This window comes from Kutzneria sp. CA-103260 (assembly GCF_018263855.1).
Taxonomy (GTDB): domain Bacteria; phylum Actinomycetota; class Actinomycetes; order Mycobacteriales; family Pseudonocardiaceae; genus Kutzneria.
The window spans coordinates 1,895,775-1,953,445 of the sequence record NZ_CP073318.1 but is presented as its reverse complement, the minus strand read 5'-3'; the positions used below and the strand labels follow the sequence as shown (position 1 = coordinate 1,953,445).

Below are 57,671 nucleotides of genomic sequence, written 5' to 3'. Positions count from 1 at the left end.
CGACGACGTTAACGGAGAGCTCTCCGCTTAGTCAATCGACAGCACGCCCAACCGGAACGTGACACCGCTCGCATTATCGGAGAACTCTCCGCTAAACCGCCGACCAGCGCAACCGCCTTGCTAGAGTTGCCGGAGTGGACGCACCCCTGCCCCAGCGCCGCTGGCCGGCCCTGCTCGCGCTGGCGCTCGGCGCGGTCGCGATCGGTCTGACTGAATTCGTGCCGGCCGGCCTGCTGCCCCAGATCGCGCAGGACGTGCTCGGAGACGAGTACGTCCACGCGCCGTCTCAGGCGGTGGCCCGGGCCGGCTGGATGATCACGGCCTACGCGCTGGGTGTCGTGGTGGGCGCGCCACTGATCGCCGTGGTCACCGCTCGGATGCGGCGCAACCACCTGGTCATCGGTCTGCTGGTGCTGTTCGTGCTCGGCACCATCGCCTCGGCGCTGGCGCCGACGTTCGAACTGGTGCTGGTGGCCAGGTTCGTCGCCGGTCTGCCACACGGCGCGTACTTCGGCGCGGCTGGGCTGTTGGCCGCCTCAATGATGGGCCCGGGCACCGAGGGCCGCGGATTCGCCATCGTCCTCAGTGGACTCACCGTGGCCAACGTCGCCGGCGTGCCGCTGATCACCTTGCTCGGGCAGACCGCCGGCTGGCGCGTCGCCTATCTGGTGATCGCCGCGGTTTTCGTGCTGGCGCTGGCCGCGGTGGCCGCTACGGCGCCGAAGACGCCGGCCGCGGGCGGGTCGCCGGCCGCCGAGTTGCGCGCGCTACGTCGGCCGCAGGTGTGGTTGGTAGCCGTGACCGGCGCGCTCGGATTCTCCGGGTTCTTCGCCGCGACCAGCTACATCGCGCCGATGACCACGTCGGTCACCGGCCTGCCGGCCACCGCGGTCGCGTGGGTGCTGGTCGCCGTCGGCCTGGGCATGACCGCGGGCAACGTGCTCGGCGGCTGGTACGCCGACCGCCACCCGCAGCGCGCCATGCTGCTCGGCTTCACCGGCATGATCCTCGCGACCGCGTTCGTCTGGCTGACCGCCGCCTGGCCCGTCGGCTTGTTCACCGGCGCTTTCCTGGTCGGCGCGACCACTCTGTTCCTGGCCCCCGCCCTGCAGGCGCGGCTGATCGCGGTTGCCCCGGGCGCGCAGCTGATGGGCGCGGCGCTGAACCAGTCGGCTACGAACATCGCCAACAGCCTCGGTGCAGCCGTGGGCAGCGTGGTGATCGGCGCGGGCCTGGGCTACCGCGCCCCGGCGGCGGCCGGCGTCGCCTTCGGCGTGATCGGCCTGGTGCTCGCGGTCATCGGCGCTGTGCTCAATCGCCGCAACGCCGCTGACGTCCCAAGCGCGCAGACCGTTATGGCCAAGCGGTAGTCACACCGGACGCACGGCCCGGTAGTAGCCGACCGCGCCCAGGACGGGATGGCGGCGCGTGGCCACCCTCTCGCAGTCGAGGCCGGCCGCGCCGAACAACTTGGGGACGGCATCGCCGGCGTTGTCGCCCAGGTGCCCCGACTTCATCATGTTCCGGCTCAAGAACCCATGTGCCCCATGCGCTTCGCCGGTGAAGTCGACCAGGTGCAGGCGGCCGCCGGGACGCAGCACCCGCGCCACCTCCCCGGCGGTGGCTATTTTGGTGTCCTGGTCCAGGTGGTGCAGCATCAGCGCGGACAGCACTCGGTCAAAACTGCCGTCGGCGTAGGGCAACTTCTGCGAGTACCCGCGCTCGAACCGGATGCCGTCGAGGTTGCGGGCCTTGCGCTGCGCGATGGCGAGCGCCCGCGGATCCGGGTCGGAGCCGACCACCTCCACGGCGGGGTTGGCGCGCTTGAGCCGCACGGACAGGTTCCCGGTGCCGCAGCCGATCTCCAGCACGCGTTGCCCGTCGGCCAGGGCAGCCTGGCTGATCAGGGTTCGGTGCACGGCCGCCGCGCCGAGCAGCCCGGTGAACAGGTCGTAGAACGGCAGGAACGCGTCCCGCCCGGCCGCCGGCAGGTAGTCCGGCTCGGTGTTGGGATGATTTTTCGTCACGGGCTCCATGGTGCAGCCCAGGCATGGTCCGACATGTGGTCGATACTTGGCGAAAGTAGGACTATCTTCGGGTCATGATGGAGGTGACGGGACCGGTCCGCTACCGCGCCGGCGTGCCGGTCTACCGCTACCGGAACGCCCCGGACACGCCGTCGGTCTCGGTGATGCGGTTCGACGCGGACGTCGAGCAGCCCGCCCACGGACGGCGCCACATCCACGACTTCCCGGTGCTGGTCTACGTCGAACAGGCCGGTGACCCGCCGCAGCTGGTCAAGGACGGCGATGTGTACGTGCTGGCCGCGGGCGCGGCGATCGACCCGACCATCGCGGATCCGATCACCGTCGGGCGGGGCGTGTACTTCGATCCGGCCGCGCTGGGCGGCGACGACACGCCGTGGTCTTCTCATCCGCTGCTTTTCCCGTTCCTGCACGGAATTCCCGACGGCCTGCTGCGGCTGCGCGTGCCACCGGAGCGGCGGCCGATGTGGTCGGCGACGATCGCCGCGATCGAGACCGAGCTGGCCGCCCGCGCCGAGGGCCACCGGCAGGCCGTGCTCGCCCACCTGACGCTGCTGCTGGTCGACGTCGCGCGGCTGGCCACCGATGTCGTGGGCGACCTGCGTCGTAGCAACCAGACACTGCTGGCCGAGGTGTTCGACGTCATCCAGCAGCGGTTGGCCGAGCCGTTGTCGCTGCGCGACGTGGCCAGGAGTGTCGGCGTGACGCCGGGGTATCTGACCACGCTGGTGCGGCAGCGCACCGGACGCACCGTGGTGGACTGGATCACCGAGCAACGCATGGTCCAGGCCCGCCGCCTGTTGACCGACACGGACCTGCCGGTCAGTGAGATCGCCCGCCGCGTCGGCATGCCCGACCCGGGCTACTTCGCGCGGGTGTTCCGGCGCGGCAACGGCGTGTCACCACGGGAATGGCGTCGCCGCACGCCCGGGCAGCTCTTCGCCGGCCGGGCATGACCGCGCACCGGTCTACCGCACGAGCCGGCCGCCCACGATGGTGCGCACCGGATTCAGGTCGCGCAGGACATCGCCCGGACACTTGGCGGGATCCTGGTCCCAGACGGTGAGATCGGCGAGGCGGCCCGGCGTGAGCGTGCCGCGCAGGTGCTCCTCGCCGACCAGCCGGGCCGCCTGCGTGGTGTGCAGGGCGACGGCCTCGTCGAACGTGATGGCGTGCTCAGGCCCCTGCACGCCGATGACGGTCTGCCGGGTCGTCATGCCCCACACCGACCGCATGGCGCCGAACTGCCCCACCGGAAAGTCGGAACCAGCGGAAACCATTGCACCGTGGTCAATCCAGCCGCGGGCCGGGAACAGGGCGGCGACCCGCTCCGGACCCCAGTACTCCCGCTCCACCTCAGCGGTGTCGTGTAGCAGCGGCTGCTGGATGGTGACCGGGATGCCCAGCGCGACCGCCCGCGTCTGCTGCTTGGGGCTGGCCAGGCCGCCGTGTTCCATGACGAGGCTGTTCGCCGGCAGCCCCAGGTTGTCGGCCAGGACCTGCTCGTACACGTCCAGTAGAACGCGGACGGCCCGGTCGCCGTAGGCGTGCGTGCCGACCCGCCAGCCGCGGCGGACCACCGCCGTCACGGCCTCCACCAGCGCCTCGGGCTCCCAGATCAGCGTGCCGGAGAAGGCGTGGTCGCAGGCGTACGGCTCCTCGGTGGCACCGGCCTCCAGGCCGCCGTCGAGGCCGAACTTCACGCCCCAGACCTGCAACCACGGATCGGAGCGGTAGCGGAAGTCCTCCATGGCGTCGAGCAGGTCCGTCAACTCCTTGCCGTGCAAGCCAAACGCACCGATCAGCGCTCGAACCCGGGTGCTGAGCGCATTGTTCTCGCGCGCGGCGCTCAGCACGGCGTAGTCGTCGAGGGAGACGGCGCAGTCGCGAACCATGCCGATTCCCGTTGCGGCGTACTGGCTGCTGGCCAGGCGCAAGCCGTCCACCCGCTGCCCCTGGTCCGCCCTGGGCACCAGCCGCTCCACCAGACCCATGGCGCTGTCGATCAGGCGGCCGTTGAGCCGCCCCCGCTCGTCACGGCCGATCACGCCGCCGGCCGGAATCGGCGTGTCCTCGGTGACGCCCGCCAGCCGCAGCGCGTAGTTGTTGACGACATCGTTGTGGCCGCCGCGCTTGACCAGCACCGGGTGGCGGTCGGTGGCCCGGTCCAGCTCGGCGGCGGTCGGCATGCGCCGCTCCGCCAGGTTGAACTCCTGCCAGTTGGTGGTCGTGCGAATCCACTCGCCCTCGGGCGTCATGGCCGCCCGCTGTCGGATCAGCTCCAGGAACTCGGGAATCGTCGTGGCCTCGTGCACCGGGACGTCGTGCGCGCTCAGACCGGCGAAGATCAGGTGAGTGTGGGTGTCGTCGAACGACGGCAGCACCGTGGCCTCGGGCTCGTCCACGATCTCGGTCCGCTTGGACACCAACTCGTCCAGGCCCTTCGGATCCGTCGACACCGCCACGATGCGGTCACCCCGCACCGCCACCGCCCGCTGCGGGGCCTGGCCCGGCACCAGCGTGTGCACCGCCGCGGCCCGGATCAGCAGGTCGGCACCGTGATCAGCCATCGTCTTCTCCCACTTCGACTCGACGCTCTCCGCCCCGCCAGTTCTACGGGCCAACCGCCGAAACACCGCATTTCGCGGCCCTGCGAGCAGAGATCACGCCATCGAGGAGGCCACTTGTGCAGATCCTCCGACATCAGAGTCGCCGATCCCCCGAACAGCACGCCCGGAAGGTGGCCGAGAGCCGACAGGCTCGTGCGGCACCAGCTCACGGTCTGCCTGGCGACTTGGCCCAATTTCCCCTTGAACGCAAAAAATCCCCCAACCCATGTTGGGGGTCTGGGGGCGAAGCCCCCAGGTCGGGGGTGTGGGGGTCGCCCCCCACATACAAACACGAAATGACGTCCCCTGTTCGCGTTTTCCGCGAACAGGGGACGCCCAAGTAAATTTCGGCGGCGTCCTACTCTCCCACACCCTCACGAGTGCAGTACCATCGGCGCTGGAGGGCTTAGCTTCCGGGTTCGGAATGGGACCGGGCGTTTCCCCTCCGCTAACACCACCGAAACACTATGAAGAAAACCACCACACACAACCCAGAAACCCCTACGGGTCTCCCGGTCATGCCGGTCGGTTCCTTCAGAACCACACAGTGGATGCGAAGCGTCTTTGTAGACAAGCCCTCGGCCTATTAGTACCAGTCAACTCCACCCCTTACAGGGCTTCCATCTCTGGCCTATCAACCCCATCGTCTATAGGAGGCCTTACCCTCTCAAAGGAGGCAGGAGATCTCATCTTGGAACAAGCTTCCCGCTTAGATGCTTTCAGCGGTTATCTTTTCCGAACGTAGCCAACCAGCCATGCCCCTGGCGGGACAACTGGCACACCAGAGGTCCGTCCATCCCGGTCCTCTCGTACTAGGGACAGCCTTCCTCAAATCTCCAACGCGCACGGCGGATAGGGACCGAACTGTCTCACGACGTTCTAAACCCAGCTCGCGTACCGCTTTAATGGGCGAACAGCCCAACCCTTGGGACCTACTCCAGCCCCAGGATGCGACGAGCCGACATCGAGGTGCCAAACCATGCCGTCGATATGGACTCTTGGGCAAGATCAGCCTGTTATCCCCGGGGTACCTTTTATCCGTTGAGCGACCACGCTTCCACAAGCCATGGCCGGATCACTAGTTCCGACTTTCGTCCCTGCTCGACCCGTCAGTCTCACAGTCAAGCCCCCTTGTGCACTTGCACTCAACACCTGATTGCCAACCAGGCTGAGGGAACCTTTGAGCGCCTCCGTTACCCTTTGGGAGGCAACCGCCCCAGTTAAACTACCCACCAGGCACTGTCCCTGAACCGGATCACGGTCCGAGGTTAGACACCCAGAACGACCAGAGTGGTATTTCAACGACGACTCCACCAGCACTGGCGTGCCAGCTTCACAGTCTCCCACCTATCCTACACAAGCCGAACCGAGCACCAATACCAAGCTATAGTAAAGGTCCCGGGGTCTTTCCGTCCTGCCGCGCGAAACGAGCATCTTTACTCGTAATGCAATTTCACCGGGCCTGTGGTTGAGACAGTCGAGAAGTCGTTACGCCATTCGTGCAGGTCGGAACTTACCCGACAAGGAATTTCGCTACCTTAGGATGGTTATAGTTACCACCGCCGTTTACTGGCGCTTAAGTTCTCAGCTTCGCCCCAAAGGACTAACCGGTCCCCTTAACGTTCCAGCACCGGGCAGGCGTCAGTCCATATACATCGTCTTACGACTTCGCATGGACCTGTGTTTTTAGTAAACAGTCGCTTCTCGCTGCTCTCTGCGGCCGAAAAACCCTAGCCCGCAAGGGGCTTCAAGTCCCTCGGCCCCCCTTCTCCCGAAGTTACGGGGGCATTTTGCCGAGTTCCTTAACCACAGTTCACCCGAACGCCTCGGTATTCTCTACCTGACCACCTGTGTCGGTTTGGGGTACGGGCCGCATAAACACTCGCTAGAGGCTTTTCTCGACAGCATAGGATCACTCTACTTCGCCTCAATCGGCTACGCATCACGTCTCAGCCTACACGTCAGGACGGATTTGCCTACCCTGACAGCCTACACGCTTACACCAGTATTACCACTGACTGGCGGAGCTACCTTCCTGCGTCACCCCATCGCTTGACTACTACTAGATCGGATCCCGCGCACTCCAGACTTCGCCCGAAGGCTCCATCTTTCGCGGGCGGTTAGCATCACTAGCCTCACCATGGACGCGTTTACACGGGTACGGGAATATCAACCCGTTGTCCATCGACTACGCCTGTCGGCCTCGCCTTAGGTCCCGACTTACCCTGGGCGGATTAGCCTGGCCCAGGAACCCTTGGTCATCCGGCGGACGAGTTTCTCACTCGTCATTCGCTACTCATGCCTGCATTCTCACTCGTGTAGTGTCCACGGCTAGGTTCCCCTGCCGCTTCATCCCCCACACGACGCTCCCCTACCCATCCACACAACTGGACTCCAGCAAACTGGAGCCGGTCACATGTGCGAATGACACAGCTTCGGCGGTGTGCTTAAGCCCCGCTACATTGTCGGCGCAGGACCACTTGACCAGTGAGCTATTACGCACTCTTTAAAGGGTGGCTGCTTCTAAGCCAACCTCCTGGTTGTCTGGGCGACCCCACATCCTTTCCCACTTAGCACACACTTTGGGGCCTTAGCTGGTGTTCTGGGCTGTTTCCCTCTCGACTACGAACCTTATCGCCCGCAGTCTCACTGCCGCGCTCTCACGTAATGGTATTCGGAGTTTGGTTGATTTCGGTAAGCTTGTAGGCCCCCTAGACCATCCAGTGCTCTACCCCCACCACGAAACACACGACGCTGCACCTAAATGCATTTCGGGGAGAACCAGCTATCACGGAGTTTGATTGGCCTTTCACCCCTAACCACAGCTCATCCCCCAGGTTTTCAACCCTGGTGGGTTCGGGCCTCCACACGGTCTTACCCGCGCTTCACCCTGGCCATGGCTAGATCACCCCGCTTCGGGTCTAGAGCACGCGACTAAAACGCCCTATTCGGACTCGCTTTCGCTACGGCTACCCCACACAGGTTAACCTCGCCACGTACCACTAACTCGCAGGCTCATTCTTCAAAAGGCACGCCATCACCCCTGCAAAGGAGGCTCTGACGGATTGTAAGCACACGGTTTCAGGTACTCTTTCACTCCCCTCCCGGGGTACTTTTCATCTTTCCCTCACGGTACTAGTCCGCTATCGGTCACCAGGGAGTATTTAGGCTTAGCGGGTGGTCCCGCCAGATTCACAGCAAATTCCACGAGCTCGCTGCTACTTGGGAACATCACAACAGAGACAGCATGTTTTCGCGTACGGGACTATCACCCTCTACGGTTGGGTTTCCCAAACCCATTCCACTAACACACTGTTTTCTGACTCTGCGCTTACATGGCAGCATAAGCAAGCAACGTCCCACGACCCCACAAACGCAACCCCTGCCAGGTATCACACGTCCATGGTTTAGCCTCATCCGCTTTCGCTCGCCACTACTCACGGAATCACGGTTGTTTTCTCTTCCTGTGGGTACTGAGATGTTTCACTTCCCCACGTTCCCTCCACACGCCCTATATATTCAGGCGCGGGTGACCCCACATGACTGAGGCCGGGTTTCCCCATTCGGACACCCTCGGATCACAGCTCGGTTGGCAGCTCCCCGAGGCTTTTCGCAGCCTCCTACGTCCTTCATCGGCTCCTGGTGCCAAGACATCCACCGTGTGCTCTTCACAACTTGACCACAAAGATGCTCGCATCCACTGTGTAGTTCTCAAAGAACAACCAGGAAGCCCAACCTATTCGCGAGGCACCTTGCTCCACCATGCTGGTGGCCGGTTTGCACTCAGGTCGAACCCTGTGGTTTGAAGCAACACCACAAACGCGTGTTCCCTCAGGACCCAACAGCGTACTGACAGGACCAGAACCCTCACCGCGACCACGTTCCACGCCCCGAGGGGCAGTACTAGCAGTGCGGGACAATCCCAGCACCCTGCGTCTAGCCAGCATCCACATCTATGAGCAACCACCCCAAAGACGTTCGCTCTGGTTGGTGGTCCTCCGCAAGGTCCGAGACGAACCAAGCGTTGGGTGCTCCTTAGAAAGGAGGTGATCCAGCCGCACCTTCCGGTACGGCTACCTTGTTACGACTTCGTCCCAATCGCCAGTCCCACCTTCGACCGCTCCCTCCCTCACGGGTTGGGCCACGGGCTTCGGGTGTTACCGACTTTCGTGACGTGACGGGCGGTGTGTACAAGGCCCGGGAACGTATTCACCGCAGCGTTGCTGATCTGCGATTACTAGCGACTCCGACTTCACGGGGTCGAGTTGCAGACCCCGATCCGAACTGAGACCGGCTTTATGGGATTCGCTCCACCTCACGGCTTAGCAGCCCTTTGTACCGGCCATTGTAGCATGTGTGAAGCCCTGGACATAAGGGGCATGATGACTTGACGTCATCCCCACCTTCCTCCGAGTTGACCCCGGCAGTCTCCCATGAGTCCCCGCCATTACGCGCTGGCAACATGGAACGAGGGTTGCGCTCGTTGCGGGACTTAACCCAACATCTCACGACACGAGCTGACGACAGCCATGCACCACCTGTACACCGGCCACAAGGGGGCCAATATCTCTACTGGTTTCCAGTGCATGTCAAGCCCAGGTAAGGTTCTTCGCGTTGCATCGAATTAATCCACATGCTCCGCCGCTTGTGCGGGCCCCCGTCAATTCCTTTGAGTTTTAGCCTTGCGGCCGTACTCCCCAGGCGGGGAACTTAATGCGTTAGCTACGGCACGGAGGACGTGGAAGCCCCCCACACCTAGTTCCCACCGTTTACGGCGTGGACTACCAGGGTATCTAATCCTGTTCGCTCCCCACGCTTTCGCTCCTCAGCGTCAGTATCGGCCCAGAGACCCGCCTTCGCCACCGGTGTTCCTCCTGATATCTGCGCATTTCACCGCTACACCAGGAATTCCAGTCTCCCCTACCGAACTCAAGTCTGCCCGTATCGACTGCAAGCCCACAGTTAAGCTGTAGGTTTTCACAGTCGACGCGACAAACCGCCTACGAGCTCTTTACGCCCAATAATTCCGGACAACGCTCGCACCCTACGTATTACCGCGGCTGCTGGCACGTAGTTAGCCGGTGCTTCTTCTGCAGGTACCGTCACTCGCGCTTCGTCCCTGCTGAAAGAGGTTTACAACCCGAAGGCCGTCATCCCTCACGCGGCGTCGCTGCGTCAGGCTTTCGCCCATTGCGCAATATTCCCCACTGCTGCCTCCCGTAGGAGTCTGGGCCGTGTCTCAGTCCCAGTGTGGCCGGTCGCCCTCTCAGGCCGGCTACCCGTCGTCGCCTTGGTAGGCCACTACCCCACCAACAAGCTGATAGGCCGCGGGCCCATCCTGCACCGCCGGAACTTTCCACCACCGATCATGCGATCAGAGGTCATATCCGGTATTAGACCCAGTTTCCCGGGCTTATCCCAGAGTGCAGGGCAGGTTGCCCACGTGTTACTCACCCGTTCGCCGCTCGTGTACCCCGAAGGGCCTTACCGCTCGACTTGCATGTGTTAAGCACGCCGCCAGCGTTCGTCCTGAGCCAGGATCAAACTCTCCAATAAGGATTGTGTTGATCGAGACTAGTACAAACTTGGCCACAGAGATTCAACTCTGCATCCAGTTCAGTAACCATCTCAAAGGAACCCACTAAGGGGTTATTCATTGTTACTGGCTATTACAGTACGCTGTTGAGTTCTCAAAGAACACACGCACACCGTCACTAGGCTCATTCAAGCCGCGTTCGGGGGCTTTGGTGTTTCTCTCGCTTGTGTTTGAAGCTTATCCGGTCCGGATTCTCCCTGTCAAATCGGCTTGTTCTCGCCGATTTCCTGGGGTTCGTCCCGGGCGTCACTGACTCTACCAGACTTTCTCAGTGGCTTTGTCGGTGACCCGCTGGCGTCCGTTTCCGTCCTGCCCTGCGGTACGTGGAGAACATTAGCAGCCGATCCAACACGCTTCCAAATCGACCCCCTGCGCGAGCACCCCAAGATCCATCACCGCAGGTCAGCGCCGTGCACCCCTGATACCGGCGTTCACCGGTCGGGGTCGCTCGCCCGCTCGCGACGGTGTCGACGTCGCACATCTGCCTCGACGGCCGTCACCAACCGGTCCCACGCGCGGTGCGCCGACTCCGTGTCCTCATCCCGTTCCAACGCGTCGAAGAACTGCGCCGCTACCGCCGTTGCCCGACTTCCTGATTCCGCGTGGACTTCGATGAACCGGAGCACAGGGTCCTTGGCCGCCAAGCCGGCGTTCCTGAACCGCTCGGCCGCTTGCCGCTGCCCGGCGAAGCTGACGGCGTCGTGCCCGGGATCGATCGGCGCCCAGTTCACGTTGGCCAGCGTGATGGCCGAGGAGTGGTTCGCGTACGCGGCATAGGCACTGGCCACGTCCTGCGCCAGCGGATGCCACTGCGCCATCGTCTGGCGGGCGCGCCTCTTGATCCAGTCCGCGTCCACCAGCCAGTTGTAGCCGATGGCCAGGGTCAGGAAGCCGCTGCAGAACGCGATCACGCCGGAGATCAGGTTCACGCTGATCGGGTGGTCCTGCAGCCAGCGCAGCTGCCACCCCTCCAGGTACATGCCGAGGGAGAAGGACACCACGAGACCCACGGCCAGCAGCACCAGGAAGCTTCTCGGCGCACGTTGGGTCACCGCCGCCTCCGTTCCCCTCACCAGCGTCGATCGCAGCGCGGCGGCTGCATGGTAAGGCGGCGGACGTCGCTGCCGGCGGCCGCTCGCGGCAGTTCACTCGTTGAGCCGCAGCCACCCCGCCGTCCGCAGGTCCAGGCCGGTTCTTGCATTCACATGTAAGTATTTACGTGTGAATGATCGAGATATTGCGCGATCATGTCGACGGGATTACGGTCCTGGACACCTGCCCCTGCTTCTGCTCCGCCGCACCAGCCGCTCAGGTCGAGCTGTCGACGTCGTTGTCCAGCCATCCCTGCCGAGAGTGAGCGCACCATGGTCAGACTCATCGGAGATCTGCGACGCACAATGGTTCTGGCGACGGGCGCGGCCCTGGTCGCCGCCGGCGCCGTCGCGGTGACCGCACCGTCCGCAGCCGCCGCGACCGCCACCGGCGGCAGCGGCGCCACCCTGCCCTACGTCGAGGTGCAGGCGGAGAACTCCGCCACCAACGGCACCGTGATCGGCCCCAGCTACACCCAGGGCCAACTGGCCGACGAGGCGTCCTTCCGCAAGGCGGTGACGCTCCAGGGCACCGGCAAGTACGTCACCTTCACCACGCCGGTGGCCACCAACTCCATCGACTTCCGCTACAGCATCCCGGACACCGGCAGTGGCTCGGTCTACACCGCGCCGCTGTCGCTGTACGTCAACGGCGCCAAGCAGAGCGACTTCACGCTCACCAACGCCTACAGCTGGTTCTACGGCAGCTACCCGTTCACCAACACGCCGGGCAGCAACCCGCACCACTTCTACGACGAGGCCCATCGGCTGTTCACCACGACCTACCCGGCCGGCACCACCTTCACGCTCCAGGTGGACAGCGGGGACACGGCGTCGTCCTACACGATCGACTTCGCCGACTTCGAGCAGGTCGGGGCGGCGCTGCCGCAGCCGGCCGGCTCCGTGTCGGTGACCAGCCAGGGCGCCGACCCGACCGGCGGCACGGACGCCACCGCGGCGTTCAACGCGGCGATCAGCGCCGCGGGCTCCGGCGGCACGGTGTGGATCCCGCCGGGCACCTACAACGTCCCGGGCCACATCGCGGTCAACAACGTCACCGTGGCGGGCGCGGGCATGTGGTACTCGACGGTCACCGGCACCGCGCCGGGCTTCTACGGCAACTCCGCGCCGTCCCCGAGCACCGGCGTGCACCTGCGGGACTTCGCGATCTTCGGCAACGTCCAGGAGCGCTGCGACAGCTGCCAGGTCAACGGCATCGGCGGCGCGATGAGCAACTCAGGCGTCAGCAACCTGTGGATCGACCACATGAAGGTCGGCGCGTGGATGGACGGTCCGATGACCGGCCTGACGTTCACCGGCATGCGCATCCGCGACACCACGGCCGACGGCATCAACTTCCACGGCGGCGTCACCAACTCCACGGTGACCAACAGCGATCTGCGCAACACCGGCGACGACGGCATCGCCACCTGGGCCGACTCCAGCATCGGTGCGGACGCCAACGACACGATCTCCAACAACACCGTGCAGTTGCAGATCCTGGCCAACGGCATCGCGATCTACGGCGGCCACGACAACACGGTGAGCGGCAACCTGGTGCAGGACAGCGGCATCACCCAGGGCGGCGGCATCCACGTCGGCCAGCGCTTCACCTCGACGCCGGTCGGCACGACGACGATCTCCAACAACACCCTGATCCGCAACGGCAGCCTGGACCCGAACTGGCAGTTCGGGGTGGGCTCGCTGTGGTTCGACGGCAGCCAGGGCGCGATCACCGGCCCGATCAACGTGACCAACGCGCTGATCGAGCAGAGCCCGTACGAGGCGATCCAGTGGGTCGAGGGCACGGTCAGCGGCGTCAACCTCAACAACGTGACCATCGCCGGCGCCGGCACCTTCGCCTTCCAGGAGCAGACCGGCGGCTCCATGTCGGCGACCAACGTGGTGGCCACCGGCATCGCGCAGAACCCGCCGAGCTACAGCTGCGAGGGCGGCAACTTCACGATCACCGACAACGGCGGCAACTCCGGCTTCACCCCGACGCAGTGCGCCGGCGACAACCCGACCCCGGTCTACCCGCCGTACCCGCCCACGGGCGTCACGACCGCGCCGAGCGCGCTGAACTTCGGGGCGGTGGCGACCGGCGCGACCAGTGCCGCGCAGACGGTGATGGTCGCCAACCCGACCAATGCCGCTGCCTCGGTCTCGTCCATCTCCATCAACGGTGATTTCGCGCAGACCAACACCTGTGGCTCGTCGATCCCGGCAAACGGGTCGTGCACGGTCAGCGTGACCTTCAAACCGACGGCGACCGGCAGCCGGGCCGGGACCTTGACCGTCAATGCCGGCGGCGTCACCAACACCGTCGGTCTGTCGGGCACGGGCACCGCGCCCGGACCGGTGCTGAGCGCAAGCCCCGCAAACCTTTCGTTCGCCGGCACGGTCGTCGGATCCACGGCCCCCTCGCAAACCGTGACGGTGACCAACACCGGCACCACGGCGGCGACCGTCTCCGGGGTCTCGGTGACCGGAGACTTCAGCCAGACCAACAACTGCGGCACGATCGCGGTCAACGGGACCTGTGCCGTGACGGTGTCGTTCAAGCCGACCACTGGCGGCGCACGCACCGGCGCGGTCACGATCACCAGCAACGCCAACAACAGTCCCACCAGTGTCGGGTTGTCCGGCTCCGGTATCGACAGCAGCACGAACATCGCCGCCGGCCGGCCGGCGTCGGCGAGTTCGAGCAACGGCTCGTTCGTGCCGGCCAACCTGACCGACGCGGACGCGTCGACGTACTGGGAGAGCGCGAACGGCTCGTTCCCGCAGTGGGCCCAGGTGGACCTCGGCCAGAACTACGGCGTCGGCAAGGTGGTCCTCAAGCTGCCGCCCTCGACGGCATGGGGCGCCCGCACGCAGACGCTGTCCGTACAGGGCTCGACCGACGGCTCGAACTTCACCACGATCGTCGGCTCGGCCGGCTACACCTTCGACCCGACCGCTAACAACAACACGGCGACCATCACCTTCCCGGCCGCCACCGCGCGGTACGTGCGGGTGAACATCACCGCCAACACCGGCTGGCCGGCTGGGCAGCTGTCGGACTTCGAGGTCTTCCCCAGCGGCAGCGGCAACACCGGGACCACGTTGTCGGTCGCGCCCGCGTCGCTGACTTTCGCCAGCCAGGCGGTCAACACCACCAGTAACGCTCAGAGCGTTACGGTCTCGAACACCGGTTCCGCCGCGGCGGCCATCTCCGGGATCACCACGTCCGGGGACTTCGCGCAGTCCAACACGTGCGGGAGCTCGGTCGCGGCCGGCGGCTCGTGCACGGTCAGCGTCACCTTCACCCCGACCGCGTCGGGCACCCGCGCCGGCACCCTCACCATCTCCAGCAACACTCCTACGACCGTGGCGCTCACCGGCACCGGCGCTGGTGGTGGCAACACGAACCTGGCCTCGGGCAAGCCGACCAGCGAGTCCAGCCACACCCAGAACTACGCGTCCGCCAACGTGACCGACGGCGACCAGAGCACGTACTGGGAGAGCGCCAACAACGCGCTGCCGCAATGGGTTCAGGTCGATCTCGGTTCCGCCAACAGCGTCGGCCGTGTCGTCCTGCAACTGCCGGCGTCGTGGGGCTCCCGCAGCCAGACGCTGTCCCTTCAGGGCAGCACCGACGGCAGCAACTTCACCACTCTTCTGAGCTCGGCGAGCTACACCTTCGATCCCGCTTCCAACAACACGGTGACCATCACCTTCCCGGCCGCCTCCGCGCGGTACGTCCGGGCGAACATCACGGCCAACACCGGCTGGCCCGCCGGCCAGCTGTCGGAGCTCCAGGTTTGGAACTCCTGACCCCGTAGTCGACACGGATCGGGTGGCATCGGGTGATGCCACCCGATCCGCATGTTACGAGCAAGTCGGCTTGATTCGAAAGTTCGTTGACAGATCGAATATGGCGGCGTAGACAGGAACCGGCCGGACCGAGTGACCGCCGGGGAGTGTTCGATGCCGAGCAAGACCTATGACGTCGCCATCGTCGGATTCGGCCCGGTGGGGCAGGTGCTGTCGCTGCTGCTCGGCCGGCGCGGGCACGACGTGCTCGTCCTGGACCGCTGGCCGCAGCCCTACGACCGTCCCCGCGCGGTGCACTTCGACCACGAGATCGGCCGGATCTTCCAGGCTGCCGGCGTCGCCGAGCAGATCGCCGCCATCACCGACCCGGTGCCGGACTTCTACGAGTGGCGCAACGCCGCCGGCGAGCCGCTGGTCCGCATCGACTGGAGCGGCGACGGCCCCAGCGGCTGGCCGACCGCCAACTTCTTCTCCCAGCCCGAACTCGAACGGGTGCTTGCCGAGGCCGTCGAAGCGCAGCCGACAGTGGACGTCCGGCGCGGCCACGAGCTCGTCGAGCTGGTCGACGAGGGTGAGCACGTGCGACTGGTGGCCGCAGGCCCCACGATGCGGGACCACGAATACCAAGCGCGGTGGGTGATCGGGGCCGACGGCGCGAACAGCTTCGTGCGCGAGCACCTGGCCACGGAGATGTCCGATCTCGGGTTCTTCTTCGACTGGCTGATCATCGACACCGTCCCGCAGGAGGAGCGCGAGTGGCGGCCGATGAACTGGCAGCTGTGCGACCCCGCCCGGCCCACGACCATCGTCTCCGCCGGCCCGGGCCGGCGGCGCTGGGAGTTCATGCGCCTGCCCGGTGAAACCGTCAATGACCTCAACACGGCGGAGACCGCCTGGCGGCTGCTCGAACCCTGGGGACGGCATGCCGCGAACACCACCATCGAGCGGCACACGGTCTACACCTTCCAGGCCCGCTGGGCCGACAACTGGCGTCAGGGACGGCTGCTGCTGGCCGGCGACGCGGCGCACCAGATGCCGCCGTTCGCCGGCCAGGGCATGTGCTCCGGCCTACGGGACGCGATGAACCTGTCCTGGAAGCTGGATCTGGTGCTGCGTGGCGTCGCCGACCCGGCCCTGCTCGACACCTACACCAGCGAACGGGCCGCGCACGTGCGTCACGCCATCGGCATGTCCATCGAGCTCGGGCGGATCATCTGCGTGCTGGACCCGGAGCAGGCCCGGCAGCGCGACGAGCGGATGGTCGCGGGCGGCGCGGATCCGGCACGGGTGCTGCCCGACATGCCGCCTCCGGTCTTGGGGCCCGGCGTGCTGCACTGCGACGCCGACGGCACTCCCCTACCGGGCGTTGGCCATCTCATGCCGCAGTGCCGCGTGGACAGCGGCGGACTGACCCGGCCGCTCGACGACCTCACCGGGAACGTCTTCCAGATCATCACCGACGGCGTGCTGGCCGAGGACGTGTTCACCCCGGCTCAGCGGGACTTCCTCGACCGCATCGGCGCCGCCGTCGTGCCATTGGCGACCGAGCCCCGCGCCGGCTGCCACACCGATGCCGACGCGGGCTACCCGCCGCTCATGCGGGAACTGGGCCGCCTCGCCGTGATCGTCCGTCCCGACTTCTACCTGTACGGAAGCGCTTCCACCACCGGTGAGCTCGCCGAGCTGGTCGACCGGCTGCGGGAGTCCTGCACCGCAATCACGGGTAGTACGGCGTGTAGGTGATCGAGGAGACCTTGAGATAGCGAGCGCCGTCGGCGGTGGCCCAGGTCGAGGCGTCCGGATTCCCCGGCCAGTCGCCGCCGACGGCCGTGTCGACGATGAAGTGCATGCCGACCCCGGCCGCGGTCGTGTACCACTTGGTGCCCTGGAAGTTGCCGTCCACCCAGAAGTCGATGTGGTCGGGCCACCAGGTGAACGAGTACGTGTGGAAGCTGTTGGTCCAGCCGCCGCCGTTGCCGGCCGAGAACTGGGTCTGGTTGTTGTTGGCGTCGTGGAAGGTCTGGTACACGGTGTTGGGATTCGACCCGACGATCTCCGCGCCGTCCATCTCGGGCAGCCACGGGTTCAGGTAGGCCGCCCACACCGCAGGCAAAAGCCCTTGGCCGTTGGGCATGTTCGCGGTGAAGCTGTAGGTCCCGTAGCCGTAGAGGGCGGTCGACTCCACGCGGCCGGAGTAGTACACACCGCCGCCGGCGTTGTACGTCTTGATCATCAGGGTGGAGCCGTCGTACCAGACGTTGTTGGGCGTGTACGTCTCCAGCTCGTTGTTGGCCGTCCACCTCCCGTTGATCACGTTCCACGAGGTGACGTTCTGCGGTGATCCCCAGGAACTGGCCTGTGCGGGCGCTGCCGCCAACGACAGGGCCAGGCAGGCCGCCGCCATTACGAGCAGCAGACGGCTCGACTTCCGAAAGGTCGCACTCATCGAAGCTCCGTTGCTTCAGCAGGGTGTGAGAGCGCTTCCATTTATAGCCGAGCACCACCTGACCTGGCAATACGCGTCGACTACCGGTCGAGGCCGTACAGTGCGGCCGCGTTGCCGGAGCTGAACTTGCGCCGGTCCTCGTCGGAGTCGAACGCGTCGAGGAACGTGGTGATCTCCTCGCGGGTCGGCTGCTGGAACGGGTAGTCGGTGGAGAAGATCAACCGGTCCACGGTGGTCACCGACAGGGTGTGCCGCAGCAGCACCGGATTGAGCATGCCGGAGCTGGTGATGAAGAAGTTGGACCGGATGTAGTCCGACACCGATCGCTCCCGGCCGGCGACACGGGCCAGGCTGTCGGCGCGGTCCAGCCAGAACAGCAGCATCTCGCCCCAGTGGCCGAGCACGACCCGCAACGCCGGATGGCGGTCGAAGGTGCCGCGCAGGATGAGCCGCAGCGCGGCGAGGGCGGTGTCGAGGTGCCAGCCCCAGCCGAAGGTGGCCAGCGCCAGGTCGGTCAACTCGCCGAAGCCCCGGTACGAGGCGTCGCGCAGCGCCTCCGACGGGAGCTGGGGGTGGATGAACACCGGCTGGCCGAGTTCGGCCGCGGCGGCGAAGAAGTCGTCGTACACCGGGTCGTCGAGGAAGCGGTCACCGACCCGGCCGTAGACCATGGTGCCGACGTGACCCAGGCTCGCGGCCCGGGTGAGCTCATCGACCACGTGCTCCGGGGACGACATCGGCAACGTCGACAGCGCCCGGAACCGGGTCGGATGCCGGCTGACCGCCTCGGCGGCGACGTCATTGGCGGCACGGCTGAGCCGCACGGCTTCGTCGGGCGGCAGCGGATGGGTGCCGGGCGGCGTCAGGGCGAGGATCGAGAGGTCGATGCCCTGGGCGTCCATCGCCGCGAGCCGGCCCTCGTCGAGGTCTTCCAACCGCTGCCGGGCGTCACCGAAGTCGTTGAGCACCAGGCTCTCGTCCGGCCGGGGCACCGCCTTGAGCGCGGAGGCCAGCTCCGGCAGGATCCAGTGCTCCTCGATGGCGATGAGCGTCAAGGTTGTTGTCCCTCCATTGTGGATTTACGGTGCAGCGGCGGGCCGACGACAACACGCAGCTGCACCATCAACGCGAAGCGGGCTTCCGGATCGCCCAGGTCGACCTGGCCGACCTCGGCGAGACGGCGCAGTCGGTAGCGAAAGGTGTTGGGGTGCACGTAAACCCGCGCGGAGGCGGCGGCGACGTCGCCGAGCTCGTCGAGGTAGGCACGTAGCGTCTCGACGAGGTTGCCGTTGTTCTTGGCGTCGTAGGCGATCAGCCGGGCCACCGCGCCGGTGGGCTGGTCGCCGCGGGCGACGACGATGTCCCGCAGTTCCAGCATGAGCGTCTCGACATGGACATCGGCGAGCCGAGCGACCCGCGGGCGGCCACGCCGCTCGCGGAGGACCCGGACGATGCGGTCGACCACCACTCGGCTGCGGGCGAGACCGCCCGCGTCCTGGGCGACCGGGCCGACAGCGACGGCCGCGGGCAGCCGCTCCCCGACACGGTCCAGGAACTCGGTCGCGATGCGCGTCACGCGTTCCTCGGCGTCGGCATCGGGGCGGGTGAGCGGGATCAGGCCGTAGACGATGTCACCCACCAACGCGCAGGCCGCCCGCGGCTGCACGCCGGTGAGGTGCATGGCCAGCGCGTCGCCGAGGCGTTCGCGGGCGTTGACCAGCTCGCTGGCCGCCGTGCCCGGCGTCTCGGGAACGGTCAGCGCGAGCACGACCACCGGCCGGTCGGCGAGGCCGAGCCGGTCGAGGGCCTGACTCGCGCCGGCGCCGCCTTCGAGCGCGGTGGCCAGCAGTTCGGCGCGCAGCCGGCGACTCACGTCGGAACCGGCACGGGCCCGCAACAGGTGCAGCGCAACGAGTTTCGCCGCGTCGCACAGCGCCTCGGTGCGCTCCGCGTTCAGCGGCTCGTGCACCGCGGCCCAGATCGAGCCCAGGATCTCGTCGCCCGCGCGCACGGCGATCGCCACACGCATCAACGAGACCCCGTCACCGAGGAGGGGGTCCATGGTGACCGGCCGGTGGCTGCGGTAGAGCTCGCCGAAGAAGCCGCGCTCGGTGAGCATCCGGAAGTAGCGCTCCGGCACCTGGCGGCCGAGCACCGTCTCGACCCGGCTGGCGTCGGCCTCGTCCTGGCGGCCGGAGAAGGCGAGCACCCGGGAGCTGCGGTCCTCAATGGTGACCGGGGCGTCGATCAGCGCGGCGATGGCGTTGGCCAGGGCGAACAGGTCGCCGGCGGGCAACCCGCCGAGCGTTTCCGGCTCAGTCACCCCGATGTCGTCCTCGGCCAGCAGGGAGCGCAGCATCGCGGCCAGCTGGCTCCAGGACGCACCCCTGGTCAGGCCGAACACCGCCACGCCGGTGTCAACGGCCGCCGCGCGTAGGTCGGCGTCGTCAGGCACTGGCGCGCGGACGACGAGTCCGGCGGCCTTCTGCTCCCCCAGTTCCCGGACCAGTGCGGCGATCTCCGCCGGCTCGGACAGACCGACCCCGAGCACGAGCGCGTGCAGGGGCAGCAGCTCCTCGTCCACCGGGTCGTGGATCACGACGCCACCGATCGCCGGACCGTCGTCGCCGTGGTGGACGTCGCCGTGCACGAGTTCGAGCAGGGTGGTGCCCAGGTCGTCGACGACGCGCCTGAGGCTGGCCCGCGTTCCCCCGGTCATGGCTGCACTAAAGCACCCGCTGTGGGAAGGCGAAAGTCGAGCTCCCCGGCTAGCACGCGATCCACTCGGTGGTGGTCGTGACGGCGTCGAGCCGGTCGGCCAGCGGTTCCACGCCGAGCCCCGGCCCGGACGGCACCTCGATGTGCCCGCCGGCGAGCACGAACGGTTCGGTGATGTCGGTGTGGAAGTAGCGGTCCGAGGCCGAGGTGTCGCCAGGCAGGGTGAAACCGGGCAGGGCAGCGAGCGCGAGGTTGGCGGCGCGGCCGATGCCGGTTTCGAGCATGCCGCCGCACCACACGGCGATGCCGGCGGCGGTGCAGACGTCGTGGATACGGCGGGCTTCCAGGTAGCCGCCGACCCGGCCGGGTTTGACGTTCACGACCCGGCAGGCGCCCAGGCGGATCGCGGCGGCCGCGGTCGCCGCCGAGGTGATCGACTCGTCCAGGCAGATCGGGGTGTCGACCAGGCGCGCGAGTTCGGCGTGGCCGAGCACGTCCTCCTCGTCGAGGGGCTGTTCGATGAGGAGCAGGTCGAACGGGTCCAGCTTGGCCAGCTGGCGCGCGTCGGCCAGGGTGTACGCGGTGTTCGCGTCGACCTGGAGCGCCACGTCGTCGCCGAAGCGCTCCCGCACCGCGCGCACCGGCTCGACGTCCCAGCCGGGCTCGATCTTGAGCTTGATCCGCACGTACCCCTGGTCGAGGTAGCCCGCGACGGCGTCGAGCAGCTGCGGCACCGAGTCCATGATGCCGACCGAGACCCCGCACGGCACCCGGTCGCGCACCGCGCCGAGCTCCCGCGCCAGCGGCCGTCCCTCCGCGCGCAGTTCCGCGTCCAGCAGCGCCGTTTCCAGCGCGCACTTGGCCATGCGGTGGCCCTTGAACGGCGCGAGCACGGTGGCGACCCGACTCGCGTCGAGCCGGTCGGCAGCGGCCAGCGCGGGCACGAGGAACCGCTTCATGACGTCCTCGGCCGCGTCGACGTACTCCGGGGAGTACAGCGGATCGGCCATCGCGACGCACTCGCCCCAGCCCTCGGCGTCGGCGGTCACGGCCCGGACCAGCAGCACACGGCGGCCCGTCTGCACCCCGAACGACGTCCGGAACGGGGCGACCAGCGGCAGCTCGATCCGCCGGAGTTCGAACCCGGTCAGCTTCATCCTGTCCAGCTCCTCATCGTCTGACGACGTACCAGCCGCCACGGTCGAAACCGATCACCTGTGCCCCGTCGGCGAGCAGGCCACCCAGCACCTCACGCACCGCTTTTCGCCACTGCCGGGCCTGGCCCGGATCCGTTACCCGCAGCCGTTCCACGTCGGTCGGCACCGCGACGAGCACCAGCTCCCCGCTGGACTTTCCTTCTACCGGACCGTTGTCACTGCGGCCCAGTGCCTCCGGCAGCGCACGGATGTCAGCCACCTGTGGCACCCCGGCGCAGGCGGCGGCGACCTCGGGTGCGTCGAGATTCCAGCGCAGCAGCAACCGGTCGCTGTCGTCGCCGGCATTGATGCCGTCGGTCATGCCGCCGTAGAAGTTGGGCAGGTACTCGGCGGGGCGGCCGCCGAGTTTGCCGATGTTGAAGTAGGCGTTGCGGGCGATGAGCGGGTCGAAGGTCCACTCGATCATCCCCACGCCATGCCGCAGCGTCCAGGCCCGCTGGTGGAGTTTCAGGGCGTACCCGACATGTCGGCCGACTGTCGTCGGGGACGCGGCTGCCACGTGACTGTGCAGCGCACCGGTGTGGGGTGCGGTGAAGAAGCCAAAGCATGCGCCGACGAGCTCGGAGCCGTCGAAGGCCGCGGCCACGTAGTTGCCGGCTTTGCTCAACGCGCGCAGCAGTTCGATGCTCACCGGGGAGCTCGCGGTCGGCCGCCAGATCCGCTCTTAGAGGTCGACGATGCCGGCCAGATCAGCGATGTCGGCCAGTTCGCGAATGTCCACATCGGACGCTTTGGCGGCCCTGACGGCGCACGCCGTCGCGTCCGACACGGTTTCCATGCGGGTCAACGGGATCAGCTCACCTTCGGCGTTGCCCGCACGCCGTGGTGAAGGTACTTGGCCCCGCCGGGCAGCGTGTAGAACGTGACCGGCGTCCAGGTCCCGGTCTCCGGTCGCCGCACCACGAACAGGTCCGGCCCGACGGCGGTCATCGGCAGCTCCATGGGCTCGCCACCCAGGATCTCCGCGAGTTGGCCGGTCGCCGTCATCCGCAGCACCGGTCCGTCGAGCACGTCGAGCCGGACCGACGCGCGTTCGTAGGTCCCGAGCCACGGCGTGATGTCGGCCTCGACGGGCGTCTCGGGCGGGGTCAGCGGCCGGGGCAGCGCCACGTCGGCGACCTCGGCGAAGATCTCCCGGAACAGGTCCTCGTAGAGATCGCGGGCAGTGCTCCCGTTGGTCAGCAGGGTCACCGCCAACCCCTGTTCGGGCAGGATACGCAGGAACGCGGCCTGGCCGACGGTGTTGCCGTCGTGGCCGATGACGCGGTGACCCGAGAAGTCGAACCGGATCCAGCCCAGCCCCCACGAGTCGCCGAGGCTGAACTTGTCGGGCAGGTCCGCCTGCATGGTCGCCATCTCCGCAACGGACTCCTTGCTGAGCAACCGGGTTCCGTCGGCGGCTAGGCCGCCGCTCAGGTGCAGGCGGGCGAACGCGAGAACGTCGGCCACCGTCGAGGTGACGAGTCCGGCCGGCCCGGCCGAGCGCGGCAGGGTCCACACCGGCGCCCGCGTGGGTTCCGTCTCACCGACGTGGCCGACGGCCGCGCGGAACAGCAGCGCCTCCTCGGGCAGGGTCACCGTGTGGGTCAGGCCGAGCGGCTTGAACAGCCGCTCCCGGAGCGCCGCGTCCCAGCTGACGCCGGTGACCTTCTCGATCATCCGGCCGGCCAGCGTGAACCCCGAGTTGCAGTACGACCAGGTCGCGCCGAGCGGATGGTTCTGCGCCACATCTCCCAGCAGCCCGACGTATTTCTCCAGGCAGTCGTCGCCGCGCCCGGTGTCGGTGAAGACGTCGCCGTCGATGCCGCTGGTGTGGGTCAGCAGATGGCGCAGCGTCAGCTGCTTGGTCACGTCGGGATCGGACAGCCGCAGTTCGGGCAGCACCTCCACGACCGGGGTGTCGAGGTTCAGCTTGCCCTCGTCGACCAGCTGCATTGCGACGGTCGCCGTCCACACCTTGGTGATCGACCCGATCTGGAACAGCGAGTCCGTGGTGGCTTCGACGCCGGTGTCGACGTTGAGCACGCCGTACGCGGCCTCGACCAGGTCGTCGTCGCCGTTGCCGAGCTGGAGGATGCCGAGCTGCGCGCCGGGCAGGCGGTGGCGCTCGGCCAGGACAGCGAGCCGTCGCTGCCAGTGCCCTTGGTCCAGCCGGGCCGGACGCGGGCCGGTCGCATCGCCGGCGTAGCGTTCAACCCAGTCCACGACCCGGTTGTTGAAGTCGATCCGGTGCGACGGCGGACCATTGACGATCACAAGGTGCGCGCCGCCGGGGTACAGCACGAGCCGCGTCGGGACGCCACGTTCGCGCAGCGCGGCATGCCATTGCTCGGCTTGGCCGATCGGGCACCGCACGTCGTTGGTTCCCTGAATCACCAGGGTCGGCGTACGCACGTCGGCGACCTTGGTGATCGGCGACAGCGTCGCCAGGCGGTCTCCGTCGCGCCAGCTGAGCACGTTCAGCTCGTGCTGTGCGAGGTAATGGCCCATGTCCGAGGTGCCGGCCATGCTCGACAGGTCGCTGACGACCCCGCCCGCGACCGCCGCCGCGAACCGGTTGTCTCGGCTGGTCAGATAACAGGTCATGAAACCGCCGTAGCTGTACCCGGCCACCGCGAGCCGTCGCGGATCGGCAATCCCTTCTGTCACCAGGGTATCCAGCGGTTCGAGGAAGTCCTTCGCGTCGGCTTCTCCCCAGGCACCGATCGCCGCCGTGTAGAACGCCTCGCCGTAGCCATCGCTGCCGCGGGGGTTCAGCAGCAGCACCGCCCACCCGCGAGCGACGAGTTCCTGGTGGTACAGGTGCACGTCGTCGGCCGCGCCGTTCCAGGCGTTGTGCGGGCCGCCGTGGATGTCCAGCAGCAGCGGCACCGGGCCGGTCCGTTCGGGGTCGCGGATCAGCCAGCCGTGCACCACCGTGCCGTCAGAGATCGTGAACTCCCGTGCTTCGCGGGCAAACCACTCCACATCGGCCAGGTTGTCCCCGTGCTTCGTGCGCACGGTCTCCACGCCAGTGGTGAGATCAACGGTGACCACCTCGCCGAACGAGGTCGCCGTGCTCAGCACGACGGCCGCGGTATCGCCGGCGACCGACAACGCCGACACCACGCAGTCGTCACCGCCGAGCACAAGATCCGGCGTGCCACCGTCAACTCCCACCCGGTAGAGGTGGGTGCAGCCGCGGTCGCGCACACAGAACAGCACGGACGTGCCGCTGTCGGCGAGCTGCGGCAGCCCGCCCGGGTAGCCGGGAGCACCGGTCATCACGTTGCGGTCCAAGGATTCCGCCAAGTTGGTAAGCTCGGCGACGCCCGACACCGGCAACCGGAACAGTCCGCTCTGTCCCACCGGTCCGTCCGCGTTGCCGGCCACGAGCAACGCCTGCCCGTCCGCCGTCCACCCGACCGCACCGGCCACGCCGGTGTCGAAGCCGGCCAGGACCGGCCTGTTGCGTCGATCCGTGACGTCTAGGACGTAGACGCCGGCGCGTAGATCGAGGTCGACGTCCTCCCCCATCGCGGCGGCGAACGCGAGCCGATCGCCATCCGGCGACCATGCGGGCTCACCGGCGTTCCAGTCCCCCTCCGTCACCTGCCGGCAGTCGCCCGTCGCCACATCCAGCACGTGCACGTGAGCACGCATGGTGCCCAGGAATCCCACGCCGTCGGCTTGGAAGTTGAGCCGGTCAGTCACAATCGGTTTGCTGGCAACGGAGTTCGCGGCGATGTCGACGGGAGCGGTGAACGCCAGACTTTTGCCGTCAGGACTCCACACCGGCCGGCCCGCGCCCAACGGCAGCGTGCTCAACTGCACCGGCTCCCCGCCGTTGGCGGGCAGCACCCACAGCTGTCCGGGCCCGTCCGCTGCGCGCAGGAACGCCACCCTGGTGCCGTCCGGCGACCAGGCCGGCGCGCTGTCGCCCGGGCCCCGAGTCAGCCACACCGGCTCGCCACCTGCTGTGTCGACCCTCCACAGTGCACTGATCACGCGATCGGCATCGGTGTCCTGCGTGCGGAGCACGTACATGATCTGCCGGCCATCCGGTGACAGCACGGGCTTCTCCGGCGTGGCGACGGCGGTCAGGTCAGCGATGCGCAGTCGTCGGGTCACGCGAACTCCTTCGGCGTAGCTGTAGCTGCCAGTCGAGCTCCGACGTCGAGGCGACTCGCGGCCAGAAGGGTCCTCTCGCCGCGGACTTTCGAGCTGGCCATCCGTCGCTCCGCTCCTGCTGGGCGTTGAGTTCTGGCCAGCGTGCCGGTTCCGGCGGTTGTTGTGTTCGTTGGATCGAATGAGGGGGTGGGGATTGGTTCGTGGGATCCGACAGGCGGGGTGGGGTCGGTCAGGTGGGTGGGGCAAGCCAGGTGGGTCGTTGGGGTGGGTAGGTTGGTTGCGGTTGGGTGGGGTGTTGCTTTTAGGGCGGCTTTGGACGGGAGGGAGGGTTGGGGAGATTTGAGGGTGAGGGGTGGTGTGGCTGGGGTGAGGGCTTGATGTTTAGGTTCTTGCGGTTGGGAGAGGGTTTGGTTTTCAGGTTTCCCGGTTTCTGGGGTGTCGGGTTCCCCGGTTCCTTGTTCTCCCACCTTCCCGTTACCCCGATTCCTCGTTCTCTCGCCCCTCGTTCCCCAGCTTCCCGTTTTCGGCTTCTCCGTTTCCCTGCTTACCTCAATTTCCCTCTTTCTTGGTTCGCTGTGGAGTTGTCAAAGAACGGGTGGCATGGGTGTTCAGTATTGGTGGGGGTGGGTGGTGTAGTGGCGGCCTAGTGGGGTGACCCAGTGGAGGGTGTTGTCGGAATCCAGGGTGACTGTGTGGTTGCCGTGTTTGAGGTGGTGGTGATGGGCGCAGTAGCCCTTGAGTTGGGTGGCATCGGTCTTGCCCTGGGGCCAGGGGATGGTGTGGTCGAGTTCCTGGATGGGGGTGGTGCAGCCGGGGGCGGAACAGACTCCACCTGCATTGAGTTCGGCGAATTCCTTGATGCGGGCGGTGGGGCGGTAGGTGTCGGTACTCAGTTCGGAGGCGCGACGGTACTGGTCCAGCAGTAGTCCGCGCCAGGGGGCGTGCATGGAGAGTTCGCGAGCGGAGTCGGCGGCGATCGGGCCGTAGCCGTCCAGCAGACCGGGGTCCTCGGTCAGGCCCATCAGGGTCTCCAGCGAGATGGTGACGTGGACTTTGACCTTGCGGTCCACCCCATAGCCCAGGAACCGGTCCAGGAAGGCGTCGGCCCGCTTCTGGTCGGTGGTGCGGTCGTCTTTGACCAGGGCGCGGGCATCCTGAGTCAGCACGTCGTACGCCTCGCGGGCATCCAAGGCGGTCAGGGTGATCCGCAGCTGGGCCATGCCGTCCGGAAGGGGCGTGAACTCGACCCGACGGTCCTGCTTGGCCTTCAGGCGGCGCTGGTCGTACCCGGTCGGATCGACCTTCGCGACCAGCGCGGTGGTCCGGCGGGCCAGTTGGGTGCGAGTCAGCTTCGGGGCGACCTCGACCAGTTCGTCTTCGACGTTGGCGATCATGGCCGGGGTGGGCAGGTTGACGACCCGCTCGTCCACGGTCTCCAGCCTGCGCAGGTCCAGTTCGCCGCGCCGCAGCAGCTCGGACAGTCGGGGCAACCGGTCCAACACCTCGCTGCACCGCTTCTGCCGTACCACCGACTGCTCCGGCTCATGCACCGCCATCGCCAACTCAGCGGTGTCCTCGACATCATGCAGAATGGCGAGCTGCACATGATCAGCAAAGGCTTTGATCTTACGCGCCAGAATGAACGCCGTGACCTGTTGGTCGGCGGTCAGCACGGCAAGATCCACACCCATGAGCAGATCCAGCAGAGCCCCTGACGGTTCCCTGCCCTCCAACTCTCGGGCGAGTTCTTCCATGCCTCCAGAATACGCCCGTCGAAGATCGAACTCGAATCCCTAACGGGTGAATTCGCCCCCATGCTCATTTGGCAACCCTAACCTGCCAAGCCACCCCGCAAACCCAACAACCGTCCACTCTTAGCTTGAGGGTGGATTTTGTGTGGAGGGGGGCGATGGCATACGCTCGTCGGCGAATCGAGGCAGGCGGAGCCTGCCCGGTTCTCGCCTCGACTGCCATCGCCCAGAGGCTCCGCGCAAAATCCACCCGGAGCCAACCCGAGAAGACGCAGCACGGGTCCATGGGCCCCGCTGGTCCACACGCTGCTCGTTCGGCCCATCATCGAGCACCAGACGCTCATCGCAGCGGCCATCAGGCTGGACGGCATGATCCGGCAGGCAGCACGCTGGGCGGGCCAACGGATTGGAGCAGGCCATGTACCCGGGCGCGCACGCGGTGACCACCCCCGACCGGCCGGCGGTGATCATGTCGGACACCGGCGCCACGATCACCTACCGGGAGCTGGAGGAGAACTCGCTGCGGCTGGCCCACCGGTTGCTGGACAACGGCTTCCGACGCGGTGACGTGATCGCCGTCCTGTCCGGCAACGACGCCCGGGTGTTCGAGGTGTACTGGGCGGCCCAGCGCACCGGCCTGTACGTGACGGCCATCAACCGGCATCTGAGTCCGGACGAGGTCGCCTACATCCTGGCCGACAGCGGCGCACAGGCCCTGTTCCTCGGGCCCGGCATGACCGCCACACTGCCTGCCCAAGTGCACTACGCGGTGGCAATGGACGGCGCGACGACGGAAATCGCCGGCCCCTGGCTCGACTACGCCGCCGAATTGGCCGCCGGCTCGACCGCGCCGCTGGCCGACCAGCCGCGCGGCGGCGACATGCTTTACTCCTCCGGCACCACCGGCCGTCCCAAAGGTGTCCGGCCGCCGCTGCCCGACCGCCAGGTGGACGAGCCGGGCGACCAGATGGTCCTGCTGTTCGGTGGGCAACTCGGGTTCGGGTCGGACACCGTGTACCTCTCCCCCGCGCCGCTCTACCACGCGGCACCGCTGCGGGTGTGCGCCGCGGTGCAGGCGGTGGGCGGCACCGCCGTCGTGATGGAACGCTTCGACGCCGAGGACGCCCTCAAGGCGATCGAGCGCTACGGGGTCACGCACAGCCAGTGGGTGCCGACGATGTTCGTGCGCATGCTCAAACTCCCCGACGAGGTGCGCAGTCGCTACGACCTGTCCAGCCACCGCGCCGCGGTGCACGCCGCCGCCCCCTGCCCGGTCGAGGTCAAGCAGCGGATGCAGGACTGGTGGGGGCCGATCCTGCACGAGTACTACTCCTGCACCGAGGCCACCGGCTTGACGTGGATGCGCCCCGAGGAGTGGGCGGCCCACCCCGGCTCGGTGGGCCGGCCCATCCTGGGCGTGCTGCACATCTGCGACGACGAGGGCCGTGAGCTGCCGGCCGGCGAGGTCGGCACCGTCTACTTCGAACGCGACGAACGCCCCTTCGAGTACCACAACGACCCCGACAAGACCCGCGGCGCCGAGCACCCCCACCATCCCAACTGGACCACCGTCGGCGACATCGGCTATGTCGAGGACGGCTACCTCCATCTCACCGACCGCAAAGCGTTCATGATCATCTCCGGCGGCGTGAACATCTATCCCCAGGAGGTGGAGAACGTGCTCGCACTGCACCCGGCCGTCGCCGACGTGGCGGTCATCGGCGTGCCCGATCCCGAGATGGGCGAACGGGTCCTGGCCGTCGTACAACCCGCCCCGGACACCACGCCCGACGCCGCCGACCTCATCGAGTACGTCAAGGCCCGCATCGCCGGCTACAAAGCGCCCCGGGCCGTGGAGTTCGTCGACCAACTGCCGCGCACCCCCACCGGCAAGCTGGTGAAAGGCCCGCTGCGCCAACGCTATTCGGCGGCCAGGCCGTAGCCGAGGACGTCGAGCCGCTGGTGGACGACCTGATCAGAAGCCACTGTCGCCGGCGCCGCGGTTGATGGTGTAGCCGCCGGGGTTGTTCAGGCCGGCGGATCGGGCGTCGGTGACGGTGACGCCGGTGGCGGCCATGCTGCCGGTGACGTTCTCGATGTCGATCCCGTAGGTGCCGGCCCCGGCGATGGTGTCCTCGGTGAGGCCGAGGCCGCTGATCTGCTTGCCGTAGCTGAGCAACACGGCCTGGTAGGTGCTGTCCTGGAGGTGGGCGCCGGTGACCAGCACGGGCTGGGTGATGTCGAGCTGGTTGGCGTAGATCCACAGCGCGCCGATGGCGGAGCCCCAGTTGGAGTTGAACGATCCGGCGCGGACCAGGGTGTTGTCCCGCAAGGTGGTGGGGCCGGTGAAGCCGCCGCCGAACGCGGTGCTGACGGTGATGCCGGAGCCGAAGGCGACGATGTCGGCGACCAGGTTGCCCCCGATGAGGGTGTTCCCGCCGCCGTAGACGCCGATGCCGTTGGCCTGGATGGGGCTCTGCACGGTGTTGTCGGCCAGCACGCAGCCGGTGACGTTGCCCTTCTCGGTGTCCAGGGCGAGGCCGTCGTCGCCGGTGTTGCGCACGACGGACTGGGTCACCCGCGAGTCGGCGGTGCCGCCGTTGAAGTGCACGCCGTCGGCGAACACGTCGCGGACCCGGGCGCCGACCACATCGAGGCCGGTGCCGGAGTCGGTCCAGATGCCGACCTTGGTGTGTTCGACCCACACGTCGAGGATGAGCGAGCCGAGGGCGAAGTTCCCCTCGATGCCGGCGGCCCCGGCGTCGTTGTTGCGGGACGTCTGGCCGCCGGAGACGGTCAGGTCGGCGATCTGGTTGACGCCGCCGGTGGCGAACAGTCCGCCGGATCCGTTGACCGCGGTGGACTTTATCGTCGTGTACCACTCGCCGGCCCCGCGCACGGCCACGTTGGCCAGGTTCACCTGGCCGGAGATGAGGTAGACGCCGCTCGGGAACCACAGGCCGGTACCGGTGCCGGACAACGTCGCCAGCGCGCCGTTGATCGCCGCGGTGTCGTCGGCGCCGCTGTTCGGCGCGACCCCGAAGTCGGTGACCGACTTGTAGTTCGCGGGCATGGCGAGGGCCGGGTCCACCTGCTCGGCGTCGAGGACGTCGATCGTGTACGAGGCGGCGGCGTCGGCGGCGTCCTTCTGGAGCTTGATGACCGTGCCGGCGGCCTGGTTGCCGATCAGCGCACGGGTCTCGTCGAAGAAGTGGTGCGCCGGGCCGCTCGACGGGTTGCGGGTGTCGTGGTAGCCATCGCCGTACAGCCAGGAGTACTGCGTGGTCAGGTTCAGATCCTGGAGGTGGTTTCCGTTGGCGTACAGGGACAGCGGCGCGGTGGCGGTGGACCCGTCGGCGTTGCCGGGGATCGAGTATCGGACCACGACGGCGTTGGCCGGCTTGCTCAGCGTGAACTGCACGTACTGTCCGGTCGAGGTGAGCTGGACCGCCTGGCGACCGGTCGATTCGGCCTGCACGCTCGGGTAGTTGGTGCTCGCCGGCAGCACTGTCCCGTTGGTCTGCGCGGACGCGGCCGTGTATTCGGTGTACGGGACGGTGGCGCCGCGGTCGGCGAAGGGCCGGCCACCGGACAGGGCGACGTAGTTGACGGCGAGGTTGCCGCTGTCGCCGGGATCGGTCTTCAGGCCCACCAGGTTCACGCCGGTGCGCGCGGTGATGTCGGCAGTGACCGTCTGCCAGCCGGGGCCGGACGGCAGGCTGAGCTGCTTCTGCTTGATGCCGTTGAGATACAGTGAAATGGTCTGCGCCGAACCGGTCGAGTTCGCGTACGCCACGGTCAGCGCCTGGCTGGCGGCGCTCGGGGAGTTCACCGTGAAGTTCACGAACGCGCCCTGCGCGGTGAAACCGGTCAGGTAGCTCGCGCCGTAGTACCCGGGCAGCGTGGTGGCCTGCGCCGGGCCGCCGGCGGCGAAGGCGTCCGCCGCCGGGTAGACCTGGCCCGCCGGGGCTGCTTGCGGTGTGCCGACCGTGATGTCGTCCAGGTTGACGTTGCCGCTGTCGGTGCTGTCGAACTGGTAGCTGATCGTGTTCGCGCCGCTGGCCAGCGGCAGGTTGTCGGTCTTGGTGGCCCAGGTGTTCCAGTCGGCGGTGGCCGGCAGCGAGGTCCGCACCGCGCTCATCCCGTTGACGTAGATCGACAGGGTCTGGGCCGAGCCGGTGCCGTTGGCGTAGCGCAGGCCGATCGGCGTGCTGCCCGCGGCCGAGGTGGTGACGGAGAACGCGGTGGCGGCGGTTCCCTTGTGGCCGTCGGTATAACCGGCCACGAAGCCGGAACCGCTGTAACCCGTGTGATCACCGGCGACAACCGCGCCACCCGACAGCGTGGCGTTCTCCGCCTCCAGCCGGGTGGAGGTCGCGGCGTGCGCCACGCCGACCGGCAGCAGCGCGGCGAGCAGGATGACGGGGAGAAGCCTGGGCAGGGACATGGTCGTTCTCCAATCCGGCGCGGATCAGCCCTTCACCGCGCCGCTGAGCGCGTCGTTGCGCAGGAAGAGCCGTTGGAACATCAGGAACAGCGCCACCGGGATGACGGTGGAGATGGCCAGCGCGGCCAGGAAGACGTCCAGCCCGACGAACGGCTGCAACGCCGGCAGCCGGACCGACAGCGGCTGCGCCGACGGGTCGGGCAGCACGAGCATCGGCCACAGGAAGTCCTTCCAGGACGCGATGACGGCGAACACCGAGACCACGCCGATGATCGGCCGGGACATCGGCAGCACCAGCGACCAGAACAGCCGGCCGGCGCCGGCGCCGTCGACCCGCGCGGCCTCGAAGACCTCGCGGGGCAGGTTGGCGAAGAACCGCTGCACGATCAGCACGTTGAACGCGCTGGCCCCGGACGGCAGCCACACCGCCCAGAACGTGTTGATCAGCGACAGGTGCACCATGGTCAGGTACATCGGCACCAGCAGCACGATCGACGGCACGAACATGGTGGCCAGCACCACGGCGGAGACCACGTGCCGGTAGCGCGGCCGCAGCACGGACAGCACGAAGCCCGCGGTGGTCGCGACGATGATCTGCACCAGCCACGAGCCGGCGGCGAGCAGCACGGTGTTGAGGAAGTACCGGTCGATCTGCACCCGGGTCCACGCCGTGGCGATCGTGCCGAAGTCGACGCCGTGCGGCCACAGCGCCAGCGGGTCGCGGAGGGTGTCCTGTGTGGGGGTGATCGCCGATTTCGCCAGCCACAGCACGGGTCCGAGGCCGACCAGCAACAGCAGCACGAGCAGCAGGACGTGCAGGGTCCGCGTCGTGCGCCGCACGCCCGGCCGCCGCCAGTCGTACGAGGAGAGCAGCCCGCGGTTCACGATGTGCTCCAGCTTCGGGTGAGGCGGAGGTACACCGCGGAGAACACCGCCAGCACCAGTGCGAGCAGCACGCTGAGCGCGGTCGCCGACCCGTAGTCGCCGCCCAGGGTGCCGGCGAACGCGTAGTCGTAGATCAGCAGCAGAATCGTGGTGGTGGCGTGCGCCGGGCCGCCGCTGGTGAACAGGAACGGCTCCAGGAACACCTGCGCGGTGCCGATGACCTGGAGGATGAACGTGATCAGCAGGACACCGCGCAGCTGTGGCAACGTGACGTGCCGGATCTTGCCCCAGACCGACGCGCCGTCGATCTCGGCGGCCTCGTACAGGTCCGGTGACACGCTGGTCAGCGCGGCCAGGTAGATGATGATCGTGCCGCCGGCAGCGGCCCAGGTCGCCTCGACGACCAGCGACACCATCGCTGAGGACGGGTCCTGCAGCCACGGCAGCGGCCCGAGCCCGACGGCCCGCAGCACGGTGTTGAACACCCCGTTCGGGCCGGCGTCGTAGAAGAACTTCCACAGCAGCACAGCCACCACCGGCGGGATCACCACCGGCAGGTACGCCATGGCGCTGAACAGGCCCCGGAACCGGCGGACCTCACTCATCAGCACGGCCGCCACCAGCGGCACCGGGTAGCCGAACAGCAGCGCCAGCACCGCGAACCACAGCGTGTTGCGCACCGCCGTCCACAGCAGCGGATCGGTGAGCACGGAACGGAAGTTGTCCAGGCCCACGAACACCGGCGCGGTGACCATGTTCGTCTGCTGGAAGCTCATCACCACGGACTGGACGATCGGGTACCAGGAGAACGCGGTGAACACGACCAGCATCGGCAGCAGGAACAGCAGCGCGCCGAGCCCGCCGCCGCGCACCCAGGTGGCCGGTGAGCGCCGTCTTGGCCGGACCGGCGCCTTGGTGACGACCGCCGGCTTGTCGGCGAGGGCGGTCATCCCCGGTCCAACAGAGTCTGGGCCTGCTGCTGCGCGTCGGCCAGCAGGGCGTTGATGTCGGCGTTCCGGTCGGTGAGGACCTTCTGCACCACCGTGTCCAGCAGCGCGTACACCTGTTGGGTGGACTTGGTGGGCTCGGGGACCAGCGGCTGGTCGAACATCTTGTCGGTGTAGGGGGCCAGCTGCTTGACCGGCACGTTGACGTACGGGGCGATCCAGCTCATCCGCTGGTCGTACTGGGCCTTGTCGAACACCGGCAGCTCGGGCGCGCCGACGACCTCACCGGAGTCGGCGGTGGTCTTCGCGTCGGCCACGGCGGCGTCGTGGTCGGTCTGCTTTCGCAGGTAGTAGAAGTCGATCCACTTGACGGCGGCCGCCCTGACCTGGTCGTCGGCCGCGGCGCTGACCGCCGCCAGGGTCCCGCCGCCGAGCACGCCGGCGCCCCCGCCGTCCAGCGGCAGCGCGGTGACGCCGTAGTCCTCGGGCTTGATGGCGTTCTGGGCCCGCAGCGAGCCGTAGTTGGCGCCGCCGGAGACGTACATGCCGATCCGGCCGGCCGCGAAGTCCTGGTTGATGCCGTTCCAGTCGTAGAGGAAGTCGGACCCCATGCTGTTGTCGTTCCAGCGCATGGACTGGATCATCCGGAGCGCGTCGGCCATCGGCTTGGTGTCCAGGGTGGACTTCGCGTGTTCGCCGAGCTGCTCGGTGCGGCCGCCGAGGGCGTAGTCCAGCGTGGTCAGGATCCAGCCGCCGGTGTTGTCGGTGGTCATCTCGGCGTAGCCGGCCTGCCCGGTGCGCTGGGCGATCTGCCGGGCGTCGGCCCGCACCTGGTCCCATGTGGACGGTGGGTCGTCCGGGTTCAGCCCGGCCTGGGCGAACAGGGTCCGGTTGTAGTGCAGGGCCTGCCCGTAGGCCGAGATCGGCACCGCCCACATGCCGCCGTCGGCGGCCTCACCGGCCTTGGCGATCTGCGGCGAGAACTTCGCGAAGTACGGCAGCGCCCTGGCCAGGCCGCTGATGTCGGCGATCTGCCGGCGCTGGATGAGCCCGCGCCCGTCGGTGAACGGCAGCGTGAACACGTCCGGCAGGGTGCCGCCGGCCAGCTTGGCGGTGAAGGTCGTGGCGTCCCACTTGAACTCCTGGGTGCGCACGTCGATACCCGGGTTGGCGGCTTCGAACTGCTTGACCCGGGTGGTGAACGCCGCGACGGCCCCTTTGTCCAGACCAGGGTCGATGGAGACGGTGAGCGTGGTGCGGCCGTCCGAGGACGTCGCGCCGCCGGCACAGCCGGCCAGCGCGACGGCCAGCGCGGCGCCGATGATGGTGACCAGCTTCCAGGACATCGTCGTCCCTCCTAGCTTCAGATCCGCAGCCAGACGGCCGTGTCGGTGGGCAGGGTGTCGCCGTCGAGCGCACCGCTGGCGAGCAGGACCGTGTCGTGCGGCGGCAGCGGGACGTCGGCCCCGAAGTTCACCAGGCACAACAGGTTCTCGCCGCGACGGAACGCGATGACGTGCTCGGACTGGCCGGTTACCCACGCGAAGACCTCGCCGCGTAGCGCGGGTTCCGTGCGGCGCAACCGGATCGCGGCGCGGTAGAGCGTGAGCATCGAGTCGGGGTCGCCGGCCTGCGCCTCGACCGCGTAGCGGCCCCACCAGGTCGGCTGCGGCAGCCAAGTCCGCCCGCCCGGGCCGAAGCCGTACGATGGCCCGGAGGTGGTCCACGGCAGCGGCACCCGGCAGCCGTCCCGACCGGGATCGGCGCCGTCGGAGCGCAAGTGCATCGGGTCCTGGCGGGACTCGTCGGGCAGGTCGCCGTCCTCGACCTCGGGCAGGCCGAGCTCGTCGCCCTGGTAGAGGTAGAGCGAGCCGGGCAGCGCGGCCGACAGCAGCGCGGCGGCGCGGGCCCGGCGCCGGCCCAGCGCGAGGTCGGTCGGCGTGTTGAACCGCCTGGCCTCGAAGCCGAACGAGCTGTCCGGCCGGCCGTATCGGGTCACCGGGCGGGTGACGTCGTGATTGGACAGCACCCAGGTCGGCGGCGCGCCGACCAGCCCGTGTGCCTCCACTGTGGACTGGATGCACTCCCGCAGACCGCCGGAGTCCCAAGGGTGCATCATGAAGTCGAAGTTGAACGCCGTGTGCATCTCGTCCGGGCGGAGGTAGCGGGCGAAGCGGCGCCGGTCGGCCAGCCAGATCTCGCCGACGAGCATGCGCGGCTGGTCGTAGGAGTCGGCGACCGCGCGCCAGGACCGGTAGATGTCGTGGATGCCGTCCCGGTCGACGTACGGATGGTCGCCCGGCGCGTGCTGGTGGGCCGACTCCGGGAAGGTGTCGTCCTTGACCGGCATGGTGGCGGAGTCGACACGGATGCCGGCCACGCCGCGGTCGAACCAGAACCGCAGCACGTCCTCGTGCTCGCGCCGCACGTCGGGGTGGTTCCAGTTGAGGTCGGGCTGCTGCGGCGCGAACAGGTGCAGGTACCACTCCCCTGGAGTGCCGTCGGGGTCGACGGTGCGGGTCCAGGTCCCGCCCGAGAACGGCGACACCCAGTCGGTCGGCGGCAGCTCCCCGTGCCGCCCGCGGCCCGGACGGAACCAGAACCGTTGGCGCTGCGGCGATCCCGGGCCGGCGGCGAGGGCGGCGCGGAACCATCGGTGTTGGTCGGACACGTGGTTGGGCACGATGTCGACGATGGTCCGGATGCCCAGCTCGGCGGCCTCGGCGATGAGCGCCTCGGCCTCGGCCAGGCTGCCGAAGGCGGGATCGATGGCCCGGTAGTCGGCCACGTCGTAGCCGCCGTCGGCCAGCGGCGAGGCATACCAGGGCGTGAACCAGATGGCGTCCACGCCGAGCGCCCTGAGGTAGGGCAGCCGGGACCGGACGCCGGCCAGGTCGCCGGTGCCGTCGCCGTTGTCGTCGGCGAAACTGCGCGGATAGACCTGGTAAATGACCGCCGTGCGCCACCACTGGTCGGCCGGGGCGGCGGACCTGGGTTCGGCCGCACTGAAGACACTGCTGCTCACAGGGCTCCCGTCATCGGTTTCCGGGCATGCGGGCACGCGAGAGCGCGAAATGCGTCCTACGTTTCAGGTTTAGCGCTATACCTCGGCCACGGTAATATCGGTGTCCGCCGCTGTCAACGCCTCCGGCGCTGCGTAGGCTGGGACACCGACGAAGGGAGACAGGAGTGCGGGTCAGGCTGCGCGACGTCGCCGAGCGGGCGGGCGTGAGCCCCATGACCGTCTCGAACGTCATCAACGGCAACCACGCCCGGGTGTCGCCGGACACCATCGAGCGGGTGCGGCGCATCGCCGACGAACTCGGCTACGTGCCCAGCGCGTCGGCCCGCAGCCTGTCGGCCCGCTCGTCCCGGCTGATCGGGCTGCTGGTGCCGACCGCCGACGAGGACAGCCTGATGATCAGCCCGCACACCATGGCGATGGTCGGCCAGATCGAGCGCGAGCTGCGCCGCCTCGGCTACCACCTGCTGCTGCGGGGCATCTCCGACCTGGGTGAGGTCACCGAGGCGTTGCAGTCGTGGAGTCTGGACGGGGCGATCCTGCTCGGCTTCCTCGACGAGGAGGTCGACAGCCTCACCGCCACGACCGTGGGTGGCGTGCGGGTGCTGGCCGTCGACAGCTATTCCAGCAATCCGCTCACGGTCGGCCCACGCTCCGACGACTTCGCCGGCGCCCGGCTGGCTGCCCGGCACCTGCTCGATCTCGGCCACCGCCGGATCGTGTTCGCCGGGCCGGCGTTCACCGGCGTCGGCGTCGTCCACGAGCGCTTCGAGGGCTTCCGCCAGGCCCATGCCGAGATCGGCGCCGGCTGGGACCCGCGCCTGGTCGAAACCGTCAACACCACGCACGCCGACGGCCTGCGGCTGGGCCGCGGGCTGCTGGCCCGGCATCCCCGGACGACCGCGGTGTTCGCCACCGCCGACATCCTGGCCATCGGCATCATGCACGGCCTGACGGAGTCGGGGGCGCGGGTTCCCGACGACGTCTCCGTCGTGGGCTTCGACGATCTCGACCTCTGCGACTACGTCGTGCCGCGGTTGACGACCGTGTCCCAGGACATCGCCGCGAAGGCCACCACCGCCGTGCGCATGCTCATCGACGCCATCGAGAAGGGCACGCCGCCCACCGCCCCCGTCACCGTCGATGTCTCCCTGGTGAAGCGTGATTCGACGGCACCCGCTCCTCAGCAGTGACGGTAGAAGTAGTCCTGGGAGCTCGGCGTCACGAGCTTGCGGTCGCGGATGACCATCGACTTCGGACGGTTGGGTAGGGCGCACACGGTGTCGACGGGGGCGGGGAGGTCGTCGGTGTACTCGATGTCGATGAGACGGTCGCCGTAGGACGAAGCGTAGGTGGCGCATTCCTGGAAGCGCAGGCATTCCTCGGCGACAGCGAAGTCGAACTTGGCTTCCTGTTGGCCACGGCGGCCGAGGTCGGCGGAGTTCTTCTGGCCCGCCACCATGCCGGCAGCGTGAGCGACGGTGGCGAGGGCGGTGGCGAAGGCCAGGTTGTCGTCGACAGTGAGGGCGCCGTTGGAGCGGCTGTAGGAGTCGAGGTTATCGAACTCCACGGCGTTGAATCCCTTGCTGGCACAGGTTTTGACGGTCTCGCCGACGATGTCGGCCAGTCGTGCGCGCTTGTCGGCGGTGGAGGTGTCGACGATCAGCTCGTCGGGCCAGTTCTCGTCGATGACCGGATTGCCGCTGGCGTCGAACAGGACCAGATCGTGGCGCTCGCGCAGCCACAGGTCGCGTTCGGCCGGCTGGGTCTGGAATCCGTTGACGTAGCAGATGTTGTAGGCGTCGGAGGCAGGGCTGGCGGTGACATCCCGGGCCACCAGGCGGACGCCTGCCGGAAGGGGGTAGGCACCACCCAACTGGTAGTCGACGGCCGCGCCGACCGGGAAGGACGGTGCGGCCGGAGCCGAGGGCTGGGCCGGGTTCGAGGGCTGAACCGAATCCGAGGGGTGGGCCGGCTCCGCGCAGCCGGCCACGCCGGCCAGCACCAGGACCATCACGAGAAGAGAACGCACACACGTATCCTGCCCTACGAACCTGACGCGCCCGCACGTTCCAACAGCTCGGCGGTCGCCTCCCACAGACGCCGTTCCCGCTCGCGGTCGTGGGCGACCGGCTGCACCTCGGTCAGCTTGGTCTTCACCACGAACGCCCCGTCGCGCAGGTGCGCCCACTTGTCGTCCAGGGCCATCGAGGCCAGCAGCGGCCCAGAGCGCTCCGGCGTCGACACACCGGGCACGCGGCCCAGGGCACGGCTCATCGCCTGCGCCGCCGCGGGCGCGCCACGACCCAGCGCGGTGCCGGGCATCCAGCCGGGCTCGAACACCGACACGGTGATCCCTTCGCCCACGTGACGCTGCAACTCATGGGCGTAGTACAGGATCGCCAGCTTGGCGTTGGAGTAGGCGACACCGCTGGCGGCCATGCTCGGGGCCTGCTCACGGGCGGCCGGCCGGGCCAGTTCGACGGGGTCGGTCCACTTGGCCTCGGCCACGCCCAGCAGCCTGCGCCAGAAGTTCGCGTGATAGGTGTTCGAGCCGATCAGCACGACCCGCGCCGGGGCCGTGAACGAGTCCAGCAGGTCGCCGACGAGCTGGGCATGGGCGAGAAAGTTGACGGCGAAGGTCATCTCGTAGCCGTCGGGCGAGGCCTGCCTGGTGTCGGTCGACATGGTGCCTGCGTTGGCAACCAGCGCACGCAGCGGCCGCACCGCGCCAGCGGCCAGCAGCTCGCGCGCGGTGTCGGCGGCGGCGCGCACATCGGCCAGGCGCGACAGGTCGCAGCCGATCTCGCGGACGGTGGCGCCGTGCGCGCGGGCCTCGTCGGCCACCGCCGTCAGGTCCCGCCCGGCCCGGCCGACCAGCAGCAGGTCAGGCCGCCGGCCGTCCGGGCGGTCGGCCATGGCCAGCACGGCGCGCCGGCCCAGGTTCCGGGTCGGGCCGGTGATCAGGACAGTTCCGGGTTCGGTCATGGCCCCAGCCTGCGGCACCGGCCGGGACCCAGCCAGTCGTCCGGCCTTCCATAGGACTGCCAGGACCAGGAAGCCACTTGCTTGGCCGGTCCCGGACAGAAACGACCGGAGTTCTTGTTCGGCGCGGGCGGGGTGCGCTACCCATGAATCCCTGTTGAAACGTTTAAACCGAGGGGACCCGATGGTCCGATCAGTGTTGACACGTTTCCGCGCCGAGCCGCTGGTTCGGGCGATGGCCGTCGCGTTTCTGCTGGTCGCGGCCGGGACCGCGCCAGCTGTTGCCGCGCCGGCGGAGCTGGTGGTACAGCAGGTCCAGGCCGAGACGAAGGCCGGGCCGCCGACGTTCAGCTGGCAGCTGGGGTCGGCCGTGAACGGCGAGCGGCAGACGGCATACCGGGTGCGGGTCAGCGCCGGCACGGAGGTCTGGGACAGCGGCCGGGTGGCGTCGGCGGCCTCGGTCGGAGTGCCGTACGGCGGACCTGTGTTGCAAGCAGGGCGTGCGTATACGTGGACGGTCCAGGTGTGGGATGCGCATGGGCGACCGTCGGCGTGGAGCAAGCCGCAGCCGCTGGCCGTGGCGCCGACGGACTGGCAAGGGGCGCAGTGGATCAGCCCGGACAGCACGACCTCGTGGTCGAATTTCGTGCTGGACACGGACTTCACCATCAAGGCCGCGGCGGCGGGCGTCGTGTTCCGGGCTCAGGACAGCGCGAACTACTACCTGTGGCAGATCAACACCGTCACGACGCCGGGCAAGGTGATGCTCCGCCCACACGTTCAGGTCGGCGGCCACTTCACCACGCTGGCCGAGGTGGACCTGAGCCCGGTGCTGACACCGGCGAACGCGGGCACCAGCCACCATCTCCAGATTCGGGCCGACGGCGCGACGATCACCACCACGATCGACGGCACGCAGGTGGACGTCAGGACCGACACCTCGCTGACGCAGGGCACGATCGGCTTCCGCACCTCAACGAGCGCGGGCGTAGCCGAGGATGCGGTGTACGACAACCTCGCGTTGCATGGTCTGGACGGGACATCGTTGTTCGCCGACGACTTCTCGCGCTCCCCCGACCCCCGCTTCGCCCAGCAGAAGATCGTTGACGGCCAGTTGGAGCCGAGCGGCGACCCGGTGTTGCTGGGCGCCAACCACGCCGCGCCGATGCTGCGCCGCACGTTCACTCTGACCAAGCCGATCGCGCACGCCGACGTCAACGTCCTCGGCCTCGGCTTCTACGAGTTGCACCTCAACGGGGCCAAGGTCGGCGACGCCGTCCTGACCCCGGCCGACGCCCCCTACGACCGCCGGGACCTCTACGACACCTACGACGTCACCGGCCAGCTCAAGCCCGGGGCCAACGCCGTCGGCATGATGCTCGGCAACGGCTACGGCCAGCACTTCAGCCCGTACGGATTCCGTTGGCTGGGGCCGGAACAGGCCATCATGACGCTCACCGTCACCTACACCGACGGCACACAGCAGGCCATCACCACCGACCACTCCTGGACGTGGTCGGACAGCCCGATCACCGGCGACGACATCTACAACGGCGAGACCTACGACGCCCGCCAGGAGCAACATGGTTGGGACACAGCGGGATTCGACGCCTCCACCTGGCGGCCGGTGACCACCGTCGCGGCCCCGGCCGGCACGCTGACGCCCAGCACCCTGCCGCCGATCCGCGTCGTCCAGACCCTCCGGCCGGTGAAGATGACCCAGCCGTCGCCCGGCGTCTACGTCTACGACCTGGGGCAGAACATCGCCGGCTGGGCGCGCATCCGCGCCAAGGGGCCGGCCGGGACTCAGATCCAGCTACGCACTGCCGAAGAGCTCACGCCGGACGGGCGGCTGGACACCACCACCAACCGCAACGCCGCCGCCACCGACACCTTCGTCCTGGCCGGCACCGGCGGCACCGAGAGCTACGAGCCGCGCTTCGACTACCACGGTTTCCGCTACGTCGAGGTGACCGGCTACCCGGGAACGCCCACAGTGGACAGTCTGGACGGTCGAGTGGCGCACGCCGATGTTGCCTCGACCGGCAGCTTCACCTCGTCCGATCCGACGCTGAACCAGCTGTGGCAGAACAACCGCTGGAGCATCCTGAACAACTCGATGTCCGTCCCGACCGACAATCCGGTCCGCGACGAGCGGACCCCGCCGGCCATGGACGTGCAGGCCTACAGCGCCGCCTCCACCCGCGAGTTCGGCATGGATGCCTTCTACGCCAACTATCTCGCTGACCTGCCGCCCGGAACCGCGCTGCCCGACGACGCCGGCAACGCCCAGCAGCCGGACATGGCCGGCGGCCAGGTGACGCTGGCCTGGACCCTGTACGAGCAGTACGGCGACCGGACCACGCTGGCCGCCCAGTATCCGGCGATGAAGGCCTTCGTCGACACCAACAACACTCAGGTGCCGAGCCATATCTGGCCGGACAACCGGGGGTTCGGCGACTGGTGCCCGCCGGTGCACGACGGCGGCGTGAACGGCGGGCAGGGCGGTCCGAACGAGGGCAACTGCACGAGCGAGGTGTCCCTGGTGAACACCGCGTTGTCCTACGTGCAGGCCCTGGATGTCGCGAAAGCCGCGCAGGCGTTGGGAAAGACCTCCGACGCCGCTACCTACACCGCCTTGGCCAACGGCATCAAGCAGGCGTTCAACACACACTTCCTCAACGCCGACGGCAGTTCCTACGGCGACGGCCGGCAGACCACCAGCATCCTGCCGCTCGCCTTCGACATGGTGCCGGCCGGCAACGTGACGGCGGTCGGAAACCGCTTGGTGGACACCATCCTCACCACCAACGGTGGCCACCTCGACACCGGCATCTTCGGCACCCGCCACCTCGTCGACGCGCTGGCCCGGATCAACCGGACCGATGTGGCGATGACCGTGCTGGACCAGAAGACCTATCCCGGCTTCGGCTACGAGATCAGCCGTGGCGCCACCAGCTCGTGGGAGGAATGGCTCTACAGCTCGAACATGGAGACCCACGACCACGCCATGTTCGCCGGCGTCAACGCCTCGCTGTACACCCAACTGGCCGGTATCCAGCCGGCCGCGCCGGGCTACTCGGCAGTGTCGATCGCACCGCAGACGCCGACCGGGCTCGCACACGTGGCCGCGTCCCTCGACACCGCGTACGGCAAAGTCGCTGTCTCCTGGACGAAGTCCGCCACGACTTTCGACCTCGACGTCACGATTCCGGTCAACACCACCGCGACCGTTTCGCTGCCAACACAACATGGCCGCACCTCGCACACGGTCGGTTCCGGGCACTGGCACTTCCACGTCACCCTGTGAGGGAGAAGTCCATGAAGCAGTTGGCCTTGGTCGCCGCTGCCCTGACGGCGGCGATCGTGCTGCCGGGCGTCGCGAATGCCCAGGCCGACCGGCACACCGCGCTGCCGCCGTCGTCGTTACGCGCCGACGGGCAGGCATCGCACGTGCTGGTCGGCTCCCCGAAACCGACGCTGGCCTGGACCGTGCGGGACTCGGGACGTGGCGTGACGCAGACCGGGTACGAGATCCGTGTCGACGATCAGCGCGGCCGGGTCTGGGATTCCGGACGCGTCAACAGCGGGAACTCGCTCGACGTCGGCTACGCCGGGCCGGCGTTGGCCAGCGACCGCACCTACACGTGGTCGGTGCGCACCTGGACCAACCTGGGCGGACCATCCGACTGGTCGGCCCCGGCATCGTTCGACACGGGCTTGCTCTCGCCCCAGGACTGGACGGCGTGGTGGCTCCAGGCCGAGGACGGCACGCTGGCCCGCGCCGGATTCGACGTCACCAAGCCGGTTTCCCGCGCACGCCTGTACTTCGCTGCCCAAGGCCTGGTCGAGCCGCACCTCAACGGCGCACGGGTCGATCCCACCGAGGTGCTCGACCCGTCGGTGACCGACTACGCCGCGCGAGTGCTCTACCGCGACCTCGACGCCACCAAGTCACTCCACAATGGACACAACGCGTTGGCGTTCATGATCGGCCGCGGCCAGTCCCCCGGCCGGCCGACGTTCGCCGCCCAGCTCGACATCACCTACACCGACGGCACAAGCTCGACGTTCGCCACCAGCCCCGGCTGGAAGTCCCACGCCGGCCCGGTGACCGGTGACGACTTCTACTTCGGCGAGACCTACGACGCGCGCCGGGACATTCCCGGCTGGGACACGGCCGGCTTCGACGACAGCGCCTGGCCGACCGCACACGCCGTGGCCCCGGTGTCCCACGCCCAGAGCCTGGCCCAGGGAAGACCGGTCACCGCCAAGGACTCCACCACCTGCTGCGGCTGGTCACCGGCCGCCGCGACCGACGGCATCGACGGCTCGGCCGACGGGTCGGAGGGCTACCACTCAGCGGTCGAGCCGAACGCCGACGTCACCAAGTGGCTACAGGTCGATCTCGGCACCGCACAACACATCTCTGACGTCACGTTGTTCCCGGCGCGCCCGACGAACGACACCTCCGGCGACGTGATCGCCGCCGGATTCCCGGTCCGGTACCGGGTCGACGTCAGCAATGATCCAACCTTCGCCACCGCGACCACCGTCGCCGACCGGACCGGCGCCGATCAACCCAGCCCTGGCACCGCCGCGGTGGCGTTGCCGGCCGACGTCACCGGTCGATACGTCCGCGTCACCGCGACGAAGCTCCACTGCGAGACCATCTGCTCGTTCCGACTCGCCGAACTCGGCGTCTACGGCCCGAATCCCGTCACCGTGCAGGGCGCGCTGACGACCGTGCAGCCGGACCCGATGCCCGCGACCCGCATCGTCCGAACGATCACCCCGACCAAGGAGACACGCCCCGCATCCGGGGTGCGGGTATACGACTTCGGCCAGAACCGCACCGGCCAGGTCACGCTGACCGCCACCCAGCCCGCCGGCACCACCGCCACAGTGAAGAAGGGCGAACTCCTCGACGCCAACGGCCGGGTGACAACCGCGAACATCAGCTTCTCGGCCGCCGACGCACCCCGCCAGAGCGACCACTACACGTTCGCCGGCGCCGGCACCGAGACCTACACACCGCACTTCGACTACGCCGGCTTCCGCTACGCCGAACTAACCGGCATCCCCGACGACGCCACCGTCACCGTGCGGGCGCTGGAGATCCACACCGACGTCCCCACCACCGGCCAGTTCGACACCTCGAACCCGGAGCTGGACAAGATCCAGGCGGCGGTGGCGCAGACCCAGCTCAACGACCTCGAGTCGCTGCCGATGGACTGCCCCACCAGGGAGAAGCACGGCTGGCTCGGCGATGCGGGCGACACCGATCTGGAGGCGATGAGCAACTTCGACATGCAGTCCACGTACGACAAGTGGCTCGGCGACGTCGTCACCAGCCTGCGCCCGGACGGCAGCATCCCGTCCGCGGTGCCGACCAACGGCGGCACCGGCTGGCTGCCCGACCCGGCCTGGGGATCGGCCTACCCGCAGATCATCTGGGACTCCTATCAGCAGTACGGCGACACGGGTCTGATCGCCGAGCACTACGCGCACGTGAAGGCGTGGGTGGACTACCTGGCGACGATCAGCGACGGCGACCACATCGTGGTCAACTCGCCGACGTCCTGGGGCGACGACTGGGTGGCGCCGGTCAGCACGCCGCACGACTACTTCCAGACCGGCTTCTACTACCTGGACGCGACCCTGCTGGCCAAGATGGCTTTCGTGCTGCGAAAGCCGGCCGATGCCCAGCAGTACACCGCGTTGGCCGGCCAGATCGCCACCGGCCTGAACAAGCGCTACTTCAACGCCGACACCGGTGTCTACGCCAACGGCACCCAACTGTCCTACGCGCTGCCGCTGGTGTTCGACCTCGTCCCCGCCGGCCACGATAAGTCCACTGTGGACAAGCTGGTGGCCGACATCGTGGCCCACGGCAACCACCTCACGACCGGGTTTGTCGGCACCACACTGGTGCTCCAGGCGCTCGGCAAGTACCAGCGCAACGACGTCGCGCTGGCCGTCGCCGAGCGCACCGACTATCCGAGCTTCGGCTACATGGTCGACAACGGACCGGGCACCATCTGGGAGAAGTGGGTCGATTCGGCCCAACCGGATGGCACGTCGTCCAAGGACCACATCGGACTCGGCGGCGCCATCGGCCAGTGGTTCTACCAGCAGCTCGCCGGCATCCAACCTGGCTCGCGCGACACACTCACCCTGGCCCCGTCGGTCGTCGGCGACCTCACCCATGTCACCGCGCAGCAGCAGATCGCCCACGGTACCGTCGTGAGTTCCTGGCAGCGCAACGGAAGCACACTCACCTATCACGCCGTCATCCCGGTCGGCACCACCGCGACGATCCGACTGCCCCTGTTGGGCGGCATGCAGTCCACGGTCCTTGAAGGCGATCGGACAATCTTCGCCAACGGGCAGCCGGCCGCAGCCGACCCGGGCCTGACCGTCGGCCAAGCCACCGACGACACGCTCAGCCTGACCGCCGGCTCCGGCGACTACACGTTCACGGTGACTGCCAAGGCCTTCACCCAGATCACGCTGACGGCGGGCGACGCCGCCCCGATGACCGGCGGCGGCACCGATCTGCCGGTGCTGGTCGAGGGGCGGTCCACCGCCGCCACGTCGGCTGTGCTCAGTGCGCAGGTGCCCGCCGGCTGGACCGCGACGACGGCGACGATCCCCCTCGCCCCAGCAACAACCGCGACTTCGACCAAGATAAGGATCAACGCGCCCGGCGACACGAAGAGCGGGTCCTATCCGGTCACGGTGACGGTGCGGACCCCGGACGGCCGGGTCAGCACCACGACCGTCAACGTCCTGGTGTTCGGGCGCTGGGCGGCCGGCACCACTGCCTCGGCGTCGAGCGAGCACGCGCCGAACACCGTCGACGGAGTGGTCCGGACCTATACGGCAGCCAACGCCATCGACGGGAATCTCTCGACATTCTGGAACGACGACACCGCCGACCAGTACCCCGACACCCTCACGATCACCACCCCGGCGACCACGCTCACCGGCGTCGGCTTCGCCTCCCACCCGGACGGCCCGCCGATCGACTTCACCGTGCAGACCTGGGACGGCGCGCAGTGGACGACCCGGGCGACCGTGACCGGCAACTCGTCCTTGCACCGCTGGATTCCCTTCCCGACCTCGGTGCCGGCGAGCCAGGTCCGAGTGGTCGTCACCGCCGCGGTGGGAGCGTTCTCACGAATTACCGAGTTGACCCCTTGACGGCCCCACCACACGGTATTTAGCGTTCGGACACCCTTCCGGCGTCGACGGGCCCCTGCCCTGTCCGATCGGCGCCTCCCCTGAGGAGGAAGACAATGCTGTCCAGACGCACCTTCGTCCTGGCGGGCCTGGCGGCCGCCGCGGCGAGCACCACCGTGTGGTCCGCCCCGCGCGCCCGCGCCGCCACCGCGCTGCCGCTGACCCTGCAGAACAATTCCGGCAGCGGCACGGTCTACGCCTACATCAGCGGCTCGGACAGCTCCGGCTGGCCCGGCTTCGTCACCGCCGACGGTCAGTTCCAGCGCCTGCCCAACCCGTCGTCCCCGGTCACGCCGATCCCCGACTACTCGATTCCGCTCGGCGGCTCGGGATCGCAGCTCACGGTGACGCTGAACGACTACGTCATCGGCGGCCGGGTGTGGTTCTCGGTCGACAACAAGATCCAGTTCTTCGTCAATCCCGGTCCCGGCCTGGTGCAGCCCGGCTTCACCAGCTCGGACCCGAACTGGCAGACGAACTGGACGTTCTGCGAGTTCACGTACAACAGCGCCAATCTGTACGCCAACATCAGCTACGTCGACATGGTGGCGCTGCCGGTGTCCATGGCCAGCACGGGGGCGGCCGGCTCGCAGTCGGTCAGCCCGCTGCCCAGCGGCGCGCTCGGCGCCATCGCAGACGGGCTGCGTTCCCAGCACGGCACCGACGGTGCGCCGTGGGACCAGTTGGTCGTCACCGACTCCGGCGGCACGGTGGTGCGAGTGCTCGCCCCCGGCCACTCCCCGACTGATTTCGGCGGCTACTGGAACAACTACCTGGACGCGGTCTGGTCGCACTACAGCTCGACCCCGCTGACCATCAACGGGCAAGGCAGCATCGGGTCGTACACCGGCACGGTCAGCGGCGACGCCATCGTGTTCGCCGGCCTGAACACCAATGGCGTGCCGTTCACCAAGCCCAGCGCGGTGGACATCTTCGGCTGCGCGAGTGGGCCGCTGTACAACTCCGGCTCCGACGCCCGGGGTGCGGTCGCCGCCCGGCTGGCTGCCGCGCTCAACCGCAGCAGCCTGTTGGTCAGCGGCGGCAACAACCAGCCCGACGGCGTCACGCCTTCGCAGTACTACCAGGACCCCACCACGAACCACTACGCCCGCCTGGTACACCAGCACGCCTCGATCGGCTACGCCTTCCCGTACGACGACGTCGGCCCGACCGGCGCCCAGCCGGTCGACGGCCACCTCCAGGACCCGGCACCGACTTCGTGGACCGTCTCGCTGGGCGCGGGCTCCGGCGGCGGCACCACGCCACCCGGCGGAGGCGGCGGCACCAGCGCCTACTCGACCATCCAGGCCGAGTCGTTCAGCGCGCAGAGCGGCACCCAGACCGAGTCGTGCAGCGACTCGGGCGGTGGCCAGGACGTCGGCTACATCTCCAACGGCGACTGGCTGAAGTACTCCGGCGTCGACTTCGGTTCCAGCTCGCCGAACCAGTTCGTCGCCCGGCTCGCCTCCGGTGCCGCCGCCGGTGTCAGCGGCGCCATCCGGGCTCGTCTGGACAGCGTCTCCGGCCCGGTCCTCGCCGAGATCGACTTCGGCAACAACGGCGGCTGGCAGAACTGGCAGACCGTGCCGGCCAACATGGTCAGCTCGGCCACCGGCGTGCACGATCTCTATCTGACGTTCGCCGCCGGCTCCGGCGACTTCGTCAACATCAACTGGTTCACCTTCACCCGATAGCCGAACCGGTGCTGCGCCAAGGCTTGCCGTTCACGGTGACCACGGCCCTTGGCGCAGCACCGGCCGGCAGCCGGATCCCGGCGATGGCCGCCGGCGGCGCGTTCACCCGCAGCGTGAAGGTATCCCGGTCCTGGTGCCACGACACGTGGATGTCGCCGAGCGGGGTGCGCAGTGATCCTTCGGCGGACGGCAGCCCGCCGGGTTCGGGGGCGATCTCATAGCCGCCGGCGACGGTGGTTGGGCGGATTCCCAGGACGTAGAACGACAATGCGGAGGTGGGGCCGGTCGCCCAGCCGTGGGCGGCGCTCATGTACGCGCCGCCGTAGCCGAGCTGGCCGTTGGCGAGATAACCCTCCCAGAACGTGCTGCCGGTGCCGAGCGGCGAGGTCAGCATGTAGCCCCACTCGCGGCGGATCAGCGCGAGCGCGGTGCTGGCGTCGCCCGCCTGGAAGTGCGCCTGCACCTCCATGGAACCCGGGAAGGTGGCGATCTCACCGTTCTTCTCCGGAGTTGTCGCGCCGTAGGAGTTCCAGTTCGCGGTCAGCGCCTGGCTGATCCGGGCGGCGCGGTCGGCGGGCGCGAGGCCGTACCAGACCGCGAGCGAGTTGCCGTCCTGTGGATGCAGGCCGCTGCCCGGATTGTCCCGGTACTGCCCGGCGGCGTCGTCCCACAGCTTGGCGTTGACCGCGTCCTTCAGCTTGGCGGCCACGGCAGCCCAGTCGTGGGTGGTGTCGTGCTCCATGGCGGCCAGCTGGGCACCGGTGACCAAAGCTTGATACAGCAAGGCATTCGCCGCGATGTTCTCGCCGCCCTGGTCGCCGCGGGCCCAGTCGTTCGTGCCGGTGACGGTCATCAGCCCGTCGCCGCCGACCTTGCCGGCCGAGAAGTCCAGCGCACGGACGTAGTTGGCCCATTCGCCGGCCAGCCAGGCCTGATCATGGCTGTACTGCACGTAGTTCGCGGTGCCGATCAGGGTCCAGAGGTGGTAGGTGTCCGAGCCGTAGAAGTTCACCTCGGGCCCGGCGAACGGCAGCTCGCCGGAGGGTTGCTGGTGTTGGTACAGCGTGGTCAGGGCGTTGCGGGTGGGGGTGACGTCGCCGAGCGAGGTGTATTCGGTCGGGACGGACACGCCGAGGTCGCCGGGCCAGACGGTGCGGTCGCGCTTGGCCCCGTCGACCAGCACCGCGTCGCCCACGCCGACCGTCGCCCCGTTGTCCCAGCCGCTTGACGGCGGGCCCCAGACTCGGCCGGTGGTGGGCGCGATGGTGTTGGTCTGCACGGTGTACGCCCCGGCGTACCAGATCTTGTTCAGCAGCGGGTCGCTGGAGTGGAAGTAGTTGGCGTAGCCCCGAAGGTCGGTCATCGTCGGTGCGAAGGTGATGTGCAGCGTCGCCGCGTTGAGGGCGATCGTGCCGCCGCTGCGGTCGAACAGGGTCAGGTAGCGGAATCCGCCGCGCAGTTTGTCCGACGGCATGGTCCAGTCCGCGCCGGGCGTGAGGTCCGCGATCAGCGCCCCGTCCGAACCGCCGCCGCCGTTGCTGGCGTCGCTGCTGGTGCCGACGTATTGAGAGGATTCGGTGAACGCCAGCCCGAGTTGCTGGCCGGGGTCGGTGGTGCTCGCGGCATGCACCGTCACCGCTCCCCCGACCTCCTTGCCGAAGTCGAGCGTCACCGAGGAATCGTTGCCGTGCAGCGTGGTTGTGCCGCCGTGCAGGATCGCCGTGGGATCCGTGACGCTGCCGGTGGTCCGGAAGACGGAGGCGGCGGTGACGGTCCGACTGGCCGGGGCGTAGTTGTCCGATGTGGACGGACGGGCCGCGGCCGGGCTGACCCCGGCCGCGACCACCAGTGCGGCCACGGCGACCCGCAGGCTCATGACGGTGTTTCCCTTCAGAGCGCGGACAACGGCACCGCGTTGGCCATGGCCTGGTAGCCGGCGTCGTTCGGGTGGAGGTGGTCGCCCGAGTCGTAGGCGGCGAGCATCGCTTCCAGGTTGGCCGGATCCCGCACGGCGGCGTCGAAGTCGACGACACCGTCGAACACCCCGCCGTTGGCCCGGATGAAGGCGTTGACCTGGTCGCGATAGGCGATGTGCTGGTCGTTGCTGCACCCACAGCCGGCGATCGGCGTCAGCGTGCCGACGAGCACCCGCAGGTGGGCGGCGTGGATCGTCGCGGCCATCTGCTTGAGCCCGGCGATGACCTGGTCGGCCGTCGTCGCGGTGTTGTTGATGTCGTTGATGCCTTCCAGCACGATGGCGGTGCGCACCCCGCTCTGCGCTACGAGATCACGGTCCAACCTGGACAGCGCGCTGACGCCGGCGGTGCCGGTGTTGGGCATGCCGGTGAAGGCGTCGGTCAGGATCCGGTTGCCGGAGATGCCCTCGTCCACCACCGCGGGGCCGGACGGCAGCCGCCGGGCCAGGAAGTTCGGCCACCGGCTGTTGGAGTTCTGCGAGGAGTTGTAGCCGTCGGTGATGGAGTCGCCGAAGGCCACCACCGAAGCGCCGGCGCCGCCGGAGACGTCGATGCCCGACAGCACGGTCCAGAACCCGAACAGGTTGTTGACCGGGAAGTTCGCGCCGTCGGCCGCGTGGTCGCCGGTGCCGTCGTTGGTGGAGTACATGTCCTGGCTGGCCCCGGAGTGCATCGAGGCGTAGGTCACCGCGCCCTTGAGGTACAGCGTCACCAACAGGTTGGTGTCGGCCGGCACCGCGAACCGCAGGCCGTCGCTGACCGCCTGCCCACCTGAGGGCATGGTCACCGACTGCGCGCCGCCGAAGGTGAGCGTGACCGGCGCATTTGTTGGCTGTGCCCCGGACTTCTGCACGGCGATGGTCGCATGCCCGACGGTGATCGGTGCTGGACCAAAGGAGTTGTCCAGGTGGATGCGCACGGCCGAACCGCCGGTGCTGGTGTGTTCCACCATGCGCAGGGTGCGGTCGGTCCAGGTCCAGGGGGCCAGGCTGTCGTCGATGCCGTTGGCCCAGCTCGCCTTCCACGGTCCCGCGCTCGGGCGGATCCCCAGCGCGAACACGTGCATCGTCGGCTGGTTGACGCTGTCACTGACCTTGGGCAGGGTCACCCGCACCACCGACACGCCCGCCCGCAACGGCACCACGAGGGTGTAGAGCTTCATCGTCGCCGCGGCCGGGCCGCCTGGGGCGTTCCAGCGCGGTGCGGACACCGTCTTGGCGTCGGTCGGGCCGACGTACCAGTCGGGGGCGGCGAGTTGGTAGCTCTGGCTGGTGCCGTCGGCGTAGTCGACGACACCGGAGCCGGAGGTCGCGGTGCCGGTGCTGGTCACCAGGAAGGACAACGCGGTTCCGCTGCCGTGCAACGTGATCCGCTGTCCGTTGGCGATGACGTTGTCGGGCGTGCCGGGCGCGGCGGTCGGGAACTGGAGGGGCGTGCCGTTCACAGTGACCTTCGCACCCGGGTTCCAGCCCGCGGCGGCAAGATCCTCAGCGATCAGGCTGTGCCCGGTCCCGTCGAGGTTCGCGGCACCGGGATTGGCCGCCGGACTCACGCCTGCGTTGTCGAAGGCAGCGGCCAGGTTCGGATAGTCGCTGAGCCGGCTCACCGGCGCAGCTGTGGCCGGAGTCGCCGCCGCGAGGGCTCCGGCGACCAGGGACAGCAGCAGGACAGAAACCGTCAACGAACGTCTCATCCCAACCTCCGCCGTCGTGAAACGTTTCAACGGACTGTAGGGATGCAGTTCCGCAGCGTCAATCGTCCAAAGCGCCTAGCGGGGTGGGTCAAAACCCTTGTCCGGACTGGACAATCCGCAGGCCGGCGGAATGATCCTCGGGCCCGACCGTCCGGATAGGACAAAGGGCGTTCACTCTTGCCGACCAGTCACCGGTCGCCGCGCAGGTAGCGGGTGACCATGTCCACCAGCTCGTTCTCCAGCGACTCGACCGAGACGGACCGCTGATCGGCCAGCACCTTGTGCGTGTTCACCTCGACCGTGAACAGGATCAGGTCGGCGGCCATGTCGAGGTCGCGCACCCGGACGTCGGGGTGCCGGGCCAGCAGGTCGCGTAGGTGGCCCACGCGGAGCCGGCTGTGCCGGTCGATCGTGTCGAGCAGTTCCCTGGACCTCGGGGCCTCCTCGATCATGATCCGGAGCAGCTGGGGATCGTCGCGGTGGTTGTGGATCGCGTCCTGGACCAGCGCCCGCACCGCCGCGGCCAGACTGCCGGGCGACAGGTCGAGCTCGTCGGCCCCCGTCCATCGGCCGCGGTCGATGTGCCGCACCAGCAGCTCGGCCAGGATGGCGTCCTTGTTCGGGTAGTACTGGTACAGCGAGCCGATGGAGATGCCGGCCCGCTCGGCGATGCGGTTGGTGGTGCCGGCGGCGTACCCGTGCTCGACGAAAACGTGAGCAGCGGCGGCGAGGATGCGCTCCCGCGTCAGCTCCGCCCGCACCTGCCGGGGCTTGCGACGTGGCTCAAGACGGCGATCGGCCGACGGCATGTCCACTCCTTCTCGACGGCGCCAAAAGCGAGTAGCCAGGAACCTGAATCATTGCTCACAATAGTGCCATGACCTGCGAGAATCTGTCGACGCCGTGATCCCCAAGGTACGGCTGCCGGCGTCGCGCACGATGATCACGCTGGCGGTGCGCCGCCGCGAACTGCTCACCCCGGGCTTCGCGAGCCTCACCCTCGGCGGCCCGGCCGTGCGGGACCTCGTCGTGGCCGGCGACGACCAGGCGGTCCGGCTGTTCTTCCCGCGCCCGGGGCAGACCGCGCTGCGGATGCCGACCGTCTCGAACGACGCCTGGATCGCCCAGCTGATGCTGCTGCCGAAGTCGGTCCGCCCCTGGGTCCGCAACCTGACCATCCGCCGCGTGCGGCCGGCCGACGACGAGGTGGACATCGAGTTCGCCCTGCACGGCGACGCCCCGCTGTCGTCGTGGGTGCGCGGGGTCGAACCGGGCGATCCGGCCGGGATCTTCGACATCGGCACCACGTACCGGCGGCCGGCGGAGGCGGACTGGCAACTGCTGGTCGGCGACGAGACCGCGCTGCCGGCCATCCTGTCGATCATTGACGGCACGACGCTGCCCACCGAGGCCTATCTGGAAGTGCCGACCACGGCGGACATCCGGCCGGTCGACACGCCCGCCGGCGTCCGCATCCACTGGCGCAGCCGCGACGACAAGAGCCTGCGGCCCGGCGACTTGGCGCTGGATGCCGTGCGCAGCGCGACGCTGCCGCCGGGCCGGTTCTACACGTGGGCGGCGGGCGAGTCCCGGCTGGCGACCGGGGTCCGCCGGCATCTGGCCGGCGAGCGTGGCGTGCCGAAGCAGGACATCTCCTTCGTCGGCTACTGGCGCCTGGGGCGCTCTTCCCCGGGCTGAGAGGAATCCTTGTGCAGCAAACAGACACCTTGCACCGGCTGACCACCGCCGCCGAGGTCGAGGCGATCATCGGCCGGCCGGCGGCCATGATCATGCTCAAGACGATCAGCGCCCTCGACGAGGGCTGCCGGACGATCCTGGCGAAGTGCCCGATCGCGGCGTTCGGCTACCGGGACGCCGACGGCGTCAGCCGGACGACGTTCATCGGCGGCACGCCGGGATTCACCCGCGTCCGCTCGGCCACGCGGATCTCCTTCGCCCTGGGCGAGTCCGGCGTCCCACACGGACCGGTGTCGTTCTTCTTCCTCCTGCCCGGCGTCGGGGAAATCCTGCGGGTCAACGGATCGGTGGTGTCGCACAAGCGCGGGCAGACGACCGTCGACGTCACCGAGGCGTACATCCACTGCGCGCAGGCCGTCCTCCGATCCCGCCTGTGGCAACCGCCCGTCCCGCCCCAGCCGACAGCCTCGATTGAGGGTGACGGGCCGCTGTCCCGGCCGGGCGTCGCCGATTTCCTGGCCGCGGCGAAGTTCCTCGCATTGTCCACATGGGACTCTGACGGCGGTAGCGACACCAGTCCGCGTGGGGATCGCGAGACAGTGGCGCGGATCCTCGACGGCCGCACGCTCGTCATCCCGGACCGGAAAGGCAACAAACGGGCCGACACTCTGCACAATCTGCTCCAGGACGACCGGATCTCGTTGGCCGCGCTGGTCCCCGGACGCAGCGGCGTGTTGCACGTCCGCGGCCGGGTCGCGCTCACCGACGACGCGGCCCTGTTGGCAACGATGGCGCTGCGCGGGATGCCCCCGCACGCGGCGCTGGTCATCGACGTCGAGGACGCCGAAGTGATCGGCAGCGACGCCGTGGTCCGCGCTCGGCTGTGGTCCCCGGCCGCGCACCTTGACCGCGGCGAGGCACCGGACCTGATGGCGTTGGCCAGCGCCCACCTCGCCGCCAACACAGCGGCCACCAAGTCCGGGCCGCTTCCGTTCCTGCTGAAGGTTGTCGGGGCGATTCCGGGGATCAACCGGCTGATGCGGCTGGCGATCGACCGGGTCTACCGGTCGGGTCTGAAGAAGGAAGGCTACGACGACGTCGAGTCGGACCGGCCGAAGCAGCTGGCTGTCACCGCGACGGAGAACCCGTTGCGGGAGGTGCGAATCACCGAGATCCGCAGGGAGACGCCCAGCGCGCTCACTCTCGTGCTCGAAGACGCCGGCGACCACCCGTCCTCGTTCGACTTCCGTCCCGGCCAGTTCTTCACGCTCGTCGCCGACATCGACGGCCGCCCCGAGCGGCGGGCCTATTCGGCTTCCTCAGCACCAGGATCACCACGGCTGGAGGTGACCGTCAAACACGTTGAGGGCGGCCGGTTCTCCACCCATGTGCACCGGAATCTCCGCGCCGGCGACCATCTTTCCGTGCGCGGGCCGTCGGGTTCCTTCCACCTGACGCCCTCGGCCGAGATCGTCCTGGTCGCCGCCGGCAGCGGCGTGACCCCGATGATGAGCATGATCCGCACCCGCCTGGCCGACCCGACCGACCACGCCCGGATCGCGCTGCTCTACAGCAGCCGCACCGAGGACGAGACCATCTTCGCCGCCGACCTGGCCCGCCTCGCCGGCGATCACCCCGACCAGCTGACCGTCGCCCATGTCCTCACCAGCCGCGACGGCCGCCTCGACGCCGACGCCATCGGCCGCTGGGTCACCAGCCTCTCCCCCACGCCGACCGCCCAGTACTACGTCTGCGGCCCCGATCCCCTGATGGCCGCCTTCCAGGCTGCCCTGACCAGCCTGAACATCCCCGACGAGTCCGTCCACCAGGAGCGCTACGCCAGCGCCGCCGACACCGCGCCCGTGATCACCACACCGCAGCGGCTCACCGTCGAGGCCGATGGCCAGCCGGCCGGCGCCGCGGTCGTCGAGCCCGGCCAGACCCTGCTCGACGGTGGGCTCGCCGCCGGCCTGCCGATGCCCTACTCCTGCACCGTCGGCAACTGCGGCGACTGCATGGTCCGGCTCCGCCTCGGCCAGGTCGCCCAGAGCGAGCCGAACTGCCTCACTCCCCAACAGAAGGCCGACGGCTTCATCCTGACCTGCGTCGGCCGGCCGCTGTCAGAGGTGACGCTCGACATCACCGAGCCGTGAGGCGTCCACAGTGGTCAGTCGGCCCTCGGCACGTCCTCGCCGGGCCGACGGGCCCGGTACTTCTCGTAGGAACCGTGCACGGCCCGGCGCGCCATCCGCGCCTCGGCCCGGCGGTCCATCCGGCTGGGCAGCCGCATCGTCAGCGCGTGCCCGCGAATCCGCCGCGACCGACTGTCCACGACGGCCGCGACGGCCAGCAACACGACAAAAGCCCCGACAACGATGAACCACACCATCGCAACCCCCTTGGCCGGTAACGACCCTCGCCCTCACGGTACGCCGACACCCATCGGATCGGTGCCCTTTTGCCCGGTGAGATGGGGAGTCGATCGTGCCCTCGCGGCCCTTCTTCCGGCCCGGTCCCGGCTGGCAGCGTCAGGAGACCCGGCCGCGAGGAGGGACTGGAGGGCTCATGCGCGCGCAGGACCACGAACCGGCCAGCACGTCCCAGTCGCCGGCCCGGCGGCCGGACACGCCGGTCGCCGCCTCGGCGCCGGTGCACCCGGAGGCGCCCCTGACGGCGGCGGCGATCCTGGATCTGCAGCGCGGCGTCGGCAACGCCGCCGTGGCTGGCCTCGTCGGAGTCCAGCGGCTGCGGGCACATTCCCACGCAGACGACCGGCCCGTGCAGCGCTCGGCCCCGGCGGCGCACACCGGACATTCCGTGCGGCCGGGAGCGGCGGTGCAGCGGGTGGTCCACGGTTCCGAAGCGGAAAAGCAAGCCCAGCGGGAACAGCTGGAGAACCTGGCGGCGATGTGGTTGCCCGTCGAGAAGTTCGACGCGGACGGGAACGCCGGGCCGGTGCCCGAGTTCGCCTACGCCGGCCAGCGCGCCGGCTACGAGATGGACGCGGTGCGCGTCGAGCGTGCCTTCACGCCGCCTTCGCGGACGACGACCCGTACGGGCGTCCAGCTGACACAGAACCAGAAGATCGAGTTCCAGACCTACTACTTCGTCTACACCGTGCAGGCGATCAACGACCCCGGCCGGCGGCGCTCCGACACGCTGATCGACCTGAACGCGCCGTTCAGGGTGGTCAAGCGGGTCCCCAAGAAGTCCTGGGGCCGGTCGATGGGGCGGACCTATCGGTTCGGGGACTACTGGGACGTCAACCCGGAGTTCCGGCTGGACCTGCCCGGCGACCACGCCGAGGCGATGCGGGCGCTGGTCGAGGGGCGGGGCCTGAAGGCGGACAAGCGCGTCCGCGGCGACGACCTCGACTCGCTGGAGCAACTGCCCAGTGACCCGCACCAGCCGTTCCTCTTCTACACGCCCAAGATCACCGACCCCAATTTCACGCACCGGAACGGGGCCCGCAAGCACAACCGCCGTTTCCTGCTCCCGGCCGCTTACGACCGACTGGCCGGACAGTCCCGGACCCGCGGCCAGGTCGGGCTGAGCAAGCCGCCGCTGGCGAACCGGCAGCACGCCGGTCGCGTCCCAGCTGCGGAAATGGGCGGCTTCCGCGCGCACGACGTCATGCCGACCACCGGCCGCGGCGGCACCGGGGATCGCCTCGCCTC

34 protein-coding genes and 3 rRNA genes (1 of these 37 only partly in view) are annotated in these 57,671 nt (G+C 68.4%); 12 read left to right on the top strand and 25 right to left on the bottom strand.

Annotated features, from left to right (window positions below; translation table 11 throughout):
* The first annotated feature begins 134 nt into the window (after positions 1–134).
* Positions 135–1,370: an MFS transporter gene (locus JJ691_RS08540; protein ID WP_211768233.1), complete on the top strand. Its 1,236-nt coding sequence runs from the start codon at positions 135–137 to the stop codon at positions 1,368–1,370.
* On the opposite strand, the gene JJ691_RS08535 is transcribed toward JJ691_RS08540, so the two are convergent.
* On the bottom strand, positions 1,371–2,027 hold the full coding sequence (locus JJ691_RS08535; RefSeq protein WP_211768232.1) for a class I SAM-dependent methyltransferase: 657 nt from the start codon (positions 2,025–2,027) through the stop codon (positions 1,371–1,373). It lies immediately after the preceding gene.
* Positions 2,028–2,101: 74 nt separating this feature from the next.
* On the opposite strand from JJ691_RS08535, the gene JJ691_RS52125 reads away from it, so the two are divergent.
* The gene (locus JJ691_RS52125) at positions 2,102–3,001 is read left to right on the top strand and encodes a helix-turn-helix transcriptional regulator (protein ID WP_249227780.1); all 900 of its coding nucleotides are present in this window, start codon (positions 2,102–2,104) and stop codon (positions 2,999–3,001) included.
* A 12-nt stretch (positions 3,002–3,013) separates the two neighbouring features.
* Here the strand turns inward: JJ691_RS52125 and JJ691_RS08525 are convergent, their stop codons facing one another.
* From JJ691_RS08525 to JJ691_RS08505, 5 genes are all read right to left on the bottom strand, one after another.
* Complete coding sequence (locus tag JJ691_RS08525) at positions 3,014–4,615, bottom strand: amidohydrolase (protein WP_211768231.1); 1,602 nt, start codon at positions 4,613–4,615, stop codon at positions 3,014–3,016.
* Between the two features lie 384 nt (positions 4,616–4,999).
* Positions 5,000–5,116 (bottom strand): 5S ribosomal RNA (gene rrf, locus JJ691_RS08520).
* 104 nt (positions 5,117–5,220) lie between these two features.
* Positions 5,221–8,335: ribosomal RNA gene (locus JJ691_RS08515) — 23S ribosomal RNA — on the bottom strand.
* Positions 8,336–8,693: 358 nt separating this feature from the next.
* Positions 8,694–10,210, bottom strand: a 16S ribosomal RNA gene (locus tag JJ691_RS08510).
* The 16S, 23S and 5S rRNA genes sit together here, the layout of an rRNA operon.
* A 471-nt stretch (positions 10,211–10,681) precedes the next feature.
* Positions 10,682–11,302 (bottom strand): hypothetical protein, encoded by a 621-nt coding sequence (locus JJ691_RS08505; RefSeq protein ID WP_211768230.1) that lies wholly within the window; start codon positions 11,300–11,302, stop codon positions 10,682–10,684.
* Positions 11,303–11,647: 345 nt separating this feature from the next.
* On the opposite strand from JJ691_RS08505, the gene JJ691_RS52120 reads away from it, so the two are divergent.
* Complete coding sequence (locus JJ691_RS52120; protein WP_249227779.1) at positions 11,648–15,160, top strand: discoidin domain-containing protein; 3,513 nt, start codon at positions 11,648–11,650, stop codon at positions 15,158–15,160.
* Between the two features lie 153 nt (positions 15,161–15,313).
* Positions 15,314–16,903 (top strand): bifunctional 3-(3-hydroxy-phenyl)propionate/3-hydroxycinnamic acid hydroxylase MhpA, encoded by a 1,590-nt coding sequence (gene mhpA, locus JJ691_RS08480; RefSeq protein WP_211768229.1) that lies wholly within the window; start codon positions 15,314–15,316, stop codon positions 16,901–16,903.
* Here mhpA and JJ691_RS08475 read toward each other — a convergent pair.
* The 8 genes from JJ691_RS08475 to JJ691_RS08445 all read right to left on the bottom strand — a co-directional run bounded on the left by JJ691_RS08475 (position 16,878) and on the right by JJ691_RS08445 (position 27,405).
* Complete coding sequence (locus JJ691_RS08475) at positions 16,878–17,606, bottom strand: glycoside hydrolase family 16 protein (RefSeq protein WP_211768228.1); 729 nt, start codon at positions 17,604–17,606, stop codon at positions 16,878–16,880. The two genes, mhpA and JJ691_RS08475, sit on opposite strands and share 26 nt — an antisense overlap.
* Positions 17,607–17,686: 80 nt before the next feature.
* Positions 17,687–18,661, bottom strand: a complete 975-nt coding sequence (locus tag JJ691_RS08470) for an amidohydrolase family protein (protein WP_211768227.1) — start codon at positions 18,659–18,661, stop codon at positions 17,687–17,689.
* Entirely contained in the window at positions 18,658–20,325 is a 1,668-nt protein-coding gene (locus tag JJ691_RS08465; protein ID WP_211768226.1) for a PucR family transcriptional regulator, read from the bottom strand. Before JJ691_RS08465 ends, JJ691_RS08470 begins: the two co-directional genes overlap by 4 nt.
* A gap of 49 nt (positions 20,326–20,374) precedes the next feature.
* On the bottom strand, positions 20,375–21,481 hold the full coding sequence (gene menC / locus JJ691_RS08460) for an o-succinylbenzoate synthase (RefSeq protein WP_211768225.1): 1,107 nt from the start codon (positions 21,479–21,481) through the stop codon (positions 20,375–20,377).
* 13 nt (positions 21,482–21,494) lie between these two features.
* Positions 21,495–22,172 (bottom strand): GNAT family N-acetyltransferase, encoded by a 678-nt coding sequence (locus tag JJ691_RS08455; protein WP_306291358.1) that lies wholly within the window; start codon positions 22,170–22,172, stop codon positions 21,495–21,497.
* 33 nt (positions 22,173–22,205) lie between these two features.
* Positions 22,206–22,328, bottom strand: a complete 123-nt coding sequence (locus tag JJ691_RS53160; protein ID WP_306291357.1) for a hypothetical protein — start codon at positions 22,326–22,328, stop codon at positions 22,206–22,208.
* 5 nt (positions 22,329–22,333) lie between these two features.
* A complete protein-coding gene (locus JJ691_RS08450) occupies positions 22,334–25,651 on the bottom strand; it encodes a serine hydrolase (protein WP_211768224.1) in 3,318 nt (1,105 codons plus the stop codon).
* Positions 25,652–26,259: 608 nt separating this feature from the next.
* Entirely contained in the window at positions 26,260–27,405 is a 1,146-nt protein-coding gene (locus tag JJ691_RS08445) for a DUF222 domain-containing protein (RefSeq protein WP_211768223.1), read from the bottom strand.
* Between the two features lie 415 nt (positions 27,406–27,820).
* Here JJ691_RS08445 and JJ691_RS08440 point away from each other — a divergent pair, with 415 nt between their 5' ends.
* Positions 27,821–29,344 carry an acyl-CoA synthetase gene (locus tag JJ691_RS08440; RefSeq protein WP_211768222.1) on the top strand — a complete coding sequence of 508 codons (1,524 nt, stop codon included), beginning with the start codon at positions 27,821–27,823 and terminating at the stop codon, positions 29,342–29,344.
* Positions 29,345–29,377: 33 nt separating this feature from the next.
* Here the strand turns inward: JJ691_RS08440 and JJ691_RS08435 are convergent, their stop codons facing one another.
* The 5 genes from JJ691_RS08435 to JJ691_RS08415 are packed head-to-tail and all read right to left on the bottom strand — an operon-like array spanning position 29,378 to position 36,706.
* Positions 29,378–31,849: a carbohydrate-binding protein gene (locus JJ691_RS08435; RefSeq protein WP_211768221.1), complete on the bottom strand. Its 2,472-nt coding sequence runs from the start codon at positions 31,847–31,849 to the stop codon at positions 29,378–29,380.
* A gap of 24 nt (positions 31,850–31,873) precedes the next feature.
* Entirely contained in the window at positions 31,874–32,734 is an 861-nt protein-coding gene (locus JJ691_RS08430; protein WP_211768220.1) for a carbohydrate ABC transporter permease, read from the bottom strand.
* Positions 32,731–33,684 (bottom strand): carbohydrate ABC transporter permease, encoded by a 954-nt coding sequence (locus tag JJ691_RS08425; protein WP_249227778.1) that lies wholly within the window; start codon positions 33,682–33,684, stop codon positions 32,731–32,733. The genes JJ691_RS08430 and JJ691_RS08425 overlap by 4 nt, the downstream gene beginning before the upstream one ends.
* Positions 33,681–35,027, bottom strand: a complete 1,347-nt coding sequence (locus JJ691_RS08420; protein WP_211768219.1) for an ABC transporter substrate-binding protein — start codon at positions 35,025–35,027, stop codon at positions 33,681–33,683. Before JJ691_RS08420 ends, JJ691_RS08425 begins: the two co-directional genes overlap by 4 nt.
* A gap of 17 nt (positions 35,028–35,044) precedes the next feature.
* Positions 35,045–36,706, bottom strand: coding sequence for a glycoside hydrolase family 13 protein (locus tag JJ691_RS08415; RefSeq protein ID WP_211768218.1), 1,662 nt, complete (start codon positions 36,704–36,706; stop codon positions 35,045–35,047).
* Between the two features lie 164 nt (positions 36,707–36,870).
* Between JJ691_RS08415 and JJ691_RS08410 the strand changes: the two genes are divergently transcribed.
* A complete protein-coding gene (locus JJ691_RS08410; protein WP_211768217.1) occupies positions 36,871–37,896 on the top strand; it encodes a LacI family DNA-binding transcriptional regulator in 1,026 nt (341 codons plus the stop codon).
* Here JJ691_RS08410 and JJ691_RS08405 read toward each other — a convergent pair.
* Both JJ691_RS08405 and JJ691_RS08400 read right to left on the bottom strand, forming a co-directional pair.
* A complete protein-coding gene (locus tag JJ691_RS08405) occupies positions 37,887–38,735 on the bottom strand; it encodes an endo alpha-1,4 polygalactosaminidase (protein ID WP_249227777.1) in 849 nt (282 codons plus the stop codon). The two genes, JJ691_RS08410 and JJ691_RS08405, sit on opposite strands and share 10 nt — an antisense overlap.
* Positions 38,736–38,749: 14 nt before the next feature.
* Positions 38,750–39,691 (bottom strand): SDR family NAD(P)-dependent oxidoreductase, encoded by a 942-nt coding sequence (locus tag JJ691_RS08400; protein ID WP_211768216.1) that lies wholly within the window; start codon positions 39,689–39,691, stop codon positions 38,750–38,752.
* A 193-nt stretch (positions 39,692–39,884) separates the two neighbouring features.
* Between JJ691_RS08400 and JJ691_RS08395 the strand changes: the two genes are divergently transcribed.
* From JJ691_RS08395 to JJ691_RS08385, 3 genes are all read left to right on the top strand, one after another.
* Positions 39,885–42,998 carry a family 78 glycoside hydrolase catalytic domain gene (locus JJ691_RS08395; protein WP_249227776.1) on the top strand — a complete coding sequence of 1,038 codons (3,114 nt, stop codon included), beginning with the start codon at positions 39,885–39,887 and terminating at the stop codon, positions 42,996–42,998.
* Positions 42,999–43,009: 11 nt separating this feature from the next.
* On the top strand, positions 43,010–46,894 hold the full coding sequence (locus JJ691_RS08390) for a family 78 glycoside hydrolase catalytic domain (RefSeq protein WP_211768215.1): 3,885 nt from the start codon (positions 43,010–43,012) through the stop codon (positions 46,892–46,894).
* Positions 46,895–46,989: 95 nt separating this feature from the next.
* Complete coding sequence (locus JJ691_RS08385; protein WP_211768214.1) at positions 46,990–48,627, top strand: beta-1,3-glucanase family protein; 1,638 nt, start codon at positions 46,990–46,992, stop codon at positions 48,625–48,627.
* On the opposite strand, the gene JJ691_RS08380 is transcribed toward JJ691_RS08385, so the two are convergent.
* The 3 genes from JJ691_RS08380 to JJ691_RS08370 form a co-directional block, all read right to left on the bottom strand.
* A complete protein-coding gene (locus JJ691_RS08380; RefSeq protein ID WP_211768213.1) occupies positions 48,617–50,503 on the bottom strand; it encodes an alpha-L-rhamnosidase-related protein in 1,887 nt (628 codons plus the stop codon). The two genes, JJ691_RS08385 and JJ691_RS08380, sit on opposite strands and share 11 nt — an antisense overlap.
* A gap of 14 nt (positions 50,504–50,517) precedes the next feature.
* Positions 50,518–52,296 (bottom strand): SGNH/GDSL hydrolase family protein, encoded by a 1,779-nt coding sequence (locus tag JJ691_RS08375; RefSeq protein WP_211768212.1) that lies wholly within the window; start codon positions 52,294–52,296, stop codon positions 50,518–50,520.
* Between the two features lie 188 nt (positions 52,297–52,484).
* Positions 52,485–53,105, bottom strand: coding sequence for a TetR/AcrR family transcriptional regulator (locus JJ691_RS08370; RefSeq protein WP_211768211.1), 621 nt, complete (start codon positions 53,103–53,105; stop codon positions 52,485–52,487).
* 94 nt (positions 53,106–53,199) lie between these two features.
* Between JJ691_RS08370 and JJ691_RS08365 the strand changes: the two genes are divergently transcribed.
* Together JJ691_RS08365 and JJ691_RS08360 are read left to right on the top strand one after the other, a co-directional pair.
* Entirely contained in the window at positions 53,200–53,994 is a 795-nt protein-coding gene (locus JJ691_RS08365; protein WP_211768210.1) for a siderophore-interacting protein, read from the top strand.
* 11 nt (positions 53,995–54,005) lie between these two features.
* A complete protein-coding gene (locus JJ691_RS08360; protein ID WP_249227775.1) occupies positions 54,006–56,147 on the top strand; it encodes a 2Fe-2S iron-sulfur cluster-binding protein in 2,142 nt (713 codons plus the stop codon).
* A 14-nt stretch (positions 56,148–56,161) separates the two neighbouring features.
* Here JJ691_RS08360 and JJ691_RS08355 read toward each other — a convergent pair whose 3' ends face one another.
* Positions 56,162–56,383, bottom strand: coding sequence for a hypothetical protein (locus JJ691_RS08355; protein ID WP_211768209.1), 222 nt, complete (start codon positions 56,381–56,383; stop codon positions 56,162–56,164).
* A gap of 176 nt (positions 56,384–56,559) precedes the next feature.
* Here JJ691_RS08355 and JJ691_RS08350 point away from each other — a divergent pair, with 176 nt between their 5' ends.
* Positions 56,560–57,671 carry the 5' portion of a hypothetical protein gene (locus tag JJ691_RS08350; RefSeq protein ID WP_211768208.1) on the top strand. The gene runs 463 nt beyond the window's last position, so only the first 1,112 of its 1,575 coding nucleotides appear in the window; its start codon is at positions 56,560–56,562; its stop codon lies off the right edge, out of view.

Coding starts and splice junctions, on each gene's coding strand:
- JJ691_RS08420 (WP_211768219.1), bottom strand. CDS start 35,027: ATGTCCTGGAAGCTGGTCACCATCATCGGCGCCGCGCTGGCCGTCGCG.
- JJ691_RS08375 (WP_211768212.1), bottom strand. CDS start 52,296: ATGAGACGTTCGTTGACGGTTTCTGTCCTGCTGCTGTCCCTGGTCGCC.
- JJ691_RS08390 (WP_211768215.1), top strand. CDS start 43,010: ATGAAGCAGTTGGCCTTGGTCGCCGCTGCCCTGACGGCGGCGATCGTG.
- mhpA (WP_211768229.1), top strand. CDS start 15,314: ATGCCGAGCAAGACCTATGACGTCGCCATCGTCGGATTCGGCCCGGTG.
- JJ691_RS08435 (WP_211768221.1), bottom strand. CDS start 31,849: ATGTCCCTGCCCAGGCTTCTCCCCGTCATCCTGCTCGCCGCGCTGCTG.
- JJ691_RS08355 (WP_211768209.1), bottom strand. CDS start 56,383: ATGGTGTGGTTCATCGTTGTCGGGGCTTTTGTCGTGTTGCTGGCCGTC.
- JJ691_RS08370 (WP_211768211.1), bottom strand. CDS start 53,105: ATGCCGTCGGCCGATCGCCGTCTTGAGCCACGTCGCAAGCCCCGGCAG.
- JJ691_RS08440 (WP_211768222.1), top strand. CDS start 27,821: ATGTACCCGGGCGCGCACGCGGTGACCACCCCCGACCGGCCGGCGGTG.
- JJ691_RS08525 (WP_211768231.1), bottom strand. CDS start 4,615: ATGGCTGATCACGGTGCCGACCTGCTGATCCGGGCCGCGGCGGTGCAC.
- JJ691_RS08400 (WP_211768216.1), bottom strand. CDS start 39,691: ATGACCGAACCCGGAACTGTCCTGATCACCGGCCCGACCCGGAACCTG.
- JJ691_RS08385 (WP_211768214.1), top strand. CDS start 46,990: ATGCTGTCCAGACGCACCTTCGTCCTGGCGGGCCTGGCGGCCGCCGCG.
- JJ691_RS08465 (WP_211768226.1), bottom strand. CDS start 20,325: ATGACCGGGGGAACGCGGGCCAGCCTCAGGCGCGTCGTCGACGACCTG.
- JJ691_RS08380 (WP_211768213.1), bottom strand. CDS start 50,503: ATGAGCCTGCGGGTCGCCGTGGCCGCACTGGTGGTCGCGGCCGGGGTC.
- JJ691_RS52120 (WP_249227779.1), top strand. CDS start 11,648: ATGGTTCTGGCGACGGGCGCGGCCCTGGTCGCCGCCGGCGCCGTCGCG.
- JJ691_RS52125 (WP_249227780.1), top strand. CDS start 2,102: ATGATGGAGGTGACGGGACCGGTCCGCTACCGCGCCGGCGTGCCGGTC.
- menC (WP_211768225.1), bottom strand. CDS start 21,481: ATGAAGCTGACCGGGTTCGAACTCCGGCGGATCGAGCTGCCGCTGGTC.
- JJ691_RS08445 (WP_211768223.1), bottom strand. CDS start 27,405: ATGGAAGAACTCGCCCGAGAGTTGGAGGGCAGGGAACCGTCAGGGGCT.
- JJ691_RS08475 (WP_211768228.1), bottom strand. CDS start 17,606: ATGAGTGCGACCTTTCGGAAGTCGAGCCGTCTGCTGCTCGTAATGGCG.
- JJ691_RS08425 (WP_249227778.1), bottom strand. CDS start 33,684: ATGACCGCCCTCGCCGACAAGCCGGCGGTCGTCACCAAGGCGCCGGTC.